The sequence below is a fragment of the Streptococcus sp. F0441 genome, assembly GCF_000314775.2.
GTDB lineage: Bacteria > Bacillota > Bacilli > Lactobacillales > Streptococcaceae > Streptococcus.
Window position 1 is genome coordinate 945191 of the sequence record NZ_KB373321.1, and the last position, 57671, is coordinate 1002861.

The 57671-nt window shown below is 41.5% G+C and carries 56 protein-coding genes and 1 other annotated feature (2 of these 57 running past the window's edge); of the genes, 52 read left to right on the forward strand and 4 right to left on the reverse strand.

Going from position 1 to position 57671, the window contains the following annotated elements; translation table 11 throughout:
* From HMPREF9188_RS04550 to HMPREF9188_RS04695, 30 genes are all read left to right on the forward strand, one after another.
* On the forward strand, nt 1-145 hold the end of the coding sequence (locus HMPREF9188_RS04550; RefSeq protein WP_009730050.1) for a diacylglycerol kinase family protein. 251 nt of this gene lie to the left of the window's left edge; only the last 145 of its 396 coding nucleotides appear in the window; its start codon lies off the left edge, out of view; the stop codon is at nt 143-145.
* Nucleotides 146-161: 16 nt separating this feature from the next.
* Nucleotides 162-1061, forward strand: a complete 900-nt coding sequence (gene era, locus HMPREF9188_RS04555) for a GTPase Era (RefSeq protein WP_000143274.1) — start codon at nt 162-164, stop codon at nt 1059-1061.
* A 48-nt stretch (nt 1062-1109) separates the two neighbouring features.
* Nucleotides 1110-1934, forward strand: a complete 825-nt coding sequence (gene mutM, locus HMPREF9188_RS04560; protein WP_009730051.1) for a DNA-formamidopyrimidine glycosylase — start codon at nt 1110-1112, stop codon at nt 1932-1934.
* Entirely contained in the window at nt 1934-2539 is a 606-nt protein-coding gene (gene coaE, locus HMPREF9188_RS04565; protein WP_009730052.1) for a dephospho-CoA kinase, read from the forward strand. The genes mutM and coaE overlap by 1 nt, the downstream gene beginning before the upstream one ends.
* Complete coding sequence (locus tag HMPREF9188_RS04570; protein WP_009730053.1) at nt 2526-3725, forward strand: multidrug efflux MFS transporter; 1200 nt, start codon at nt 2526-2528, stop codon at nt 3723-3725. The genes coaE and HMPREF9188_RS04570 overlap by 14 nt, the downstream gene beginning before the upstream one ends.
* Nucleotides 3725-3874: a 50S ribosomal protein L33 gene (gene rpmG / locus HMPREF9188_RS04575; RefSeq protein WP_007519517.1), complete on the forward strand. Its 150-nt coding sequence runs from the start codon at nt 3725-3727 to the stop codon at nt 3872-3874. The genes HMPREF9188_RS04570 and rpmG overlap by 1 nt, the downstream gene beginning before the upstream one ends.
* A 39-nt stretch (nt 3875-3913) precedes the next feature.
* Nucleotides 3914-4147: a preprotein translocase subunit SecG gene (gene secG / locus HMPREF9188_RS04580; RefSeq protein ID WP_000282517.1), complete on the forward strand. Its 234-nt coding sequence runs from the start codon at nt 3914-3916 to the stop codon at nt 4145-4147.
* Nucleotides 4148-4239: 92 nt separating this feature from the next.
* Nucleotides 4240-6594, forward strand: coding sequence for a ribonuclease R (gene rnr, locus HMPREF9188_RS04585; RefSeq protein ID WP_009730054.1), 2355 nt, complete (start codon nt 4240-4242; stop codon nt 6592-6594).
* Entirely contained in the window at nt 6557-7024 is a 468-nt protein-coding gene (smpB, locus tag HMPREF9188_RS04590) for an SsrA-binding protein SmpB (protein WP_001051742.1), read from the forward strand. The genes rnr and smpB overlap by 38 nt, the downstream gene beginning before the upstream one ends.
* 14 nt (nt 7025-7038) lie before the next feature.
* Nucleotides 7039-7899 carry an SAM-dependent methyltransferase TehB gene (gene tehB / locus HMPREF9188_RS04595; RefSeq protein WP_009730055.1) on the forward strand — a complete coding sequence of 287 codons (861 nt, stop codon included), beginning with the start codon at nt 7039-7041 and terminating at the stop codon, nt 7897-7899.
* Nucleotides 7900-8076: 177 nt separating this feature from the next.
* The gene (locus HMPREF9188_RS04600) at nt 8077-9225 is read left to right on the forward strand and encodes a DUF1887 family protein (RefSeq protein WP_009730056.1); all 1149 of its coding nucleotides are present in this window, start codon (nt 8077-8079) and stop codon (nt 9223-9225) included.
* A gap of 75 nt (nt 9226-9300) precedes the next feature.
* Nucleotides 9301-10257, forward strand: coding sequence for a competence protein CoiA (locus HMPREF9188_RS04605; protein ID WP_009730057.1), 957 nt, complete (start codon nt 9301-9303; stop codon nt 10255-10257).
* Between the two features lie 18 nt (nt 10258-10275).
* Nucleotides 10276-12078, forward strand: coding sequence for an oligoendopeptidase F (gene pepF / locus HMPREF9188_RS04610; RefSeq protein ID WP_009730058.1), 1803 nt, complete (start codon nt 10276-10278; stop codon nt 12076-12078).
* Between the two features lies 1 nt (nt 12079).
* The gene (locus HMPREF9188_RS04615) at nt 12080-12793 is read left to right on the forward strand and encodes an O-methyltransferase (RefSeq protein ID WP_009730059.1); all 714 of its coding nucleotides are present in this window, start codon (nt 12080-12082) and stop codon (nt 12791-12793) included.
* Nucleotides 12794-12860: 67 nt separating this feature from the next.
* Nucleotides 12861-13802: a peptidylprolyl isomerase PrsA gene (gene prsA, locus HMPREF9188_RS04620; protein ID WP_009730060.1), complete on the forward strand. Its 942-nt coding sequence runs from the start codon at nt 12861-12863 to the stop codon at nt 13800-13802.
* Nucleotides 13803-13989: 187 nt separating this feature from the next.
* Nucleotides 13990-15213 (forward strand): cell division peptidoglycan polymerase FtsW, encoded by a 1224-nt coding sequence (ftsW, locus tag HMPREF9188_RS04625; RefSeq protein WP_009730061.1) that lies wholly within the window; start codon nt 13990-13992, stop codon nt 15211-15213.
* 24 nt (nt 15214-15237) lie between these two features.
* Nucleotides 15238-17934 carry a phosphoenolpyruvate carboxylase gene (ppc, locus tag HMPREF9188_RS04630; RefSeq protein WP_009730062.1) on the forward strand — a complete coding sequence of 899 codons (2697 nt, stop codon included), beginning with the start codon at nt 15238-15240 and terminating at the stop codon, nt 17932-17934.
* Between the two features lie 96 nt (nt 17935-18030).
* Nucleotides 18031-18246 (forward strand) — a binding site (T-box leader).
* Nucleotides 18247-18362: 116 nt separating this feature from the next.
* On the forward strand, nt 18363-19358 hold the full coding sequence (trpX, locus tag HMPREF9188_RS04635) for a tryptophan ABC transporter substrate-binding protein (RefSeq protein ID WP_009730063.1): 996 nt from the start codon (nt 18363-18365) through the stop codon (nt 19356-19358).
* Between the two features lie 65 nt (nt 19359-19423).
* Nucleotides 19424-20290: an ABC transporter permease gene (locus HMPREF9188_RS04640; RefSeq protein WP_009730064.1), complete on the forward strand. Its 867-nt coding sequence runs from the start codon at nt 19424-19426 to the stop codon at nt 20288-20290.
* Nucleotides 20287-21045 carry an ABC transporter ATP-binding protein gene (locus tag HMPREF9188_RS04645; protein WP_009730065.1) on the forward strand — a complete coding sequence of 253 codons (759 nt, stop codon included), beginning with the start codon at nt 20287-20289 and terminating at the stop codon, nt 21043-21045. Before HMPREF9188_RS04640 ends, HMPREF9188_RS04645 begins: the two co-directional genes overlap by 4 nt.
* 267 nt (nt 21046-21312) lie before the next feature.
* On the forward strand, nt 21313-21744 hold the full coding sequence (locus tag HMPREF9188_RS04650; RefSeq protein ID WP_000222726.1) for a hypothetical protein: 432 nt from the start codon (nt 21313-21315) through the stop codon (nt 21742-21744).
* 193 nt (nt 21745-21937) lie between these two features.
* The gene (gene dnaG, locus HMPREF9188_RS04655; RefSeq protein WP_009730066.1) at nt 21938-23698 is read left to right on the forward strand and encodes a DNA primase; all 1761 of its coding nucleotides are present in this window, start codon (nt 21938-21940) and stop codon (nt 23696-23698) included.
* 2 nt (nt 23699-23700) lie between these two features.
* Nucleotides 23701-24810 carry an RNA polymerase sigma factor RpoD gene (gene rpoD / locus HMPREF9188_RS04660; protein WP_000201892.1) on the forward strand — a complete coding sequence of 370 codons (1110 nt, stop codon included), beginning with the start codon at nt 23701-23703 and terminating at the stop codon, nt 24808-24810.
* A 14-nt stretch (nt 24811-24824) separates the two neighbouring features.
* Nucleotides 24825-25154, forward strand: a complete 330-nt coding sequence (locus HMPREF9188_RS04665; RefSeq protein ID WP_000331934.1) for a metal-sulfur cluster assembly factor — start codon at nt 24825-24827, stop codon at nt 25152-25154.
* 112 nt (nt 25155-25266) lie between these two features.
* Nucleotides 25267-26310, forward strand: a complete 1044-nt coding sequence (locus tag HMPREF9188_RS04670; protein WP_009730067.1) for a glycosyltransferase family 4 protein — start codon at nt 25267-25269, stop codon at nt 26308-26310.
* A gap of 8 nt (nt 26311-26318) precedes the next feature.
* Entirely contained in the window at nt 26319-27644 is a 1326-nt protein-coding gene (locus HMPREF9188_RS04675) for a glycosyltransferase family 4 protein (RefSeq protein ID WP_009730068.1), read from the forward strand.
* A 20-nt stretch (nt 27645-27664) separates the two neighbouring features.
* Nucleotides 27665-27853 carry a PspC domain-containing protein gene (locus HMPREF9188_RS04680; RefSeq protein WP_000735791.1) on the forward strand — a complete coding sequence of 63 codons (189 nt, stop codon included), beginning with the start codon at nt 27665-27667 and terminating at the stop codon, nt 27851-27853.
* A 30-nt stretch (nt 27854-27883) separates the two neighbouring features.
* Nucleotides 27884-28018: a DUF4044 domain-containing protein gene (locus tag HMPREF9188_RS04685; RefSeq protein WP_000863851.1), complete on the forward strand. Its 135-nt coding sequence runs from the start codon at nt 27884-27886 to the stop codon at nt 28016-28018.
* A 70-nt stretch (nt 28019-28088) separates the two neighbouring features.
* Complete coding sequence (gene obgE, locus HMPREF9188_RS04690) at nt 28089-29399, forward strand: GTPase ObgE (RefSeq protein ID WP_009730069.1); 1311 nt, start codon at nt 28089-28091, stop codon at nt 29397-29399.
* Between the two features lie 9 nt (nt 29400-29408).
* Complete coding sequence (locus tag HMPREF9188_RS04695) at nt 29409-29573, forward strand: hypothetical protein (protein WP_000502578.1); 165 nt, start codon at nt 29409-29411, stop codon at nt 29571-29573.
* Nucleotides 29574-29608: 35 nt separating this feature from the next.
* Here the strand turns inward: HMPREF9188_RS04695 and HMPREF9188_RS04700 are convergent, their stop codons facing one another.
* Nucleotides 29609-30079, reverse strand: coding sequence for an arginine repressor (locus HMPREF9188_RS04700; RefSeq protein ID WP_001043015.1), 471 nt, complete (start codon nt 30077-30079; stop codon nt 29609-29611).
* A gap of 18 nt (nt 30080-30097) precedes the next feature.
* On the reverse strand, nt 30098-32371 hold the full coding sequence (locus HMPREF9188_RS04705; RefSeq protein ID WP_009730070.1) for a Xaa-Pro dipeptidyl-peptidase: 2274 nt from the start codon (nt 32369-32371) through the stop codon (nt 30098-30100).
* A gap of 386 nt (nt 32372-32757) precedes the next feature.
* Here HMPREF9188_RS04705 and HMPREF9188_RS04710 point away from each other — a divergent pair, with 386 nt between their 5' ends.
* From HMPREF9188_RS04710 to sdbB, 9 genes are all read left to right on the forward strand, one after another.
* A complete protein-coding gene (locus HMPREF9188_RS04710) occupies nt 32758-35859 on the forward strand; it encodes a DNA polymerase III subunit alpha (protein WP_009730071.1) in 3102 nt (1033 codons plus the stop codon).
* Nucleotides 35860-35940: 81 nt separating this feature from the next.
* Complete coding sequence (pfkA, locus tag HMPREF9188_RS04715; protein ID WP_000820879.1) at nt 35941-36948, forward strand: 6-phosphofructokinase; 1008 nt, start codon at nt 35941-35943, stop codon at nt 36946-36948.
* Nucleotides 36949-37012: 64 nt separating this feature from the next.
* The gene (gene pyk, locus HMPREF9188_RS04720; protein WP_009730072.1) at nt 37013-38518 is read left to right on the forward strand and encodes a pyruvate kinase; all 1506 of its coding nucleotides are present in this window, start codon (nt 37013-37015) and stop codon (nt 38516-38518) included.
* 157 nt (nt 38519-38675) lie between these two features.
* The gene (locus HMPREF9188_RS04725) at nt 38676-39935 is read left to right on the forward strand and encodes a UDP-N-acetylglucosamine 1-carboxyvinyltransferase (RefSeq protein WP_009730073.1); all 1260 of its coding nucleotides are present in this window, start codon (nt 38676-38678) and stop codon (nt 39933-39935) included.
* A gap of 15 nt (nt 39936-39950) precedes the next feature.
* Complete coding sequence (locus HMPREF9188_RS04730) at nt 39951-40502, forward strand: GNAT family N-acetyltransferase (RefSeq protein WP_009730074.1); 552 nt, start codon at nt 39951-39953, stop codon at nt 40500-40502.
* Nucleotides 40495-41772 carry a CBS-HotDog domain-containing transcription factor SpxR gene (spxR, locus tag HMPREF9188_RS04735; RefSeq protein WP_000033801.1) on the forward strand — a complete coding sequence of 426 codons (1278 nt, stop codon included), beginning with the start codon at nt 40495-40497 and terminating at the stop codon, nt 41770-41772. The genes HMPREF9188_RS04730 and spxR overlap by 8 nt, the downstream gene beginning before the upstream one ends.
* Nucleotides 41773-41787: 15 nt before the next feature.
* Nucleotides 41788-42648: a methionyl aminopeptidase gene (locus HMPREF9188_RS04740; protein WP_009730075.1), complete on the forward strand. Its 861-nt coding sequence runs from the start codon at nt 41788-41790 to the stop codon at nt 42646-42648.
* 127 nt (nt 42649-42775) lie between these two features.
* A complete protein-coding gene (gene ccdA2 / locus HMPREF9188_RS04745) occupies nt 42776-43483 on the forward strand; it encodes a thiol-disulfide oxidoreductase-associated membrane protein CcdA2 (protein ID WP_009730076.1) in 708 nt (235 codons plus the stop codon).
* Between the two features lie 11 nt (nt 43484-43494).
* Entirely contained in the window at nt 43495-44040 is a 546-nt protein-coding gene (gene sdbB / locus HMPREF9188_RS04750) for a thiol-disulfide oxidoreductase-associated lipoprotein SdbB (RefSeq protein WP_000755589.1), read from the forward strand.
* A gap of 35 nt (nt 44041-44075) precedes the next feature.
* Here sdbB and pbp3 read toward each other — a convergent pair whose 3' ends face one another.
* Nucleotides 44076-45311, reverse strand: coding sequence for a D-alanyl-D-alanine carboxypeptidase PBP3 (pbp3, locus tag HMPREF9188_RS04755; protein ID WP_009730077.1), 1236 nt, complete (start codon nt 45309-45311; stop codon nt 44076-44078).
* 104 nt (nt 45312-45415) lie between these two features.
* On the opposite strand from pbp3, the gene HMPREF9188_RS04760 reads away from it, so the two are divergent.
* From HMPREF9188_RS04760 to ffh, 5 genes are all read left to right on the forward strand, one after another.
* Nucleotides 45416-46525: an AI-2E family transporter gene (locus HMPREF9188_RS04760; protein WP_000489824.1), complete on the forward strand. Its 1110-nt coding sequence runs from the start codon at nt 45416-45418 to the stop codon at nt 46523-46525.
* A gap of 227 nt (nt 46526-46752) precedes the next feature.
* Complete coding sequence (gene tuf / locus HMPREF9188_RS04765) at nt 46753-47949, forward strand: elongation factor Tu (protein WP_009730078.1); 1197 nt, start codon at nt 46753-46755, stop codon at nt 47947-47949.
* Nucleotides 47950-48091: 142 nt separating this feature from the next.
* The gene (locus HMPREF9188_RS04770) at nt 48092-48424 is read left to right on the forward strand and encodes a putative DNA-binding protein (RefSeq protein WP_000402068.1); all 333 of its coding nucleotides are present in this window, start codon (nt 48092-48094) and stop codon (nt 48422-48424) included.
* Nucleotides 48425-48426: 2 nt separating this feature from the next.
* The gene (locus HMPREF9188_RS10690; RefSeq protein ID WP_000534888.1) at nt 48427-48642 is read left to right on the forward strand and encodes a hypothetical protein; all 216 of its coding nucleotides are present in this window, start codon (nt 48427-48429) and stop codon (nt 48640-48642) included.
* Nucleotides 48643-48661: 19 nt separating this feature from the next.
* Complete coding sequence (gene ffh, locus HMPREF9188_RS04780) at nt 48662-50233, forward strand: signal recognition particle protein (protein ID WP_000863600.1); 1572 nt, start codon at nt 48662-48664, stop codon at nt 50231-50233.
* A gap of 82 nt (nt 50234-50315) precedes the next feature.
* On the opposite strand, the gene guaA is transcribed toward ffh, so the two are convergent.
* A complete protein-coding gene (gene guaA, locus HMPREF9188_RS04785) occupies nt 50316-51878 on the reverse strand; it encodes a glutamine-hydrolyzing GMP synthase (protein ID WP_000065699.1) in 1563 nt (520 codons plus the stop codon).
* A 140-nt stretch (nt 51879-52018) separates the two neighbouring features.
* Between guaA and HMPREF9188_RS04790 the strand changes: the two genes are divergently transcribed.
* The 8 genes from HMPREF9188_RS04790 to atpA form a co-directional block, all read left to right on the forward strand.
* On the forward strand, nt 52019-52717 hold the full coding sequence (locus HMPREF9188_RS04790) for a GntR family transcriptional regulator (protein ID WP_000936179.1): 699 nt from the start codon (nt 52019-52021) through the stop codon (nt 52715-52717).
* A 137-nt stretch (nt 52718-52854) separates the two neighbouring features.
* Nucleotides 52855-54141, forward strand: a complete 1287-nt coding sequence (locus tag HMPREF9188_RS04795; RefSeq protein WP_009730079.1) for a peptidase U32 family protein — start codon at nt 52855-52857, stop codon at nt 54139-54141.
* Nucleotides 54142-54155: 14 nt separating this feature from the next.
* Nucleotides 54156-54467, forward strand: coding sequence for a CHY zinc finger protein (locus HMPREF9188_RS10190; RefSeq protein ID WP_080566831.1), 312 nt, complete (start codon nt 54156-54158; stop codon nt 54465-54467).
* Between the two features lie 231 nt (nt 54468-54698).
* Nucleotides 54699-54899, forward strand: a complete 201-nt coding sequence (locus HMPREF9188_RS04800) for a F0F1 ATP synthase subunit C (RefSeq protein WP_001054552.1) — start codon at nt 54699-54701, stop codon at nt 54897-54899.
* 34 nt (nt 54900-54933) lie between these two features.
* Nucleotides 54934-55647 carry a F0F1 ATP synthase subunit A gene (gene atpB, locus HMPREF9188_RS04805; protein ID WP_000392854.1) on the forward strand — a complete coding sequence of 238 codons (714 nt, stop codon included), beginning with the start codon at nt 54934-54936 and terminating at the stop codon, nt 55645-55647.
* A gap of 13 nt (nt 55648-55660) precedes the next feature.
* On the forward strand, nt 55661-56155 hold the full coding sequence (gene atpF, locus HMPREF9188_RS04810; protein ID WP_000558540.1) for a F0F1 ATP synthase subunit B: 495 nt from the start codon (nt 55661-55663) through the stop codon (nt 56153-56155).
* Entirely contained in the window at nt 56155-56691 is a 537-nt protein-coding gene (locus tag HMPREF9188_RS04815; RefSeq protein ID WP_000358981.1) for a F0F1 ATP synthase subunit delta, read from the forward strand. The genes atpF and HMPREF9188_RS04815 overlap by 1 nt, the downstream gene beginning before the upstream one ends.
* Before the next feature lie 14 nt (nt 56692-56705).
* Nucleotides 56706-57671: the 5' portion of a F0F1 ATP synthase subunit alpha gene (gene atpA, locus HMPREF9188_RS04820; RefSeq protein ID WP_000996624.1), read on the forward strand. It continues 540 nt past the right edge of the window; the window shows 966 of its 1506 coding nt (coding positions 1-966); it begins with the start codon at nt 56706-56708; its stop codon lies beyond the right edge, outside the window.

Consider the following 57671-nt stretch of genomic DNA (forward strand, 5'->3'; position numbering starts at 1 on the left):
GGATTTAGCCAGTCACTATCACTTTTCTATGTTGGCAAAGAAAGCCAAGGACATGGCAGCAGGTGCCGTGCTAGTGGTTTCTCTTTTTGCTGCAGTGACAGGTGCACTTATCTTTCTCCCACGCATTTGGGATATACTATTTTAAACACTAAGAGGAAATTATGACATTTAAATCAGGCTTTGTAGCCATTTTAGGACGTCCCAATGTTGGGAAGTCAACTTTTTTAAATCATGTTATGGGGCAAAAGATTGCCATTATGAGTGACAAGGCGCAGACAACGCGCAATAAAATCATGGGGATTTACACCACGGATAAGGAGCAAATCGTCTTTATTGACACACCAGGAATTCACAAGCCTAAAACAGCCCTTGGCGATTTTATGGTGGAATCTGCCTACAGCACCCTTCGTGAAGTGGATACTGTTCTGTTTATGGTGCCAGCTGATGAGCCACGTGGTAAGGGCGACGACATGATTATCGAGCGTCTCAAGGCTGCCAAGGTTCCTGTGATTCTGGTGGTGAATAAGATTGACAAGGTCCATCCAGACCAACTTTTGGCTCAAATTGATGACTTCCGTAACCAGATGGACTTTAAGGAAATTGTTCCTATCTCAGCTCTTCAGGGAAATAACGTTTCTCGACTAATCGATATTTTGAGTGAAAATCTTGAGGAAGGTTTCCAGTATTTCCCAGCTGATCAAATCACAGATCATCCTGAGCGTTTCTTGGTTTCAGAAATGATTCGTGAGAAGGTTCTCCATTTGACACGTGAAGAGATCCCTCACTCAGTCGCAGTAGTGGTCGACTCTATGAAGCGTGATGAAGAGACAGACAAGGTCCATATCCGAGCAACCATCATGGTCGAGCGCGATAGCCAAAAAGGAATTATCATCGGAAAAGGTGGCGCTATGCTCAAGAAAATAGGGACCATGGCCCGTCGTGATATCGAACTCATGCTAGGGGACAAGGTTTTCCTAGAAACTTGGGTCAAGGTCAAGAAAAACTGGCGTGATAAAAAGCTAGATTTGGCTGACTTTGGCTATAATGAAAAAGAATACTAAGTAGAGGTGGGCTCATGCCTGCTTCTTGTTTTTACAGAAGGAGGACTTATGCCTGAACTACCTGAGGTTGAAACGGTTCGTCGTGGCTTAGAAAAATTGATTTTGGGAAAGAAGATTTCGAGTGTAGAGATTCGTTATTCCAAGATGATTAAGACAGATTTGGAAGAGTTTCAAAAGGAAATGCCTGGTCAGATTATCGAGTCAATGGGACGCCGTGGAAAATATTTGCTTTTTTACCTAACAGACAAGGTCTTGATTTCCCATCTGCGGATGGAGGGCAAGTATTTTTATTATCCAGACCAGGTTCCTGAACGCAAGCATGCCCATGTTTTGATTCGATTTGAAGATGGCGGCACTCTTGTATATGAGGATGTGCGCAAGTTTGGTACCATGGAACTATTGGCACCCGACCTTTTGGATGCCTACTTTGTATCTAAAAAACTAGGGCCTGAGCCAAGAGAGCAGGACTTTGATTTGCAGGTCTTTCAAGCTGCCCTAGCCAAGTCTAAAAAGCCTATCAAATCCCATCTACTAGACCAAACCCTGGTAGCTGGCCTTGGTAATATCTATGTGGATGAGGTCCTCTGGCGAGCGCAGGTCCATCCAGCTAGACCTTCCCAGACTTTGACGGCAGAAGAAGCGTCGGCCATCCATGACCAGACTATTGCTGTTTTGAGTCAGGCTGTTGAAAAAGGCGGCTCCACCATTCGGACCTATACCAATGCCTTTGGGGAAGACGGAACCATGCAGGACTTCCATCAGGTCTATGATAAGACTGGACAAGCATGTTCGCGCTGTGGGACAGTGATTGAGAAATTCCAGCTCGGTGGACGGGGAACTCATTTTTGTCCTCAGTGTCAAAGGAGGGGCTGATGGGAAAAATCATTGGAATTACAGGAGGAATTGCTTCTGGTAAGTCAACTGTGACAAATTTCCTAAGAGAACAAGGCTTTCAAGTGGTGGATGCTGACGCAGTCGTCCACCAGCTACAAAAACCTGGTGGTCGTCTTTATCAGCTCTTAGTTCAGCACTTTAGGCAGGAAATCATCCTTGAAAATGGAGAACTCAATCGCTCTCTCCTAGCTAGTCTCATCTTTTCAAATCCTGAAGAACGTGAATGGTCTAGGATAACTCAAGGAGAGATTATTCGTGAGGAATTGGCTGCACTGAGAGAACAGTTAGCCCAGACAGAAACGGTTTTTTTCATGGATATTCCCCTGCTTTTTGAACAGGACTACGCCAACTGGTTTGATGAAACATGGCTGGTCTATGTGGACCGTGATGTTCAGGTGGATCGTTTCATGAAACGAGATCATCTTTCTAAGGAAGTAGCTGAGTCCCGTTTGGCTGCCCAGTGGTCTTTAGAAGAAAAGAAAAAATTGGCGAGCCATATATTAGATAATAATGGCAGTCGCGATCAGCTTGTGGGTCAAGTAGTGAAGTTACTTGAAGGAGGCGATAGCTGTGCAAGAGATTAGTTGGAAAGAGAATCTTCGTGTCGCCTGGTTCGGTAGTTTTCTAACGGGAGCCAGTATTTCCTTGGTTGTCCCTTTCATGCCTATCTTTGTAGAGCAGTTGGGAATTGAAGGGGACCAAGTTGCTTTCTATGCTGGATTAGCTATCTCAGTTTCGGCTGTTTCAGCAGCTCTAGTTTCTCCTATCTGGGGTATTCTTGCTGACAAATATGGTCGAAAACCCATGATGATTCGAGCGGGTCTTGCCATGACCATTACCATGGGAGGTTTGGCCTTTGTTCCGAATATCTATTGGCTACTCTTTTTGCGCTTGCTCAATGGCGTATTTACTGGTTTTGTCCCCAATGCAACGGCCTTGATTGCCAGTCAGGTACCCAAAGATAAGTCTGGCTATGCTTTGGGGACTTTATCAACTGGAGTAGTAGCTGGAACCCTAACCGGCCCCTTTGTAGGTGGCTTGATTGCTGAAATTTTTGGCATTCGTAATGTCTTTTTATTGGTAGGTGCTTTCTTATTTTTAGCTGCAATCCTAACCATTTTCTTTATCAAGGAAGATTTTCAGCCAGTGGCTAAGGAGAAGGCTATCCCAACGAAAGAAGTATTTTCTTCTTTCAAGTATCCTAGGCTTTTAGTAAACCTATTTTTGACGAGCTTTGTCATTCAATTTTCAGCTCAATCAATTGGTCCCATTCTAGCTCTCTATGTGCGGGACTTAGGGCAGTCCGAAAATCTCCTCCTTGTATCAGGATTAATCGTATCCAGCATGGGATTTTCTAGCATGATAAGTGCTGGAGCTCTAGGAAAACTTGGCGATAAGGTAGGGAATCATAGATTGTTAGTCGCGGCGCAGATTTATTCCGTCATCATTTACCTTCTTTGTGCCCATGCAACCAGCCCCCTTCAACTTGGCTTGTATCGTTTTCTCTTTGGTTTGGGAACGGGAGCTCTCATACCGGGAGTCAATGCCCTTCTCAGCAAAATGACTCCAAAATCAGGTATTTCAAGGATTTTCGCCTTCAACCAAGTCTTTTTTTACCTTGGTGGAGTGATCGGACCTATGGCGGGATCCGCAGTTGTAGGATATTTGGGCTACCATGCTGTCTTTTATGCGACAGCAGCTTGTGTGGCTTTCAGTTGTTTATGTAACTTAGTGCAATTTAGATCGTTATTAAAAGTAAAGGAAATCTAGTGCGAGTAAAAATCAATCTCAAGTGCTCCTCTTGTGGCAGCATGAATTATCTAACCAGTAAGAACTCCAAAACTCATCCTGACAAGATTGAGGTTTTAAAGTATTGTCCCAAGGAAAGAAAAGTAACCCTACATCTTGAATCTAAGTAGATTTTATGGTAAAATAATAGGGATTTTAAGGAGTTTGATATGTATAACCTATTGTTAACCATTTTATTAGTATTATCTGTTGTGATTGTGATTGCGATTTTCATGCAACCAACTAAGAACCAATCCAGCAATGTATTTGATGCCAGCTCAGGTGATTTGTTTGAACGTAGTAAAGCGCGTGGTTTTGAAGCTGTGATGCAACGTTTGACAGGTATTTTAGTCTTTTTCTGGCTAGCCATTGCCTTAGCATTGACGGTATTATCAAGTAGATAAGAAATGGGCGAGACTAGGTCTTAGCCTATTTTTATTTTATGACACTTATAAAGTTATCAGTCAAAAAAATTATAAAAATCTAGAAAGAAAACATGAAAGATAAAATTAAAGAATATTTGCAAGAGAAGGGGCGAGTGACGGTAAATGACCTGGCTCAGGCTCTCGGAAAGGATAGGTCCAAGGATTTCCGTGAGTTGATTAAAACCCTGTCTCTGATGGAAAGAAAGCACCAGATTCGTTTTGAAGATGATGGCAGTTTATGTCTGGACCAAAAGAAGAAACATGAAATCACCCTCAAAGGGATTTTTCATGCCCATAAAAACGGCTTTGGCTTTGTCAGCCTAGAAGGCGAAGAGGACGATCTTTTTGTAGGAAAAAACGATGTTAACTATGCCATTGATGGTGATACCGTTGAGGTCGTGATTAAGAAAGTCGCTGACCGTAACAAGGGAACAGCTGCCGAAGCTAAAATTATTGATATCCTAGAGCATAGTCTGACAACCGTTGTTGGGCAAATCGTTCTGGATCAGGAAAAACCTAAGTATGCTGGTTACATTCGTTCAAAAAATCAGAAAATCAGCCAACCGATTTATGTGAAGAAACCGGCTATCAAGTTGGAAGGTACAGAGGTTCTCAAGGTTTTTATCGACAAATACCCAAGTAAGAAACATGATTTCTTTGTTGCTAGTGTGCTGGACGTGGTGGGACACTCGACTGATGCTGGAATTGACGTTCTTGAAGTCTTGGAATCCATGGATATTGTCTCAGAATTTCCAGAAGCTGTTCTTAAGGAAGCAGAAAGTGTACCAGAAACTCCGTCTCAAAAGGATATGGAAGGTCGTCTGGATCTGAGAGATGAAATCACCTTTACCATTGATGGTGCGGATGCCAAGGACTTGGACGATGCAGTACACATCAAGGCTTTGAAAAATGGCAATATCGAGCTCGGAGTTCACATCGCAGATGTTTCCTACTATGTGACCGAGGGTTCTGCCCTTGACAAGGAAGCTCTTAACCGCGCGACTTCTGTCTACGTGACAGACCGAGTGGTGCCAATGCTTCCAGAGCGTTTGTCAAATGGCATCTGCTCACTCAATCCTCAAGTTGACCGTTTGACCCAGTCTGCTATTATGGAAATTGATAAACATGGTCGTGTGGTTCATTACACCATTACACAAACAGTTATCAAGACGAGCTTCCGCATGACCTATAGTGCTGTTAATGATATCCTAGCTGGCGACGAGGAAAAGAGACAAGAGTTTAAGAAAATTGTTCCTAGTATCGAACTCATGGCCAAGCTTCATGAAACTCTAGAAAGCATGCGTGAGAAGCGTGGCGCCCTTAACTTTGATACCAGCGAAGCAAAGATTCTAGTGGATAAAAAAGGTAAGCCTGTGGATATCGTTCTTCGTCAGCGTGGTGTTGCTGAGCGGATGATTGAGTCCTTCATGTTGATTGCTAATGAAACGGTTGCCGAGCACTTTAGTAAACTGGACCTACCTTTCATTTATCGGATTCACGAGGAGCCCAAGGCTGAAAAAGTTCAGAAGTTTATTGATTATGCTTCGAGCTTTGGTTTGCGGATTTATGGGACTGCCAGTGAGATGAGCCAGGAGGCGCTTCAAGACATCATGCGTGCTGTTGAGGGAGAACCCTATGCGGATGTATTGTCCATGATGCTTCTCCGATCCATGCAACAAGCTCGCTATTCAGAGCACAATCACGGTCACTATGGTCTTGCTGCTGATTATTACACTCACTTTACCAGCCCTATTCGCCGTTATCCAGACCTCCTTGTCCATCGAATGATTCGGGACTATGGCCGTTCTAAAGAAATAGCAGAGCATTTTGAGCAAGTGATTCCAGAGATTGCGACCCAGTCTTCCAACCGTGAGCGTCGTGCCATCGAGGCGGAGCGTGAAGTCGAAGCCATGAAAAAGGCTGAGTACATGGAAGAATACGTGGGCGAAGAGTATGATGCGGTTGTATCCAGCATCGTCAAATTCGGTCTCTTTGTTGAATTGCCAAACACGGTTGAGGGCTTGATTCACATCACTAATTTGCCTGAATTTTATCATTTCAATGAGCGTGACTTGACACTCCGCGGAGAGAAATCGGGCATAACCTTCCGTGTAGGACAGCAGATTCGCATTCGGGTTGAAAGAGCCGATAAGATGACAGGTGAGATTGATTTCTCTTATATCCCAAGTGAGTTTGATGTCATCGAAAAAGGCTTGAAACAGTCTAATCGCAGTGACAGAGGTCGTGGTTCAAATCGTCGTTCGGACAAGAAGGAAGATAAGAGAAAATCAGGGCGCTCAAATGATAAGCACAAGCATTCACAAAAAGATAAGAAGAAAAAGGGAAAGAAACCTTTTTACAAAGAAGTAGCTAAGAAAGGAGCCAAGCATGGCAAAGGGCGAGGGAAAGGTCGTCGCACAAAATAAAAAAGCGCACCACGACTATACAATCGTAGATACGCTAGAGGCAGGAATGGTCCTGACCGGAACTGAAATCAAGAGCGTTCGAGCTGCTCGAATCAATCTCAAGGACGGCTTTGCCCAAGTAAAAAATGGGGAAGTCTGGCTGAGCAATGTTCATATCGCCCCTTACGAAGAGGGTAATATCTGGAACCAGGAACCTGAACGCCGTCGTAAACTCCTGCTCCATAAGAAGCAAATTCAAAAATTGGAACAAGAGACCAAAGGAACAGGAATGACCCTAGTTCCCCTCAAAGTCTATATCAAAGATGGCTACGCCAAGCTTCTTTTAGGACTTGCCAAAGGGAAACATGACTATGACAAACGCGAATCCATCAAGCGACGTGAACAAAACCGCGACATTGCGCGTGTGATGAAAGCTGTGAACCAGCGATAAGAAGAGGAATAATAATGGAAAAATTAATTGCCTATAAACGGATGCCCTTGTGGAATAAACAGACCATGCCAGAAGCTGTCCAGCAAAAGCACAATACTAAAGTCGGCACTTGGGGAAAAATTACTGTCTTGAAGGGGGCACTCAAGTTTATTGAGTTGACTGAAGATGGTGAGGTTCTAGCTGAGCACCTCTTTAAGGCAGGAGCAGACAATCCTATGGCGCAACCACAAGCTTGGCACCGAGTGGAGGCTGCCACTGATGATGTAGAATGGTACTTGGAATTTTATTGTAAACCTGAGGATTATTTCCCTAAGAAATACCAGACCAATCCAGTCCATTCGGAAGTCTTGGAGGCTATGCAAACGGTGAAACCAGGAAGAGCCTTGGATTTGGGCTGTGGTCAAGGCCGTAACTCTCTCTTTCTTGCACAGAATGGTTTTGATGTGACAGCTGTTGATCAAAATGAATTGTCCCTTGAAATCTTGCAAAGCATCGTAGAGCAAGAGGATCTAGACATGCCTGTAGGACTATACGATATCAATTCAGCTAGCATTGGGCAAGCCTATGATCTCATCGTATCGACAGTTGTTCTCATGTTCCTACAAGCGGACCGCATTCCAGCTATTATCCAAAATATGCAGGAGCACACCACGATCGGTGGCTATAACCTTATCGTCTGTGCCATGGATACGGAGGATTATCCTTGCTCAGTAAACTTCCCATTCACATTTAAAGAAGGGGAGTTAGCGGATTACTACAAGGATTGGGAATTGGTTAAGTACAATGAAAATCCAGGACATCTGCACCGTCGTGATGAAAATGGCAATCGTATTCAACTACGCTTTGCGACCATGCTAGCCAAAAAAATCAAATAAATCAAACCTATACCAGCGAATAGAAACCACTTTGCAAGGTTTCTATTCGTTTTTGTTTGCGTTGGTTGATTGGGGCGAGCAGGATTTTATGCTATACTAGAAGTAGGAAATCTGAGCAATTGGGCTGTATTGCTGATACTCTCAGCGCAAGAAAGTCTTCATGATGGAGGTGGTCGAATGACGAGTCTTTTGGTGGAATTGTATGATCGGCATGTATTGGAAAAGAATGTCTACCAAGCCTTTATCAGTGATTGTGACGAGATTCTTTTTCTATCTTTGACAAAAATAAGCAATGAAGAGAGACTCTCTCTCCGTCAGTTTATCATGGAAGAGGTGCCTCATATCCAACGAGTGACCTTTCGTCAGTTATCCTTAGAACAACTAGCAAACCAGTTAGATTATTGCTTGGCCGAGTATGACCAGGTTCTTCTTGATGTTTTTGGTGGGGATTCGCTACTAGCCCTATCTCTCTATCAATATGGCTTGGATAGGGACCTCCCCATCGTTGCCATGGATGTCGAGCGAGGAAAACAATACAAGTGGATAGCCGGTCAGTTAGAAAAAGAAGACTTGGACATTCCAACCCTGAGCATCCAGCAGTTGATAGCCTTGCGTGGTGGAAAAATGCTCAAATCCAAACGCCCTATCCACTCAGTTCAGCAAATTGCAGCCATCAAAAAGCTAGCCAGCTCAGCCATTTCCAATCCTGCCCACTGGTATCAAGTGACCCAATTTTTCTCTCTAGCTAAGACTAATGACCTTCATGCTGAGACCGAAAAGATACTGGAAAACAACGGCAAGTATTATCACTATCCAGAATCCCTTATCCCCTTACTAGTGGAAGCAGGAATGCTTTGTATTGAAAGCGAAGACAAGAAACGAGTAGCATACAGCTTTCCAAGTCAAGAAGCTCAAGTCTTTTGCCGCAACAAGGGGCATATTTTAGAGGTATATCTCTATCTCTTGGCGCTTGAATCTCAGCTGTTTGATGAGTGCATGATAGGCGGTGAGATTGATTGGAATGGCATCTTTCCAGAGGCGGACAATGTTCAAAATGAGATTGATGTCATTCTGAGAAAAGGACGCTCGATTACCTTTATCTCCTGCAAGATGACAGATTTATCAGTTGAAGCCATCAATGAGCTAGAAGTCTACGCCAATCATTTTGCTGGGGAAAGTTGCCTCAAGTTAATTGTCTGTACGGGAAAAATCAATCCTGTTTATGCCAATCGCTGTCAGGAATACGGGGTGCTGGTCATTAGAAGTGAGCAGATTCCCAATCTCATTCCCATGCTAAAAAAATATTCTAAGAGACAAAAAAGATAAGAAATAGTATCATGAAAGGCTGGATTCCAGTCTTTTTTATTTCTTTTTCGAATAAATGAGAAAAGGAGGTAGATCATGTTTGTAGCCAGAGATGCCAAGGGGGATTTGGTGAATGCCCTCGAAAAAGATGTGACAAAGCAGCTTTACACCTGCCCAGCCTGTGGGGGCGGACTACGATTACGCCAAGGACAGAGTATTCGAACGCATTTTGCCCATAAAAGGTTAAGAGATTGCATCTCTATTTTTGAAAATGAAAGTCCAGAACACTTGGGAAATAAAGAGGCCCTTTATCACTGGGCCAAGAAGGGCAATCAGGTCGCCTTAGAATATAGTCTGCCCGAGATCCAGCAGGTTGCGGATGTTCTCGTCAATGGGAAACTAGCACTGGAGGTTCAGTGCAGTCCCTTGTCTCAAAAGCTTTTAGGCGATAGAAGCCAAGGATACCGCAGTCAGGGCTATCAGGTTATCTGGCTACTGGGAGAAAAACTCTGGTTAAAAGAGCGATTAACACAACTGCAAAGGGGATTTCTCTATTTTAGTCAAAATATGGGTTTCTATGTTTGGGAACTAGATCTCAAAAAGCAAGTTTTGAGACTTAAATACCTTTTACATCAGGACCTACGTGGCAAACTTCATTTTCAGGTCAAAGAATTTCCCTATGGAAAAGGAAATCTCTTGGAAATCCTACGATTCCCTTATCAAAAACAAAAACTATCTCGTTTTGCAGTTGTGCAAGATTCCACTATCTGTCACTACATTCGCCAGCAGTTGTACTACCAAACGCCCTACTGGATGAAGAAGCAGGAGGAAGCTTATTATCAAGGAGATAATCTATTAAACCGTCAACTAGACGACTGGTATCCCCAGGTCAGACCGATAGAATCAGGAGATTTTTTGCAGATTGAAACGGATTTGGCTAGCTATTATAGAAATTTTCAGGCTTACTATCAAAAAAATCCGAAAAATAATCGCCAAAAGCTCTATCCACCAGCCTTTTATCACTTATATTTCTCAAAAAATGTGGTAAAATAGAAAGGATGGAGGAATCTTATGGTATTACAACGACATGAAATAAATGAAAAAGATACATGGGATCTTTCGACAATCTACCCAACAGACCAGGCTTGGGAAGAAGCCTTGAAAGATTTAACTGAAAAAGTACAAACAGCATCTCAGTATGAGGGACATCTCTTGGACAGCGCAGACAGTTTGCTTGAGATCACAGAATTCTCACTCGACTTGGAACGCCAAGTTGAAAAGCTTTATGTCTATGCGCATATGAAAAATGACCAGGACACGCGTGAGGCCAAGTATCAAGAGTACTATGCTAAGGCAATGACCCTATACAGTCAGTTAGAACAAGCCTTTTCATTCTATGAACCTGAGTTTATGGAGATTGGCGAAGAGCAGTATGCGGCCTTCCTAGAAGCTCAACCAAAACTCCAAGTTTACAAGCACTTTTTTGACAAACTCTTGCAAAAGAAAGACCATGTTCTTTCGCAACGTGAGGAAGAATTACTTGCTGGAGCAGGAGAAATCTTTGGCGCTGCTAGTGAAACCTTCGCTATTTTGGACAATGCGGATATTAGCTTCCCATACGTGCTTGATGACGAAGGCAAGGAAGTGCAACTCTCACATGGTACTTACATCCGTTTGATGGAGTCTAAAAACCGTGAAGTGCGCCGTGGTGCCTATGAAGCTCTCTATGCGACTTACGAGCAATTCCAACACACTTATGCTAAGACCTTGCAGACAAATGTTAAGGTGCAAAACTACCGTGCCAAAGTTCGCAACTATAAGAGTGCTCGCCATGCAGCCCTCGCAGCAAACTTTGTTCCAGAAAGTGTTTATGACAATCTAGTAGCAGCAGTTCGCAAGCACTTGCCACTCTTGCATCGATACCTTAACCTGCGTTCTAAAATCTTGGGGATTTCAGATCTCAAGATGTATGATGTCTACACACCACTCTCGTCAGTAGATTATAGCTTTACCTATCAAGAAGCCTTGAAAAAGGCAGAAGAAGCTTTGGCAGTTTTAGGTGACGACTACTTGAGCCGTGTTAAACGTGCCTTCAGTGAACGTTGGATTGATGTCTATGAAAACCAAGGCAAGCGTTCTGGTGCCTACTCTGGCGGTTCTTATGATACCAATGCCTTTATGCTCCTCAACTGGCAGGACAATCTAGATAATCTCTTTACCCTTGTCCATGAAACAGGTCACAGTATGCACTCGAGCTATACTCGAGAAACACAACCTTATGTTTACGGAGATTATTCTATCTTCTTGGCGGAAATTGCCTCAACGACCAACGAAAATATCTTGACAGAGAAATTGTTGGAAGAAGTGGAAGACGACGCAACTCGCTTTGCTATTCTCAATAACTTCTTGGACGGTTTCCGTGGAACAGTCTTCCGTCAAACTCAATTCGCTGAGTTTGAACATGCCATTCACCAAGCAGACCAAAATGGAGAAGTCTTGACAAGTGATTTCCTCAATAAACTCTACGCCGACTTGAACCAAGAGTACTATGGACTCAGCAAGGAAGACAATCCTCAAATCCAATATGAATGGGCACGCATTCCTCACTTCTACTATAACTACTATGTGTATCAGTATTCAACAGGTTTTGCAGCTGCTTCAGCCTTGGCTGAGAAGATTGTCCATGGTAGCCAAGAAGACCGTGACCGCTATATCGACTACCTTAAGGCAGGTAAGTCAGACTATCCACTCAATGTTATGAGAAAAGCGGGAGTTGATATGGAAAAAGAAGACTATCTTAACGATGCTTTTGCCGTCTTTGAACGCCGCTTGAACGAGTTTGAAGCCCTTGTTGAAAAATTGGGACTAGCTTAAGATGGTAGAGTCTTATAGTAAAAATGCCAATCACAATATGCGACGTCCCGTCGTCAAGGAAGACATCGTAGAACTCATGCGCCAGCGTCAAAAACAGGTGACAGGCTCCTTGAAAGAATTGGAGACCTTCGCTCGCAAGGAAAATATCCCAATCATTCCTCATGAAACGGTCGCTTACTTTCGATTTCTCATGGAAAGTCTGCAGCCTAAGAATATTTTAGAAATTGGGACAGCTATCGGTTTTTCAGCTCTTTTGATGGCGGAGCATGCGCCAGATGCTAAGATTACAACCATTGACCGCAATCCTGAGATGATAGGCTTTGCCAAGGAAAACTTTGCCCAGTTTGACAGTCGTAAGCAAATCACCCTCTTAGAGGGAGATGCCGTAGATGTTTTGTCTAGCCTGACAGAAACTTATGACTTTGTCTTTATGGATTCGGCTAAGTCCAAGTACATCGTCTTTCTACCTGAAATCCTCAAACGACTTGAAGTTGGTGGAGTGGTTGTCTTGGATGATATTTTTCAAGGAGGAGATGTTGCCAAGGACATCATGGAAGTCCGCCGTGGTCAACGAACCATTTATCGTGGTTTGCAAAGACTTTTCGACGCAACTTTGGACAATCCAGGTCTAACAGCAACTCTAGTTCCTCTTGGTGATGGCATTCTCATGCTACGAAAAAATGTAGCAGATGTACAGCTACCTGATGAAAAATGATTTTCAGAAAAATTTAAGAAATTATAGTAAAATAGATAAAGTAACACTTACCGTAAAAGGAGTAAACATGAAGAAAAAACTTATGGCAGGAGCCATCACACTTTTATCAGTAGCAGCACTTGCAGCTTGTTCAAACAGTTCTGAAGGAAAAGATTTGATCAGCATGAAGGGTGATGTGATTACAGAACATCAATTCTTTGAAGAAGTAAAGAATAATCCAACTGCGCAACAAGTCTTGCTAAATATGACCATCCAAAAAGTATTCGAACAACAATATGGATCAGAGGTAACGGATAAAGATGTGGATGACGCCGTTGCTGAAGAACAAAAGAAATACGGTGATAGCTACAACAGCGTACTTCAACGGGCAGGTATGACACCTGAGACTCGTAAAGCTCAAATCCGTACTAGCAAATTGGTTGAATTGGCGGTTAAGAAGGCCGCTGAGAGCGAATTGACAGACGAAGCCTACCAAAAGGCTTTCGAAGCGTACACACCAGATGTAACTGCTCAAATCATCCGTATGGACAATGAAGACAAGGCAAAAGAAGTGCTTGAAAAAGCGAAAGCAGAAGGTGCAGATTTTGCTCAGTTGGCGAAAGACAACTCTAACGACGACAAAACAAAAGAAAATGGTGGAGAAATCACTTTTGACTCTGCTTCAACAGAACTTCCAGAACAAGTCAAAAAAGCAGCCTTTGCCTTGGATGTGAACGGTGTTTCTGATGTGATTACGGCTACTGGAACACAAGCCTACAGCAATCAATTCTACATCGTTAAAGTAACGAAGAAGACAGAAAAATCTTCTAACTTAGAGGATTACAAAGAAAAATTGAAGACCATCATTTTGACTCAAAAACAAAATGATTCAGCCTTTGTTCAAGGAGTAATTGGTAAAGAATTACAAGCTGCTAATATCAAAGTCAAAGATCAAGCCTTCCAAAACATCTTCACTCAATACATTGGTGGTGGTGACTCAAGCTCAAGCAGCAGCTCTTCATCTAACTAAGAAAGAAAAAAACAAATCTCAAAAGAGATTTGTTTTTTTATACCTGATACTAGAAAATAAGTAAAATTCGAAGGATTAAAGGATAATAGTTTTTTTCTTTCTGAAAAAGTGGTATAATAACAATCAAAACTAGAAAATAAAACGGAATTAGGGACAACCACCTCTGTTCCTATTAGAGTGGTGAAATATGAAAATTAGTAAAAGGCACCTACTAAACTATTCCATTTTGATTCCTTATTTTCTTCTGTCGATTTTGGGATTGATTGTAGTTTACTCGACAACGAGTGCAACCCTAATTGAAGAAGGAAAAAGCGCTTTTCAATTGGTACGTAACCAGGGGATTTTCTGGGTAGCTAGTTTGGTTTTGATTGCCTTAATCTATAAATTAAAATTAGGTTTCCTGAGAAATGGACGTCTCATTTTTATCGTGATGATTGTGGAGATAGTTCTTTTAGCCCTAGCGCGTCTGGTCGGAACACCTGTCAATGGAGCATACGGATGGATTTCTGTAGGACCTGTAACGATTCAGCCGGCTGAATACCTTAAGATTATCATCATCTGGTACTTGGCACATCGTTTTTCAAAACAGCAAGATGAGATTGCGGTTTATGATTTCCAGGTGTTGACCCAAAATCAATGGCTACCTCGAGCTTTTAACGATTGGCGTTTTGTTCTGCTGGTTCTGATTGGTAGCTTGGGGATTTTCCCCGACTTGGGAAATGCGACCATCTTGATCTTGGTGGCGCTCATTATGTACACTGTTAGTGGAATCGCCTATCGTTGGTTCTCGACTATTCTAGCTCTCTTGGCAGGGAGTTCAATTTTATTCTTATCTGTCATTCGTCTCGTTGGGGTTGAAAAATTTTCTCAGATACCGGTATTTGGTTACGTTGCTAAACGTTTTAGTGCCTTCTTTAATCCCTTTAATGACTTGGCGGGTGCAGGACACCAGCTTGCAAATTCCTACTATGCCATGGTTAATGGAGGCTGGTTCGGACTGGGATTAGGAAATTCTATCGAGAAACGTGGCTATCTGCCAGAAGCCCATACGGATTTCGTGTTTTCGATTGTTATCGAAGAGTTTGGATTCGTAGGAGCGAGTATGATTTTGGCTTTACTCTTCTTCTTAATTTTGCGAATCATCTTGGTTGGTATTCGAGCTAAGGATCCCTTTAACTCCATGGTTGCTATCGGTGTCGGAGGGATGATTCTTGTTCAGGTCTTTGTCAATATCGGTGGGATTTCTGGTTTGATTCCTTCTACAGGGGTAACCTTCCCCTTCCTTTCACAAGGTGGGAACAGTCTCCTGGTATTATCCGTGGCCATTGCCCTTGTATTAAATATCGATGCCAGCGAGAAACGTGCTAAACTCATTAGAGAATACGAATCTCAAACTGTTGAAGGTCTGTAAGGATTGTATGGAAAGGAAAAATATATGTCTCTTCAGAAATTAGAAAACTATAGTAATAAAGCCGTCATACAAGAAGAAGTCTTGATTTTGACTGAGCTGCTAGAAGATATCACAAAAAATATGCTAGCGCCAGAGACCTTTGAGAAAATCATGCAGTTGAAGGAATTATCAACAAATGAAAACTATCAAGGGCTCAATGAACTGGTGACTAGCCTTTCCAATGAAGAAATGATTTACATTTCTCGTTATTTCTCTATCCTTCCACTCTTGATTAATATATCTGAGGATGTGGACTTAGCCTATAAAATTAACCACCAGAACAATGTGGACCAAGACTATCTAGGGAAATTGTCTACAACCATAAAGATGGTAGCTGAAAAAGAAAATGCAGCTGAAATTTTAGAAAAGTTAAATGTCGTTCCTGTCTTGACCGCCCATCCAACGCAAGTACAACGCAAGAGTATGCTGGACTTGACCAACCATATCCATACGCTCTTGCGCAAGTACCGTGATGTCAAACTAGGCTTGATTAATAAAGAAAAATGGAACATGGATCTCCGTCGTTACATTGAAATTATCATGCAAACAGACATGATTCGTGAGAAGAAGTTGAAAGTAACTAACGAAATCACCAACGTGATGGAGTACTATCAAAGTTCATTCCTGAATGCTGTTCCGCGTTTGACGGCTGAATATAAGAAACTAGCTAAAGAACAAGGAATTGAGCTCCAACATCCAAAACCAATTACTATGGGGATGTGGATTGGAGGAGACCGCGATGGAAATCCTTTCGTAACAGCGGAAACCCTCAACAAATCAGCCTTGACTCAGTGCGAAGTCATCATGAACTACTACGATGAAAAGATTTATAATCTTTATCGTGAATTTTCGCTTTCAACCAGTATCGTGAATGTCAGTGATAAGGTCCGCAAGATGGCGCTTAAGTCACAAGATAACTCCATTTATCGCGAAAAAGAACTCTATCGTCGTGCCCTTTTTGATATCCAAGCTAAGATGCAGGCAACTAAGGCTTATTTAATTGAAGACAAGGATCTTCAGCCTAGATATGCTACTGCAGATGAATTCTATCAAGATTTGTTGGCCATTCGTGATTCTCTCCTTGAGAACAAGGGGGAATACCTGATCTCAGGAGAATTCGTCGAGTTAATGCAAGCCGTTGAAATCTTTGGCTTCTACCTTGCTTCTATCGACATGCGCCAAGACTCTAGCGTCCATGAAGCCTGTGTGGCTGAATTGTTAGCATCTGCTGGCATCAACGACCACTATAGCGATCTCTCTGAAGACGAAAAATGCGCTCTCCTCCTAAAAGAGTTGGAAGAAGATCCTCGTATCCTATCAGCAACTCATGCTGAAAAGTCAGAACTGCTTGAGAAGGAATTGTCTATCTTCAAAACTGCTCGCAAGTTGAAGGATAAACTGGGTGAAAATGTCATTCGCCAAACCATCATCTCTCACGCGACAAGTGTATCTGATATGCTAGAGCTAGCCATCATGCTCAAGGAAGTGGGCTTGGTTGATGCTCAAAAAGCGCGCGTTCAGATTGTTCCCCTCTTTGAAACGATTGAGGACTTGGATCACTCGGAAGAAACCATGAGAAGATATTTCTCTCTTCCATTGGCTAAAAAATGGATTGCTTCAAAAGATAACTATCAGGAAATCATGCTCGGTTACTCTGACAGTAACAAGGATGGTGGTTACTTGTCCTCTTGTTGGACCCTTTACAAGGCACAACAACAACTGACTGCTATCGGGGATGAATTTGGCGTTAAGGTCACTTTCTTCCATGGTCGTGGGGGTACTGTCGGTCGTGGTGGTGGACCAACCTATGAAGCCATTACATCTCAACCGCTCAAGTCTATCAAGGACCGTATCCGTTTGACTGAGCAAGGAGAAGTGATCGGAAACAAATACGGAAACAAAGACGCTGCTTATTACAACCTTGAAATGTTGGTTTCAGCAGCCATTAACCGTATGATTACCAAGAAGAAGAGCGATACCAACACGTCAAATCGTTATGAAGCTGTTATGGATCAAGTGGTGGACCGTAGCTACGATATCTACCGTGATTTGGTCTTTGGAAATGAACATTTCTATGACTATTTCTTCGAGTCAAGCCCAATCAAGGCTATTTCAAGCTTTAATATCGGTTCGCGTCCAGCAGCTCGTAAGACCATTACAGAAATCGGTGGCCTACGTGCCATCCCTTGGGTCTTTTCATGGTCACAAAGTCGTGTCATGTTCCCTGGATGGTACGGAGTGGGATCAAGCTTTAAAGAGTTTATTGATCAAGATCCAAAGAATATTGAGTTTCTTCGTGACATGTACCAAAACTGGCCTTTCTTCCAATCTTTACTTTCCAATGTAGACATGGTTTTGTCCAAGTCTAACATGAACATTGCTTTTGAATATGCCAAGCTCTGTGAAGATGAAGAAGTGCAAGCTATCTACTACACTATTTTAGATGAATGGCAGTTGACTAAGGACGTTATTTTAGCTATCGAAGGTTATGACGAACTCTTGGCAGAAAACTCTTACCTAAAAGACAGCCTAAACTATCGTATGCCTTACTTTAATATCCTTAACTACATCCAGTTGGAGTTGATCAAACGTCAACGTCGCGGCGAATTGTCAGCTGACGAAGAAAAACTAATCCATACAACTATTAACGGAATTGCGACCGGTTTGCGTAATTCAGGCTGATATTCTACAAACTTCCTCTTTTTACTAGGGGAAGTTTTTGAATTGTTTAAAAAATTCTAAAAATAATCTTGACAAGTAGTTGAAAAATGGTATAATTTAAACATTCAGAAAGTAATCATGCTCATTTTTAAGAGAGTCTGTGGTTGGTGGAAGCAGATAGATGAAAGTGATGAAATTGGGCTGAATCTTATTAAGAATTTGAAATCATAAAAATTCGGTGAGCACACCTTACAGTGCAACTCGTTATTGCGAGAAAGAGCGATAGGGATATTCCCTATAATTGAGGTGGTACCGCGCATCGACGTCCTCACACAAGTTTTTTGTGTGAGGATTTTTTTATGGGAGGAAAGATTATGAAATTTAAACGATGGCGTCGCTTGTTTTGAGTGAAAAGAGTATTATACAAGTGATTTAAAAGGAGAAAGAATATGAAAAATAAACGTTTAATTGGAATCATCGCTGGATTAGCAGTATTGGTGGTGGCTAGTTTGATTTATTCATCAATGAACAAGCCAGCAGCTAAGGAAGAGCAAAAGGTTGCTAAGGTTGGGGTCCTTCAATTTGTTAGTCACCCATCTTTGGACTTGATTTACCAAGGGATTCGAGATGGACTAGCTGAAGAAGGATATAAGGACGACCAGGTAAAAATTGACTTTATGAACTCTGAAGGTGATCAGAGCAAGGTTGCAACCATGAGTAAACAATTGGTAGCAAATGGAAACGATGTAGTTGTTGGGATTGCGACACCAGCTGCTCAAGGACTCGCTAGTGCTACAAAAGACCTACCTGTTATCATGGCTGCTATTACAGACCCAATCGGTGCTAACTTGGTCAAAGATTTGAAAAAACCAGGTGGCAACATCACAGGGGTATCAGACCACAACCCCGCTGAACAGCAAGTGGAATTGATTAAAACTTTGACACCAAATGTCAAAACAATCGGCGCTCTTTACTCAAGTAGCGAAGATAACTCAAAAACACAGGTAGAAGAATTCAAGGCTTATGCTGAAAAAGCAGGTTTGACAGTCGAAACATTTGCTGTTCCATCAACAAATGAAATTGCTTCAACAGTCAATGTTATGACAAGCAAGGTCGATGCGATTTGGGTTCCAATTGACAACACCATCGCATCCGCATTTTCAACAGTTGTTTCAAGTAACCAAACAGCTAAAAAGCCAATCTACCCAAGTGCCACTGCCATGGTAGAAGCAGGTGGATTAGCATCTGTAGTAGTTGACCAACACGATCTTGGTGTGGCTACTGGTAAGATGATTGCTAAAGTTTTGAAAGGTGAAAAACCAGCTGATACGCCAGTCAATGTCTTTTCAACTGGTAAGTCAGTGATTAACAAAAAACTAGCGCAGGAACTTGGTATCACCATTCCTGAGTCCGTTCTAAAAGAAGCAGGACAAGTGATTGAATAAAGATAAAGGAGGAGTTGGGGACATCTCCTCCCATTTTTACTAAAGAAAGAAATGAGTGAAAGATTATGATAGTATCCATTATTTCTCAGGGGATGGTCTGGGCGATTCTAGGTTTGGGAATCTTTATGACTTTCCGAATTTTGAATTTTCCAGATATGACTACTGAAGGTTCTTTTCCTCTTGGGGGAGCAGTAGTTGTAACCTTGATAACGCAGGGAGTCAATCCATTTTTAGCGACCTTAGCTGCAGTAGGAGCGGGCTGTCTAGCTGGAATGGCGACGGGACTCTTATATACTAAAGGGAACATTCCAACCCTTTTATCAGGAATTTTAGTAATGACTTCTTGCCATTCCATCATGCTCATGATTATGGGACGTGCCAATCTGGGGCTTCTTGGAACCAAGCAAATTCAGGATGTCTTGCCTTTTGATTCAGACCTTAACCAACTCCTGACCGGATTAATCTTTGTAGCTCTTGTTATTGGCCTTATGCTCTTTTTCCTTGATACCAAACTAGGTCAAGCCTACATCGCCACAGGTGACAATCCTGATATGGCTCGTAGCTTTGGTATCAATACGGGACGAATGGAACTCATGGGCTTGGTTCTCTCAAATGGGATTATCGCGCTTGCAGGAGCCTTAATTGCTCAACAAGAAGGATATGCAGATGTTTCTCGAGGAATCGGTGTGATTGTCGTAGGGCTTGCTAGCTTGATTATTGGTGAGGTTTTGTTCAAGAGTTTAACCTTGGCAGAGCGACTCATGACCATCGTTGTTGGGTCTATTGCTTATCAATTCCTCGTTTGGGGAGTGATTGCTCTTGGATTTAATACAAGTTATCTTCGTTTGTACAGCGCCTTGATTTTGGCGGTTTGCCTTATGATTCCAACCTTCAAAAGCAAATACCTGAAAGGAGTCAAGTTTAGCAAATGACAGCAATTGTAGAATTAAAAAATGCTACCAAAGTCATCACGAATGGCTTTGATGAGGAAAAAATCATTCTGAATGATGTTTCTCTTGAAATTTTCGAACATGATTTCATTACTATTCTAGGTGGAAATGGAGCAGGGAAGTCAACGCTTTTTAACACTATTGCAGGTACCTTACCTTTAACAAGTGGAAGTATTCGTATCATGGGCGAGGACGTGACGCATTTTTCACCTGAAAAGCGGGCTAAGTATTTGTCTCGTGTCTTTCAGGATCCTAAGATGGGTACGGCTCCCCGTATGACAGTGGCGGAAAATCTCTTAATTGCCAAGTTTCGTGGTGAGAAGAGAGGACTCTTTCCTAGAAGGCTATCAAGTCATAGAAAAGAATTTCAGGCTACCATTGAAAAAGTGGGGAATGGCCTTGAAAAGCACCTAGATACTCCGATTGAGTTTCTATCAGGTGGACAACGTCAGGCCTTGAGTCTCTTGATGGCAACCTTGAAGCGACCAGAGTTGCTCTTGTTGGATGAACACACAGCAGCTCTTGACCCAAAAACAAGTGTGGCCTTGATGGAATTAACAGATGACTTTGTCAGCAAGGATCATCTGACAGCCTTGATGATTACTCACCATATGGAAGATGCACTGAAGTATGGAAATCGTCTGATAGTCATGAAAGAAGGTCGAATCATCCAAGACCTCAATAAAGAAGAAAAAGCTAAGATGAAAATTTCAGACTACTATCAACTGTTTGAATAGGAGACGGCAGGAACTTCCTGAGACTATATAAAATCAAAACTTAGAAACACGCAGATGTTTCTAGTTTTTTTAGTGACATAATTAGATCGATTGGTGCACTTGTCCAAGTTGCTTCATTTTATAGTATAATAAGTATTAGCATGGAGTATAAATACAAGATTATTCCTAGCCTTTTAAGAAAATATCAAAATCAAGGATATCTAGGATAATAATAAGTCATTCACAGTGAAAAAATTAAATAAAACATATTGTTTATGGAGGTAAAAAATGACTTACACACAAGAAGATTTTCAGGAATGGATTTTCCAGATTGAATTTAAAATGGATTATTTTACTAAGGATTTTGCCCAAGAGCAAAATTTAATCTTGGACTATAGCATGCAGTCCTTGGATGATTTGGAGGCTTGGATTTTGGCTCATTACGAAAATCACCATGTCTTGATAGAGGATAAAAAACTCTTGGATTATTTAACAGTCTATATCGGAGAAACCTTCCGCAAGCACTTAGGTGGCAAGTGGTTCATTGACCTAAAGAATAAAAAGAATGCTTATTATTCCATGCCTGTGTTGGTTGATCCTTCCTATCGAGGAGAAGTATATATAGCACCCATGACTTTTGCAACGGCTTGTATCAGCAGAAAAGATGGACAATATATTAGCAGAATACTGAAAAATAATCTTCAAGAACAAGTAAAATAAAAGTAACTTATGAGCAATCTTACAAGAAAATAAAAGGATAAGTTGGAGGAGTTAAGGAGAAGATTCCCGATAACATGATAACAGTGAGTTTTTATGAAATATAAGTAGGGAAAGCGTATGAAATGGTTTACTTTTTTTCAGAAATAAGCTATACTAGTTAACGTAAAACTATGATAACATGGAGGTATTGTGTATGGTTGACAAGCAAGTTATTGAAGAAATCAAAAACAATACCAACATTGTGGAAGTCATAGGCGACGTGATTTCTTTACAAAAGGCTGGACGGAACTATTTAGGGCTCTGTCCTTTTCATGGTGAGAAGACCCCCTCTTTCAACGTTGTGGAAGACAAGCAGTTTTATCATTGCTTCGGCTGTGGTCGTTCAGGAGATGTTTTTAAGTTCATCGAAGAATACCAAGGTGTGTCCTTTATGGAAGCCGTTCAGCTCTTAGGGGAGCGCGTCGGTATTCAACTAGCCATGCCTGTCCAGTCTCGTCCTCAACAAGCTTCTCCCCATCAAGCTTTATATGATATGCATGAAGAAGCTGCCCGTTTTTACCATGCAATCCTCATGACGACCAAGATGGGAGAAGAAGCAAGGACTTATCTCTACAAACGCGGATTGACAGACGATGTTCTGAAGCACTTCCAGATTGGACTGGCTCCAGCAGAGAGAACCTATCTCTACCAACGTTTATCTGACAAGTTTGAGGAAAAGGATTTATTGGATTCGGGCTTGTTTTATCTGTCAGATGGTAATCAGTTTTATGATACTTTTTTTGGACGGATCATCTTTCCTTTGACCAATGACAAGGGGCAGGTTATTGCATTTTCAGGTCGTATCTGGCAAGAAACGGATAGTCAGACTGCCAAATATAAAAATAGTCGCTCGACTGCAATTTTTAATAAGAGTTATGAATTGTATCATTTGGACAGGGCTAAAAAGGGAACAGGTAAGGCTACAGAGCTCTACCTGATGGAAGGCTTCATGGATGTTATCGCAGCCTACCGTGCTGGCATAGAAAATGCTGTGGCTTCCATGGGAACAGCCCTGAGCAAGGAACATGTTGATCACCTCAAACGCTTCACCAAAAAGATAGTTCTTAGTTATGATGGTGATAAGGCAGGACAGGCAGCAACAGCCAAGGCATTAGAGGAGTTAAAAGACTTTTCAGTGGAGGTTGTTCGAGTACCTGATGCCATGGACCCAGATGAGTATTTACAAAAGAATTCTGCTGAAGACCTAGCTTACCTCTTAACAAAGACTCGTATCAGTCCCATAGAGTTCTATATTCACCAGCTCAAGCCTGAAAATAGTGATAACTTACAGGCGCAAATAGAGTTCATTGAAAAGATTGCTCCCCTAATTGCCAGAGAAAAATCTATCACCGCCCAGAATTCCTATATCCACATTCTGGCGGATAACCTACCTTCCTTTGATTACCAACAGGTGGAGCAGATAGTAAATGAAAGTCGCATTGTTCAGAGGCAGGAAAGAGTCAAAGAGGAGCAACCTCCAGCAGCGATTAGTTTACCTGTAACGCGGCAACTGACAGCAGTCATGAGAGCAGAGGCTCATCTCCTCTATAGGATGGCTGAGAATCCAGTTGTTCTAAATGACTACCGATTAAGAGAAGATTTTTTCTTTGATACCCCAGAATTTCAAATTCTTTACGAATTATTAAGTGCAGAGGGAGAAATCGGATCAGAGGAACTGTCTCATCAGACTCCTGAGGTTGAAAATGCCTGGTACCATGTGCTTAGCTTGGATTTGCCAGCTGAGATGTTGCCTCAAGAGCTAGCGGAAGTCGAAGCGACTCGAAACCGTGCCCTCCTCAGCAAGGACAACTTAAGAATTAAAAAGAAAGTGCAGGAAGCTAGTCATGTAGGAGATACAGACACAGCCTTGGAAGAATTGCAACGATTGATTTCCCAAAAGAGAAGAATGGAGTAATAATGGCAACAAAACAAAAAGAAGTAACCACATTTGATGTGCAAGTAGCAGACTTTATCCGTAACCACAAAAAAACAGGAACAGCAACAGATGACGAAATCAATTCAAGTCTGGTTATTCCTTTCACCCTCGATGCAGACGGCATTGAAGACCTTTTGCAACGGATTCAGGATGCTGGAATTTCTATCACAGATAATGAAGGAAATCCAAGTGCGCGTGTGCTTAGTGCAGAAGAAGAACCAGAACTCAGTGATGAGGACTTGATTGGCTCAACTTCTGCCAAGGTTAATGACCCAGTCCGTATGTATTTGAAGGAAATCGGGGTCGTTCCTCTCTTGACCAACGAAGAGGAAAAAGAATTGGCCCTAGCAGTTGAGGCTGGTGATATCGAAGCCAAACAACGTCTTGCAGAAGCCAACCTTCGTTTGGTGGTTTCTATTGCTAAGCGCTACGTAGGGCGTGGCATGCAGTTTCTTGACTTGATCCAAGAAGGCAACATGGGTTTGATGAAGGCCGTTGACAAGTTTGACTATTCAAAAGGATTCAAGTTTTCAACTTACGCAACTTGGTGGATTCGTCAGGCGATTACCCGTGCCATCGCTGACCAGGCCCGTACTATTCGTATCCCTGTCCACATGGTAGAAACCATTAACAAGCTTGTCCGTGAACAACGTAATCTCCTTCAAGAATTGGGGCAAGATCCAACTCCTGAACAAATCGCTGAGCGTATGGATATGACACCTGACAAGGTCCGTGAAATCCTAAAAATCGCTCAAGAACCAGTATCACTTGAAACACCGATTGGTGAAGAAGACGATAGCCATCTTGGGGACTTTATCGAAGACGAAGTGATTGAAAATCCAGTAGACTACACAACTCGTATCGTTTTGCGTGAGCAGTTGGATGAAGTCTTGGATACTCTCACAGACCGTGAAGAAAACGTCTTGCGCTTACGTTTCGGACTAGATGATGGGAAAATGCGTACTCTTGAAGATGTTGGTAAAGTCTTTAACGTAACTCGTGAACGTATCCGTCAGATTGAGGCCAAGGCTTTGAGAAAATTGCGCCAACCAAGTCGCAGCAAGCCCCTTCGTGATTTTATTGAAGATTAAGAGTGAGGAATAATATGGCTTATACAGAAGAACAAATTGAAACGATTAAAACTCGTATTTTGACTGCCTTGGAGGAGGTCATTGACCCTGAGTTGGGGATTGATATTGTCAACCTAGGTTTGATTTACGAGATTCGTTTTGATGGTGAAACAGGTCACACGGAAATTGATATGACCTTGACAACTATGGGTTGCCCACTGGCTGACCTCTTAACAGACCAGATACACGATGCGATGACAGAGGTGCCTGAGGTAACCAATATCGAAGTCAAATTGGTCTGGTATCCAGCCTGGACGGTTGAAAAAATGAGTCGCTATGCGCGTATCGCCCTAGGAATTAAGTAATCGATTGGAAAATTACGAGAGACGATTGGAAAAGAGAGGGGCTCCTCCATTTTCCTCTGGTCTCTTCTTTCTTTTACTGATTTTCTTGAAATAAAATGGTATAATGAGTAATATGGAAAACAAAAAATTGCGTATTAATATGCTAAGTTCAAGTGAAAAAGTGGCTGGTCAAGGAGTATCAGGAGCTTATAGAGAATTGGTTAGTCTCCTTCACCGTGATGCCAAAGATCAGTTAATTGTTACGGAGAATCTTCCTGTAGAGGCAGACGTAACCCACTTTCACACCATTGATTTCCCTTATTATTTATCCACATTTCAAAAGAAACGCTCTGGGAGAAAAGTTGGCTATGTGCATTTCTTGCCTGAGACACTCGAGGGGAGTTTGAAAATTCCATTTTTCCTAAAAGGAATTGTCAAACGCTATGTTTTTTCCTTTTACAATCGGATGGAACACTTGGTGGTGGTCAATCCCATGTTTATCGAGGATCTAGTTGCTGCGGGTATTCCACGAGAAAAAATAACTTATATTCCCAATTTTGTAAACAAAGAAAAATGGCATCCATTACCAGCTGAACAAGTTGCACAACTTCGTGAAGAAATGGATCTCGCAAAAGATCAGTTTGTCGTGGTTGGTGCGGGCCAGGTTCAGAAACGAAAAGGGATAGATGATTTTATCCGTCTTGCTGAAGAATTGCCAGAAATTGCCTTTATCTGGGCTGGTGGTTTTTCATTTGGTGGAATAACAGATGGTTATGAACGCTATAAGAAGATTATGGACAATCCACCTAAAAATCTAATTTTCCCAGGTATTGTGTCACCGGAGAGGATGCGGGAACTGTATGCTTTAGCTGATTTGTTCTTACTACCTAGCTATAATGAACTATTCCCTATGACTATCTTAGAGGCCGCTAGTTGCGAGGCTCCTATTATGTTAAGAGATTTGGATCTGTATAAGGTTATTCTTGATGGGAATTATCGTGCTACAAGTGATGTTTCCGAGATGAGAGAAGCAATCCTAGAATACAAGAATGACCCTGAAGCCTTAAAGGACTTGAAAGAAAAAGCTCGTGAGATCTCCAAAGAGTACTCTGAGGAGCATTTGTTGGAAATCTGGTTAAAATTTTATCGAGAACAGGCTGCTTTGGGCAAAAAGTGAGGTAATTTATGCGAATTGGTTTATTTACAGATACCTATTTCCCTCAGGTTTCCGGGGTCGCGACTAGTATTCGGACTTTGAAAACTGAGCTTGAAAAGCAGGGGCATGCAGTTTTTATCTTTACAACAACTGATAAAGACGTGAACCGATACGAAGATTGGCAAATTATTCGAATTCCAAGTGTCCCTTTCTTTGCATTTAAAGATCGACGATTTGCCTATCGAGGTTTTACAAAGGCACTTGAAATCGCCAAGCAGTATCAGCTAGATATCATTCATACCCAGACAGAATTTTCACTTGGATTATTAGGGATTTGGATCGCACGAGAATTGAGAATTCCTGTTATCCATACCTACCATACCCAGTACGAAGACTATGTGCATTATATTGCTAAGGGGATGTTGATTCGTCCAAGTATGGTAAAATATCTGGTACGTGGTTTCCTTCGTGATGTAGACGGAGTAATCTGTCCTAGCGAGATTGTTCGGGACCTTTTATCTAAATACAAAGTGAAGGTTGAAAAACGTGTCATTCCAACCGGAATTGAGCTAGCTAAGTTTGAACGACCTGAGATTAAAGAGGAAAACTTGCAAGAACTTCGTTCGAAGTTAGGTATTCAGGAAGACGAGAAAATGCTACTGAGCCTTTCTCGTATCTCCTTTGAGAAGAATATCCAAGCAGTCCTAGATGCTTTTGCTGAAGTATTGAAAGAAGAAGATAAAGTGAAGCTGGTCGTTGCTGGAGACGGTCCTTATCTGGACAGTCTGAAAGAGCAAGCAGTGAAATTAAACCTGCAAAAACATGTGATTTTTACAGGGATGATTGCTCCAAGTGAGACAGCCTTATACTATAAGGCTGCAGATTTCTTCATCTCTGCCTCAACGAGTGAAACCCAAGGATTAACTTATCTAGAGAGTTTAGCCAGTGGAACGCCCGTCATTGCTCATGGCAATCCTTATCTTGATAACCTGATCAGTGACAAAATGTTTGGAACCCTCTACTATGGAGAACAGGAGTTAGCAGGGGCCATCCTTGAAGCCTTAATCGCTACTCCGGATATGTCTGAACAAAAGTTGGCGGATAAGTTGTACGAGATTTCGGCTGAAAACTTTGGAAAAAGAGTACATGAGTTTTACCTTGATGCCATTATCTCAAATAACTTTGAACATGAATTACATGATGGGAAACCTGCCAGTCAGCGCTTTTTGAAAACGATTTTATATCTACCCCAACAGGCTGTTACAAGCCCAGTAAAAGAGTCTAAGCGTATTTTGCGGGCTTCTCGGAAGCAATTATCCAGCATCAGAGATTATTGGAAAGATGAATTCAAATAATAGAATAAGAGGAAAATACTATGAAAAAATTAATGCGAAGTGGAAAAAACCAAATAATTGGTGGAGTCTGTGCAGGAGTTGCCCATTATTTTGATATTGACCCAACAATTGTTCGTGTTGTTTGGGGTGTTCTTGCATTTTGTTATGGAGCAGGAATCCTTGCTTACATCATTTTATGGGTGGTTGCACCGGTTTCGACAGACTATTAAATTAGAATTATAAAGTGAAAAGGAGAAGTTATGGCTTTTGGAGATAATGGAAAACGTAAAAAAACATTGTTTGAGAAAGTGACGCTTGTTGTCGTGCTCATCATGTTGTTTGTAACCCTTGCTGGTATCTTTGCGACAGCGCTTGGAGCATTTAGCAGATTCTAAGCAAGCTGCGAGGATAGAAACAATAACTAATGACTGGGTTTTCCCCAGCCTTTTTAAAGTGAGAAGAAATATGAGTATGTTTTTAGATACAGCCAAGATCAAGGTCAAGGCTGGTAATGGTGGCGATGGCATGGTTGCCTTTCGCCGTGAAAAATATGTCCCGAATGGTGGTCCTTGGGGCGGTGATGGTGGACGTGGTGGTAACGTTGTTTTCGTGGTAGACGAAGGCCTGCGTACCTTGATGGATTTCCGCTATAACCGTCATTTCAAGGCTGATTCTGGCGAAAAGGGGATGACCAAAGGAATGCACGGACGTGGTGCAGAAGATCTTCGTGTTCGCGTGCCACAGGGAACTACTGTACGTGACGCAGAAACAGGTAAAGTCATTACAGACTTGATTGCACATGGTCAAGAATTTATCGTGGCTCATGGCGGTCGAGGTGGTCGTGGGAATATCCGTTTTGCAACACCAAAAAATCCTGCGCCTGAAATCTCTGAGAATGGAGAGCCAGGTCAAGAACGTGAGTTGCAACTGGAATTGAAAATCTTAGCAGATGTTGGTCTAGTCGGTTTCCCATCTGTCGGCAAGTCAACTTTGCTCAGTGTCATTACTTCAGCTAAACCCAAAATCGGTGCTTACCACTTTACGACGATTGTCCCTAATTTGGGTATGGTTCGTACACAGTCAGGTGAATCTTTTGCAGTAGCTGACCTTCCAGGTTTGATTGAAGGGGCTAGTCAAGGTGTTGGTCTTGGAACCCAGTTTCTCCGTCATATCGAACGTACACGAGTTATCCTCCATGTCATCGATATGTCAGCTAGCGAAGGACGTGATCCTTACGAGGATTACCTTGCTATCAATAAAGAATTGGAATCCTACAACCTTCGTCTCATGGAACGTCCGCAGATCATCGTAGCCAATAAGATGGATATGCCTGAAAGTCAGGAAAATCTTAAAACTTTCAAGGAAAAGTTAGCAGCAAACTACGACGAGTTTGAGGAACTTCCAGCCATCTTCCCTATTTCTGGATTGACCAAGCAAGGTTTGTCAACTCTTTTGGATGCGACAGCTGAATTGTTAGACAAGACTCCAGAATTTCCAATCTATGATGAGTCTGATATGGAAGAAGAGGCGTACTACGGTTTTCACGAGGAAGAAAAAGCCTTTGAGATTAGTCGTGATGATGATGCGACATGGGTACTTTCTGGTGAAAAACTCATGAAACTCTTTAACATGACCAACTTTGACCGTGACGAATCAGTCATGAAGTTTGCCCGTCAGCTTCGTGGTATGGGGGTTGATGAAGCCCTTCGTGCGCGTGGAGCCAAAGATGGTGATTTGGTTCGCATCGGTAAATTTGAGTTTGAATTTGTAGACTAGGAGATTGATATGGGAGATAAACCGATATCATTCCGAGATGCAGATGGAAATTTTGTTTCTGCAGCAGATGTATGGAATGAAAAGAAACTAGAAGAATTGTTTAATCGTCTCAACCCTAAACGTGCCCTTCGATTAGCACGTACAAAGAAAGAAGAAACACAGTCCAAGAAATAAAAAATTCCCGTGATTTTTTGATCACGGGATTTGTGTTATTCACCAAAGAAAAATGGTGGTGCATATTTTTTAAGACTTTCAAAACAAGCTTGCGCTTTTGTAGCATCCTCACAGATAATCATGCAGACATCATCTCCACAAAGCGTTGCAATGACATCTGGAAAGTCCAAGGAATCAATTACAGATCCAAATGATTGAGCTAAACCGGGTAAGGTTTTCAAAATAACTTGGTGTTGGACAGGACGCAACATAACAAGAGCATCTTCCATATAATTTTCAAGACGTTTTTCCCACTTGGAGATAGAGCCTGTATTTAACACGTAGTAAGAATGATCTTCTTCTCGTACTTTTGAAAGGTTCATGGTTTTGATATCGCGTGATAAGGTAGCCTGTGTAACTTGGATATCGTTTTCGGCTAACAAGGCTTGCAATTCCGCTTGGGTATGGATTTTATTTTTTGAAACGAGGGCACGAATAAGTTGGTGTCTGTGTTCAGATTTGTTCATAAGTGTTAATAGCTCCTTTTATGAGGGAATAGTGATAGTAGATTGTGCTAAATCAACAGTCAAGTGATAGTCTGTATTATCTCGAATTGTAATCTCAAAGTCTGTTGTGTAGAGCACTAAGCGGAGAATGTCTCCTTCCTTAAGTTTGTAAATAGTTGGTTGAAGCTCTAGCTTGAAGTCCATCCATTCATTTGGTTGGATTTCTTCGATTGTCAAGAGATCATCTCGGTTTTGAAGATTGAGGTAGCCTTTAGTGATGACACGTTGAGCACTTGGATTGAATGGCAGTTCACAGAGATTTTCTAACATGTGGTAACGACCATTATCAATTGTTCGGACTGATTGAACCGCTGGATAGGGTTGAAGGTACTTCTGTTGTCCTAGTTGGAGGACTTGAGCAGACAATAAGCCCTTGTTTGTACTTGATTTGACACGAAGTTTCAGCTCCACTCGACCATTTAAGTGAATGTCTTGACTTACTGGGAGGTCAATGGTGATCTGATTAGCTTTTCCTTGGTAAAGTTCAGTGTTGAAGGTCTGGTAAGTCTTTCCATAACGTTCAAAATCTTTTTGATCATACTGGTTTTGAATCACCTTTTCTTCAGTTCCAAGTGGGAAAGTATGCAGTTTATTCTGTTTGCCAAAGTCGTCAAGGCTCTGCCATGTTTGCGGTGCAGTATTGTCCTGCCAGATGATAGTAGGGAGTTGATAGCTTGAGTCAAGTCCTAACAATTTCTTACTTAACAAGGCATTCATGGATTCGCGGAAGTCAATGGACTGCCAGTTGTTCACATAGACATGGGCACCATGATGGAAAAAGAGGTGCTTATTGATATGAGTTGGAAGAGCATGAAACATCTGGTAAACATGAAGAGGTTTGACGTTCCAATCTTGAGAACCATGTGTAAAGACGACCTCAGCTTGAACCTTATGAGCATTGAGCAGATAGTTGCGGTCATGCCAAAACTGATTGTAGTCACCAGTCTTGCGATCTAATTGTTCTTTTACCTTCTCTAAGTCTGCCTGATGAGCTCCATTACCACGAATATAATCACCAGCTAGGAGATTACGGGAGTAGGTCAATTCAGCAAGTGAGTCAAAATCCTCACCTGGATAACCACCTGGGCTAGTCACCAGACCATTTTCCCGATAGTAGTTGTACCATGAGGAAATACCTGCTTCTGCGATGATTACTTCTAAGCCATCAACACCAGTGGTCGCAAGTCCATTGGACATGGTCCCTAGATAGGAAATTCCTGTTGTTGCGACTTTACCGTTTGACCAATCAGCCTTGACTTGACGTTTGCGCGTGTGGTCCGTGAAAGCCCGGCAACGACCATTAAGCCAGTCAATCACGTTTTTATATGCTTCAATTTGATGGTAGTCCCCATTAGTCATGAGACCTTGGGAATCTCTGGTACCAACACCCGATACATAGAGATTGGCAAATCCTCGTGGGAGGAAGTAGTCGTTGAGGGTGTATGAGCTATTGATATGAGCTAACTTTTCTTCAGCTTCAGAGACGAGTTCAGCTTGGCCGAGAGGCTCGACTAAATTCAGCTTAGGCTCCTCAAGCTCAATGGTGTGGGCAGGTTTGACCTCAAGTTCTCCTTCCATTTTGTAGAGAGCTTTATCGCTAGCTTTGACGTTGGTCCCTTGGTGATAAGGGCTGGCAGTCATAACTGAAGGAATCTGTCCATCATAACGCGGGCGAATAATGCTGACCTTGACTAAGTCAGGGAGACTGTCTTTATCAGTATCCACACGACTCTCTACATACACAACTTCACGAATGACATCATGAGTAGAGAAGGTTACCAAGCTCTTACCGTTAAAGTAGTGATAGTGATTGTCTTCTAAAATGAGTCCGTCACTAACCAGTTGGTCGATGAGCGTATTTCCTTTTTTTGTTCGTGTATTGAGTAACTGATAAAGATTTTCGATGAGATCTCCATAAACAATAGGAAATCCAGTTTCTTTACGGAATTGTTCGGCGTCCTCAAAGTCAACAAGATAGTTAAACCCTAAAAGTTGAAAAACTACCGTGTAGAAAACATCAGCAGTTAAATTACGCTCTGATTGGAAAAAAGTTAATAGATCTGTTTCGTTATCCGCGGCCAAAGTGGATAAGGCATAATCCGTGTTAGAATAAGTGAAAAAACTCCAACGGATGAAGTCTTCAAATTGCTTTTTTAAGGGCAGTTGAGGTGACAATTCCAGACCAAGACTTACTAGTTCATCTAATTGTTGAGAACTAGTGGTCGGAAGATAGCTAAATTGATTAAAACGCATGGTTCTCTCCTTTGAAAACAGACTGAATTTATTATATCAAAAAATAAGGAAAAATGGAATAAATAAACTTTAATGCAAGAAATTTCGTGAAGCGGAATACCTATTTAGTAAGTTATTATAAAATAGTGAATAAATACTATAATAAAAAGCCTTTTCTTAGAATTTTTTATATGTGAAATTGCATATAGAGTCCGGCTTTATTATACTTTACTTAGTATAAAAATGTCTAAAATGACATTCAAATCCATCTTATAATATTAAAAATTAAAGGGAAGAAAGACGGAGAGGTTGTAAATGCTGATGTTGAAAAGAAAGCATCCGAGTTGCTTCAATATCCAACTTAAAATGGTATAATAGTAGTAAAACGAAAGCAAGGAGGAGAAGAAATGATTGCGCAGCTCGACACCAAGACTGTTTACAGTTTTATGGAAAGTGTGGTTTCGATTGAAAAATATGTACAAATGGCTAAAGAATACGGCTATTCTCACCTTGCTATCATGGATGTGGATAATCTCTATGGAGCCTATCATTTTCTAGAAGCAACTCGTAAGCATGGAATTCAACCTTTAATTGGTTTAGAAATGACCTTGGTAAAAGATGAGGAGAATCTCTCTCTACGTTTTCTAGCCCTATCCACTAAAGGTTATCAAGAGTTGATGAAGTTATCCACTTTAAAAATGACTGGACGGAAAAATTGGTCTGACTTCACCTCCCACCTCGAAGATGTTGCCATTATTGTTCCCTATTTTAATGGGGTCGAACAGTTGGATTTGGGGGTTGATTATTTTATCGGTGTTAGTCCAGATACTCCTCAAGAAGTCTTTACTAGACCCATTCTTCCACTCTATCAAGTCAACTCTTTTGAAAAAGAAGACCTACAGGTTTTACAAATCTTGTCAGCAGTCAAGGATAATGTCAGCCTGAGAGAAGTGGATCTGCATTCACAACAAGGAATCTTTCTACCTGCCTCAGACTTGGGAGCACGTTTTATGAATCGCTTCCCTCAGGCGCTTGCCAATCTCCAGGATTTGATAGAGAATGTAAACTATCAAATTGACCCAAGTTTAAAACTTCCTCGCTTTAATCCTGAAAGACCAGCAGTAGAAGAACTTCGAGAGAGGGCTGAACAAGGCTTGAGTGACAAGGGGCTAACCTCAGCTCTCTATCGTGAGCGGCTGAATGAGGAATTAGCTGTGATTCATGATATGGGCTTTGACGATTATTTTCTTGTAGTTTGGGATTTGCTCCGTTTTGGACGTTCCCAAGGCTACTATATGGGAATGGGGCGTGGTTCTGCGGTTGGTAGTCTAGTAGCTTACTCACTGGATATTACAGGAATTAACCCGGTTGAAAAGAACCTGATTTTCGAGCGCTTTTTAAATCGTGAGCGTTACACCATGCCTGATATCGATATCGACATCCCTGACCTCTATAGACCAGAGTTCATTCGCTATGTTCGTGATCGGTATGGTAGTCAACACGTGGCACAGATTGTCACTTATTCGACCTTTGGAGCAAAACAGGCAATTCGTGATGTTTTTAAACGCTATGGCGTTCCAGAGTACGAATTAACAAATATTACGAAAAAAATCAGTTTCCGAGATACGCTAACGACAGCCTATGAAAAGAATTTGCAGTTTAGGCAGATTATCAATAGCAAGATTGAATACCAAAAAGCTTTTGAGATTGCTCGAAAGATTGAAGGTTATCCTCGTCAGACCTCTATCCATGCGGCAGGAGTTGTTATGAGTGACCAAGATCTGACAGACTATATCCCGCTCAAATACGGTGAGGATATGCTGATCACCCAATATGATGCACATGCAGTTGAAGCTAATGGCCTTTTAAAAATGGATTTTCTAGGTCTGCGTAACTTGACCTTTGTCCAAAAAATGCAGGAATTACTGGCTGAGTCAGAAGGTGTTCATCTGAGAATCGAAGAGATTGATTTGGAAGATAAGGAAACGCTGGCCCTCTTTGCTGCTGGAAATACCAAAGGGATTTTCCAATTTGAACAACCTGGCGCCATTCGACTCTTGAAACGAGTTCAGCCACAAGTCTTTGAAGAGGTAGTAGCCACAACCTCGCTCAACAGACCAGGAGCTAGTGATTATATTGATAACTTTGTCGCTCGGAAGCACGGTAAAGAAAAGGTGACGGTGCTGGATCCTGTCTTGGAGGACATTCTGTCATCAACCTACGGTATCATGCTCTATCAAGAGCAGGTCATGCAGGTTGCTCAACGCTTTGGAGGTTTCAGTCTTGGTAAAGCTGACATTCTCAGACGAGCCATGGGTAAGAAAAATGCTAAAGAGATGCATTTGATGAAGGAAGATTTTATCACGGGAGCTATGAAATTGGGGCATTCAGAAGAAAAAGCTAACCAAGTCTTTGCAGTGATGGAAAAGTTTGCGGGCTATGGATTTAACAGATCCCACGCTTATGCCTACTCAGCGCTGGCTTTCCAGCTTGCTTATTTCAAGACACACTATCCTGCTATTTTCTTCCAAGTCATGTTGAATTATTCCAGTAGCGATTACATTGTGGATGCATTGCAGATGGGCTTTGAAGTAGCCCCGTTAGCAATCAATAGCATTCCCTACCACGATAAAATTGCTCAGAAGAAAATATATCTTGGTCTAAAAGCCATTAAGGGCATCCCAAGAGATTTTTCTTACTGGATCATCGAAAATCGTCCTTTCTCAAGCATTGAAGATTTTGTCACACGTCTTCCCAAGAATTACAAGAAACTGTCGCTTTTGACTCCTTTGGTTGAACTAGGGCTCTTTGATGAATTTGACAAGAATCGCCAGAAAATCTTAGTGAACCTTCCCAACCTATTTGTTTTTGTTGAGGAGTTGGGTGGTCTCTTTGCAGATGCAAGCTATAGCTGGACTGAGGCGGATGATTTTACAGAGGCAGAAAAATTTTACAAGGAGCAGGAACTGATCGGGGTAGGTATCAGTGCCCATCCTCTCCAAACTTTTGCCAAACAATCCCTATATCCGACGACTCCAATCACTAATCTAACCGAGGGAGCTCAAGCTACTCTCCTAGTTGAAGTGCAAAAACTAAAAGTGATTCGAACCAAGAAAGGCGAGAGTATGGCCTTTCTACAGGTTCATGACAGTAAGTCTCGGATGGATGTGACTGTATTTTCAGATCAATATAGAAAATTCGCCCCCATCCTCTCCGAAGGGAAATTTTACTATATCAATGGGAAGGTTCAATCTCGAGATGGCCGTTTGCAAATGATTGCACAAGATTTGAAAGAAGCAGTAGCGGAACGATTCTGGATTCAAGTTAAAAATCATGAATACGATAAAGAGATTTCAAATATCCTAGAACAATACAAAGGCCCAATTCCTGTGATTATCAGGTATGAAGAGGAGCAAAAAACAGTTGTTTCTACACGGCATTTTGTAAAAAAAGAGCTTGCCTTACAGGAGAAATTAAAGGAAATCACCATGAAAACGATTTATCGCTAAAAATACGAAAAATAGAAGAATTTTCGATTTAAATGTGGTATAATCAGTAAGAATGTTAAAAGGAAAAGGAGCAAAAACCAAATGAAACGTATTGCTGTTTTGACCAGTGGTGGAGACGCCCCTGGTATGAATGCTGCCATCCGTGCAGTAGTTCGCCAAGCAATCTCAGAAGGAATGGAAGTTTTTGGTATCTATGATGGGTATGCAGGTATGGTTGCCGGCGAAATTTATCCACTTGATGCTGCTTCAGTAGGAGACATCATTTCCCGTGGTGGTACTTTCCTTCACTCTGCTCGTTACCCTGAGTTTGCACAACTTGAAGGCCAACTTAAAGGGATTGAGCAGTTGAAAAAACACGGTATCGAAGGTGTCGTTGTTATCGGTGGTGACGGTTCTTATCACGGAGCTATGCGCTTGACTGAGCATGGATTCCCTGCTATCGGACTTCCAGGTACAATTGATAACGATATCGTAGGTACTGACTTCACAATCGGATTTGATACTGCAGTTACTACTGCAATGGATGCAATCGATAAGATTCGTGATACATCATCAAGTCACCGTCGTACTTTCGTTGTTGAAGTAATGGGACGTAATGCTGGCGATATCGCACTTTGGGCAGGTATTGCAACTGGTGCTGATGAAATCATTATCCCTGAAGAAGGCTTCAAGATGGAAGATATCGTAGCTAGTATCAAAGCTGGTTATGAATGTGGTAAAAAACACAACATCATCGTTTTGGCCGAGGGGGTTATGTCTGCCGATGAATTTGGTAAGAAACTCAAGGAAGCAGGAGATACTAGTGACCTTCGTGTGACTGAGCTTGGACATATCCAACGTGGTGGTTCACCAACCGCTCGTGACCGTGTATTAGCGTCACGTATGGGAGCACACGCTGTTAAACTTCTCAAACAAGGAATCGGTGGTGTCGCTGTTGGTATCCGTAACGAAAAAATGGTTGAAAACCCAATTCTTGGAACAGCAGAAGAAGGAGCCTTGTTCAGCCTAACAGCTGATGGCAAAATCGTTGTTAACAACCCTCACAAAGCTGACCTTGAACTTGCTAGCTTGAATAAGAGCTTGTCATAATCAACTTTAACTAATCTGGTAAAATGACCATAAAAGGTCAAATTATATAAAGGAGTCACAAATCATGAATAAACGTGTAAAAATCGTTGCAACTTTGGGTCCTGCGGTTGAAATCCGTGGTGGAAAGAAATTCGGTGATGACGGATACTGGGGTGAAAAACTTGACGTTGAAGCTTCAGCAAAAAACATTGCTAAATTGATTGAAGCGGGAGCTAACACTTTCCGTTTCAACTTCTCACACGGTGACCACCAAGAACAAGGTGAACGTATGGCAACTGTTAAACTTGCAGAAAAACTTGCAGGTAAGAAAGTTGGTTTCCTTCTTGATACTAAAGGACCAGAAATCCGTACTGAGTTGTTCGAAGGTGAAGCTAAAGAGTACTCATACAAAACTGGTGAAAAAATCCGTGTTGCAACTAAACAAGGAATCAAATCAACTCGTGAAGTGATTGCTTTGAACGTTGCTGGTGCTCTTGACATCTATGATGACGTTGAAGTTGGTCGCCAAGTATTGGTTGACGATGGTAAACTTGGTCTTCGCGTTGTAGAAAAAGACGATGCAACTCGTGAATTTGTAGTTGAAGTGGAAAATGACGGTGTGATTGCTAAACAAAAAGGTGTAAATATCCCTAACACTAAAATTCCTTTCCCAGCTCTTGCTGAACGTGATAACGATGATATCCGCTTTGGTCTTGAACAAGGTATTAACTTCATCGCGATTTCATTCGTACGTACTGCAAAAGACGTTAACGAAGTTCGTGCAATCTGTGAAGAAACTGGTAACGGTCACGTTCAATTGTTCGCTAAAATCGAAAACCAACAAGGTATCGACAACTTGGATGAAATCATTGAAGCTGCTGACGGTATCATGATCGCTCGTGGTGACATGGGTATTGAAGTACCATTCGAAATGGTTCCAGTTTACCAAAAAATGATCATCACTAAAGTGAATGCAGCTGGTAAAGTCGCTATCACAGCAACAAACATGCTTGAAACAATGACTGAAAAACCACGTGCCACTCGTTCAGAAGTATCAGACGTATTTAACGCTGTTATCGACGGTACTGACGCTACAATGCTTTCAGGTGAGTCTGCAAACGGTAAATACCCACTTGAATCTGTTCGTACAATGGCAACAATTGACAAGAATGCTCAAACCCTTTTGAAAGAATACGGTCGCTTGTCGTTTGTTAACTTGCCACGTAATTCTAAGACTGAGGTTATGGCTTCAGCTGTTAAGGATGCGACAAATTCTATGAATATCAAGTTGGTGGTTACTCTTACTAAGACAGGTCACACTGCTCGTTTGATTTCTAAATACCGTCCAGATGCTGATATCTTGGCAATCACTTTCGATGAATTGACTCAGCGTGGTTTGATGTTGAACTGGGGAGTTATTCCAGTAACCACTGATCGCCCATCAAACACTGATGATATGTTTGATCTCGCTGAAAGAATTGCAGTTGAGCAAGGTTTGGTAGAATCTGGTGATGATATTGTTATCGTTGCAGGTGTGCCACTTGGCGAAGCTGTTCGTACAAACACAATGCGCATCCGCACTGTACGCTAATCTAACATTACAAAGCCTATCATATCAAGCTGTTCAGCTTGAATGATAGGTTTTTTTATCGAAATGGAATGTTTAATCAATAGGAATGGGAAAAAATTGAAAATTGTGGTATAATAGAACGAAAAGACCTTTTTAGTAAATTTTGAAAGAGTAAAACATGAGAAAAATTGTCATCAATGGTGGACGTCCATTGCAAGGTGAGATCACCATTAGTGGTGCTAAAAATAGTGTTGTAGCACTTATTCCAGCTATTATCTTATCAGATGATATTGTCACTTTAGATTGTGTTCCAGACATTTCAGACGTTGCTAGTCTTGTCGAAATTATGGAGATTATGGGGGCAACTGTTAAGCGTTATGATGATGTCTTGGAAATCGATCCAAGAGGTGTTCAAAATATTCCTATGCCTTATGGTAAGATTAATAGCTTGCGTGCTTCTTATTATTTCTACGGAAGTCTCTTAGGTCGCTTTGGTGAAGCTACAGTTGGACTTCCTGGTGGATGTGATCTGGGGCCTCGTCCGATTGATCTTCACTTAAAAGCCTTTGAGGCCATGGGTGCTAAAGTTAGCTATGAGGGAGATAATATGAATTTATCTGCCCAAGGTAAGGGACTTCATGGCGCAAGTATTTACATGGATACCGTTAGCGTTGGTGCAACGATTAACACTATGATTGCTGCGGTCAAAGCTAAGGGGCGTACTGTCATTGAAAATGCGGCTCGTGAACCGGAAATTATCGATGTTGCTACCCTTTTGAACAATATGGGCGCTCACATTCGTGGTGCAGGGACTGATATTATCATTATTGATGGTGTTGAGAAACTTCATGGAACGCGTCACCAAGTCATTCCAGACCGTATCGAAGCTGGAACCTATATTTCACTTGCTGCAGCGGTAGGAAAAGGAATCCGTATTAACAACGTTCTCTACGAGCACTTAGAAGGTTTTATCGCCAAACTAGAGGAAATGGGCGTTCATATGACGGTCTCAGAAGATAGTATCTTCGTTGAAGAGCAGTCTGATTTGAAGGCCATCAATATCAAAACAGCTCCTTATCCTGGATTTGCAACCGATTTGCAACAGCCAATAACTCCGCTATTGCTGACTGCTCAAGGTCGTGGAACCATTATTGATACGATTTATGAGAAACGTGTTAACCATGTTTTTGAATTAGCAAAAATGGATGCGGATATTACGACTACGAATGATCATATTATCTACAACGGTGGTCGTAGATTGCACGGGGCAAGCGTAAAAGCTACAGACTTGCGAGCTGGTGCAGCGCTTGTTATTGCTGGTTTGATGGCTGAAGGTAAAACTGAAATTACAAATATTGAGTTTATCCTGCGAGGCTACTCAGATATTATTGAGAAATTGCGTAGTCTTGGAGCGGATATTACACTCGTTGAAGACTAAACCGTTGAGGTGATTATGAATATTTGGACCAAATTAGCAATGTTTTCTTTTTTTGAAACGGAGCGCTTGTATTTGCGTCCTTTCTTTTTTAGTGACAGTCAAGCGTTTTTCGAGATTGCTTCCAATCCTGAAAATTTACAGTTTATTTTTCCCAGTCAATCAAGTTTAGAAGAAAGTCAATACGCGCTTGCCAACTATTTTATGAAGGCTCCTTTAGGTGTTTGGGCAATTTGTCTCCAAGGAAATCAGGAAATGATTGGCTCCATTAAATTTGAAAAGATTGATGAAATCAAAAAAGAAGCAGAAATTGGTTATTTCTTAAAAAAGGATTCTTGGTCACAAGGTTATATGACAGAAGTGGTTACCAAGCTATGTCAGCTTTCATTTGAAGAATTTGGTTTAAAACAATTATCCATCATCACTCATCTGGAGAATCAAGCTAGTCAAAAAGTAGCCTTAAAATCAGGCTTTAGTCTCTTCCGACAGTTTAAGGGGAGCGACCGCTATACACGAAAAATGAGGGACTATCTTGAATTTCGATATATAAAAGGAGAATTCAATGAGTAAACACCAGGAAATTTTGTCCTATCTGGAAGAGTTGCCAATTGGGAAAAGAGTTAGTGTTCGCAGTATCTCTAATCACCTAGGTGTTAGTGATGGAACCGCCTACCGAGCTATCAAAGAAGCTGAAAATCGTGGCATCGTTGAAACTCGGCCACGTAGTGGAACCATACGAGTTAAGCCAAAGAAAGTGGCTATTGAACGGCTAACCTATGCTGAAATCGCTGAAGTCACCTCCTCTGAGGTTTTAGCCGGTCAGGAAGGGCTGGAGAGAGAGTTTAGCAAATTTTCCATTGGGGCCATGACAGAGCAGAATATCCGATCCTATCTCCATGATGGTGGTCTTGTGATCGTAGGTGACCGTACTCGCATTCAGCTTCTAGCCTTGGAAAATGAAAATGCGGTCCTCGTGACAGGTGGTTTTCATGTTCAGGATGATGTTCTTGAGTTGGCCAATAAAAAAGGGATTCCAGTTCTAAGAAGTAAAGATGACACTTTTACAGTAGCGACCATGATTAACAAAGCTCTCTCAAACGTTCAAATCAAAACCGATATTCTGACAGTTGAAAAGCTCTATCGTCCCAGTCATGAGTATGGTTTTTTGAGAGAAACCGATACAGTCAAAGACTATCTAGACTTGGTTCGTAAGAACAGAAGTAGCCGTTTTCCAGTTGTTAACCAACACCAAGTGGTTGTTGGGGTTGTTACTATGCGTGACGCAGGAGACAAGTCTCCCAGCACGACGATTGACAAGGTGATGACGCGCAGCATCTTCGTAACAGGATTGGCGACCAATATTGCCAATGTCAGTCAACGAATGATTGCAGAAGACTTTGAGATGGTTCCGGTAGTTAGAAGCAACCAAACCCTACTCGGTGTCGTAACACGACGAGATGTCATGGAAAAGATGAGCCGTTCTCAGGTTTCAGCTTTGCCAACTTTCTCAGAACAAATCGGGCAAAAACTCTCTTATCATCATGATGAGGTCGTCATTACTGTTGAGCCCTTCATGCTGGAGAAAAATGGTGTCCTTGCTAATGGAGTCTTGGCTGAAATCCTCAACCATATGACCCAAGACCTCGTTGTGAATAGCGGACGTAATCTCATCATTGAGCAGATGTTGATTTATTTCTTGCAGGCTGTGCAGATAGATGATACTCTGCGGATTCAGGCTCGGATTATTCACCACACGAGACGCTCAGCTATTATTGATTATGATATTTATCATGGGCATCAGATTGTTTCAAAAGCAAATGTTACGGTTAAAATTAATTAGAATCTAGGAGAAAAAATGATAACTTTAAAATCAGCACGTGAAATCGAAGCCATGGACAAGGCTGGTGATTTCCTAGCAAGTATCCATATCGGCTTACGTGATTTGATTAAGCCAGGCGTAGATATGTGGGAAGTCGAAGAGTACGTTCGTCGACGTTGCAAAGAGGAGAATTTTCTTCCTTTACAGATTGGTGTGGATGGTGCAGTCATGGATTACCCCTATGCCACTTGTTGCTCTCTCAACGACGAAGTAGCTCACGCTTTTCCACGTCATTACATCTTGAAAGATGGCGATTTGCTCAAGGTTGACATGGTACTGGGTGGTCCGATTGCCAAATCCGACCTCAATGTATCTAAACTTAACTTCAACAATGTTGAGCAAATGAAAAAATACACCCAAAACTATACTGGTGGTTTAGCAGACTCATGTTGGGCTTATGCGGTTGGTACACCGTCTGAAGAAGTGAAACACTTGATGGACGTGACCAAGGAAGCTATGTATATAGGGATTGAGAAAGCGGTTGTTGGCAATCGTATCGGTGATATCGGTGCAGCCATTCAAGAATACGCTGAAAGTCGCGGTTACGGTGTCGTTCGTGATTTGGTTGGTCATGGTGTTGGTCCAACTATGCACGAGGAGCCAATGGTCCCTAACTACGGTATTGCAGGCCGTGGACTCCGCCTCCGTGAAGGAATGGTACTAACCATTGAACCCATGATCAATACTGGTGACTGGGAAATCGATACAGATATGAAGACTGGCTGGGCTCATAAGACTATAGATGGTGGACTGTCTTGCCAGTATGAACACCAGTTCGTGATTACCAAAGACGGTCCAGTTATCTTGACTAGTCAAGGTGAAGAAGGAACGTATTAAAATAAAGGGAGCTTAGCTCCTTTTTTTGTACCTAGTCGAGATAAAAAGGATAAGCGTAGCAGACTTCTTACAATTTTTTTCTTTTATAGTAAAATAAGATTAGAATTTTGAGAAAGTAGGTAATTCGTTGGAGTCGATTATATTTCTAGTATCCGTTTTTTTAGCAGGTATTCTGTCCTTCTTTTCACCCTGCATCTTTCCTTTGCTACCTGTCTATGCTGGTATTTTACTGGATGATCAGGGAAATTCGAAAAGTTTCCGCTTTTTTGGAAGAGACGTTGCCTGGTCAGGCTTAATTCGGACCTTGTGTTTTATTGCAGGAATCTCCCTCATTTTCTTTATTCTAGGATTTGGAGCTGGATTCCTAGGGCACATGCTCTATGCAGACTGGTTTCGTTATGCTATGGGGACAGTCATTATTCTTTTAGGGCTTCACCAGATGGAAATCTTGCATTTCAATAAACTGGAGGTTCAAAAGACAGTCACCTTCAAACAATCAAAGTCTAATCACTATCTGTCAGCCTTTTTACTTGGGATAACCTTTAGTTTTGGTTGGACCCCTTGTATCGGACCAGTATTAAGTTCGGTCTTAGCTCTAGCGGCTTCAGGAGGGAGTGGTGCTTGGCAAGGAGCCATACTAACCTTAGTGTACACATTGGGGATGGCTCTTCCTTTCCTTGTTTTGGCCTTAGCTTCGGGCTGGATTATGCCCTATTTTAGTAAATTAAAACCCCATATGATTCTACTAAAGAAAATCGGGGGAGCTTTGATTATTTTGATGGGATTATTATTAATGCTAGGGCAGTTAAATGCCTTGTCAGGAATTCTTGGATAAAAGGAGAAAAAATGAAAAAAGTTATTTTTGCTGGATTGAGCCTCATGTCTCTATTCTTGTTGATTGCCTGTGGTGAAAAAGAAACCAAACAGACAAGCAGTCCAAAACAACCTGCTGTACAACAAATCGCAGTGGGTAAGGATGCGCCAGACTTTACCTTGCAGTCTATGGATGGCAAAGAAGTGAAGTTATCAGACTATAAAGGGAAAAAGGTCTATTTGAAATTCTGGGCATCTTGGTGTGGACCATGTAAAAAAAGCATGCCTGAGCTGATGGAATTAGCTGCCAAACAAGATCGAGACTTTGAAATCTTGAGTGTCATTGCACCAGGTCTACAAGGTGAAAAAACAGTTCAAGACTTTCCAAAATGGTTTCAAGAACAAGGCTACAAGGATATACCAGTTTTGTATGATACCCAAGCAACCGCCTTTCAAGCCTACCAAATTCGTAGTATTCCAACGGAATACTTGATTGACAGTCAGGGTAAAATCGGGAAAATTCAGTTCGGTGCTATTAGCAATGCAGATGCGGAAGCAGCTTTTAAAGAGATGAAATGAAATAAAGAAAAAATCGCGATTGTTCGCGATTTTTTTTATAGTTTTTCATTGATAAAGCGGATAAATTGATTCCACCAAACCTTCAAAAAGAAGGCTTTTTCTACTTTCTTTTCAGCGACCATTTCAAAAGAAGGTTTTTCAGAAGTGAGATAACCTTGACCGACCAAATCCTGATCGTCATAGGTTAGAGTACCGACAACCTTGCCTTCTTCCAGTGGGGCTATTTCTGATTTTGGTGTGAATTGAAGAGCTGATGTTGTTTCACTTCCAACTCGTTGGACGATTGCAATATCTGACTTAGCAATTGCGGCTACCTTATCTTCTTTCCCGTCAAGGACTGTCACTTTACTATCTTTGTAGGTTTCGCCTTTCTGAACGACAGTTTTTAAAGCAAAGTTCGCAGAAACATAATCTAAAAGTGAAGAAGTTGCAGTAAAACGTGCATAAGGGTTGCTATCTTGTTGGTCCGCATTTAAAACAACCGTAATGATACGCATTCCTTTTTCAACGGTTGTTCCAACGAAAGAGGCACCGGCTTTGTCGGTAGTACCTGTTTTCAAACCGTCGACACCACCACGATAGGCTGGCATTCCTTCCAACATATAGTTGGTTGAGTGGATTTCAAGTCCAGCAAAAGTAGAAGTTGGCTTTTTAGTGATTTCCAAAACTTGAGGATAATCTCGGATGAGATTACGAGCGACGATTGCAACGTCGTATGCACTCAACTTGTTTTCATCGTCTTTTTTAGAACCAGGATAGATATTATCGCCAAGGGTCTCATTATTTAAACCAGTAGTGTTTACAATAGTAGCATCTTGGATTCCCCATTCAAGAAGTTTAGCCCTCATCTTGTCTACAAAGTCTTTCTCAGAACCAGCAATCTTTTCTGCTAGCGCAATCGCAGCGCTGTTTGCACTGGATACCATTGTAGCCTCTAATAGTTGTTCAACAGTATAATTTCGAGCTTCCATAGGGACGTTACTGGCCTCAGAATTAGTTGTAAGTTTGTAAGGATAGTCCGAAATATCAACAGGTGTTGATAGACTGATAGTCCCTTGTTCCAAGGCTTCATAGACCAAATAAACTGTAACTAGTTTCGTAATAGAAGCAATTTCTACAGGCTGATTTGCATCTTTTTCGTAGAGGATTTTTCCAGTTGTAGCCTCGACAGCAATGGCATGTTTAGCAGCAACGTCAAACTCCTGAGCAGAAACAGTAGAAGCTGTTCCAAAAACAAAAAGTGTTATAAAAGATAAAATTATTTTTTTCATATTAGCTTTATTTTATCATAAAGAAAAAAAATATTCTCGCTTTTTTACTAAAGCCATCTTATCTTTTTAAGAAATATGATAAAATAGAGACAAGGAGGATGCCTATGTTCCGTAGAAACAAATTATTTTTTTGGACAGCTGAAATTTTATTATTAACACTGATTTTCTATCTTTGGAGAGAAATGGGTGCCATCATTACTCCCTTTGTGACGGTTGTGAATACCATCATGATTCCATTTTTGCTTGGTGGATTTTTTTACTACATTACCAATCCAATCGTTACCTTTTTAGAAAAGAGATGTAAGATTAATCGTCTAATTGGTGTCTTGGTCACTCTCTGTGCTTTAATTGGTGCCATCGTTGTAGGTGTTGTTTATCTCTTACCGATTTTGATTAATCAGTTGACAAGCTTGATTATTTCTAGTCAAAACATCTATAGTAGACTACAAGATTTGATCATTGATTTGTCCATGAATCCAGTCTTCCAAAATATTGATATTCAACAAACCATTCAACAACTTAATCTCTCCTATGTGGATATCCTACAGAATATTCTGAATAGCGTCAGCAACAGTTTAGGAAGCGTCCTTTCAGCCTTGTTTAGTACAGTTCTGATTCTCATTATGACCCCCGTCTTCTTGATTTATTTCTTGTTAGATGGACGTAAGTTGCTGCCTATGTTGGAACGAACTGTCTTAAAACATGACAAATTAAATCTCTCTAGCCTCTTAACCAATCTCAATGCAACTATAGCGCGCTACATCAGTGGAATTGCAATTGATGCCGTTATTATCGGATGTTTAGCCTATATTGGTTATAGCGTTATCGGCTTAAAGTACGCTCTTGTTTTTGCTATTTTCTCTGGAATCGCAAATTTGATTCCTTATGTTGGTCCAAGTATAGGCTTGATTCCGATGGTGATTGCCAATGTGTTCACGGATCCTCATCGTATGTTGATTGCGGTTGCTTATATGCTTATTATTCAACAGATTGATGGAAATGTTCTCTATCCACGTATCGTTGGAGGGGTTATGAAAGTACACCCGATTACGATTTTGGTACTCCTCTTACTGTCAAGTAATATCTACGGCGTCATAGGGATGATTGTAGCAGTGCCAACCTATTCTATTCTCAAAGAAATCACTAAGTTCTTGGCGAAATTATATGAAAATCATAAGGAAGCTAAAGAACTGGAAAAATCAGAATCTATTTAGAATCAGGGGAACCTGATTTTTTTGTGAGCATAATATCGCTAGAATGAAATAAGCTTGAATTGTATAAAGAAGCAGAAGAACAGCACTTTGTAAGATTCAGATTAATTCATAAAATATGTGTAAAACACTTGCAATTTAGCAGAAATTTGATAAAATAGTAAGGAAAGTTAGACTGTATTGCCTACTGTCTATCTATAAAATATATTTTATTGGAGGCTTTTACTCAAATGGCAAAAGAAAAATACGATCGTAGTAAACCACACGTTAACATTGGTACTATCGGACACGTTGACCACGGTAAAACTACTTTGACTGCAGCTATCACAACTGTTTTGGCACGTCGCTTGCCTTCAGCAGTTAACCAACCTAAAGACTATGCGTCTATCGATGCTGCTCCAGAAGAACGCGAACGCGGTATCACTATCAACACTGCGCACGTTGAGTATGAAACTGCAAAACGTCACTATGCTCACATCGACGCTCCAGGACACGCGGACTACGTTAAAAACATGATCACTGGTGCCGCTCAAATGGACGGAGCTATCCTTGTAGTAGCTTCAACTGACGGACCAATGCCACAAACTCGTGAACACATCCTTCTTTCACGTCAAGTTGGTGTTAAACACCTTATCGTCTTCATGAACAAAATTGACTTGGTAGACGACGAAGAATTGCTTGAATTGGTTGAAATGGAAATCCGTGACCTCTTGTCAGAATACGACTTCCCAGGCGACGATCTTCCAGTTATCCAAGGTTCAGCTCTTAAAGCACTTGAAGGTGATACTAAATATGAAGACATCATCATGGAATTGATGGATACTGTTGATGAGTACATCCCAGAACCAGAACGTGATACAGATAAACCATTGCTTCTCCCAGTCGAAGACGTATTCTCAATCACTGGACGTGGTACTGTTGCTTCAGGACGTATCGACCGTGGTACTGTTCGTGTCAACGACGAAATCGAAATCGTTGGTATCAAAGACGAAACTCAAAAAGCAGTTGTTACTGGTGTTGAAATGTTCCGTAAACAACTTGATGAAGGTCTTGCCGGAGATAACGTAGGTGTACTTCTTCGTGGTATTCAACGTGACGAAATCGAACGTGGACAAGTTATCGCTAAACCAGGTTCAATCAACCCACACACTAAATTCAAAGGTGAAGTCTACATCCTTACTAAAGAAGAAGGTGGACGTCACACTCCATTCTTCAACAACTACCGCCCACAATTCTACTTCCGTACTACTGACGTTACAGGTTCAATCGAACTTCCAGCAGGTACTGAAATGGTAATGCCTGGTGATAACGTGACTATCGACGTTGAGTTGATCCACCCAATCGCCGTAGAACAAGGTACTACATTCTCTATCCGTGAGGGTGGACGTACTGTTGGTTCAGGTATGGTTACAGAAATCGAAGCTTAATTCGATTAAGTTCCCAGAAGAAGAATTATTTAAGTCAGACATTAAAAGAATCTTGCTTTGCAAGGTTCTTTTTTTAGTTCTATTTTTGTAAGAAGGCCTTCTAGTATAGCTATATGATAGATTTTTTGGTATAATAAAGGTTATGGAAATCGAAAAAACCAATCGCATGAATGCACTTTTTGAATTTTATGCTGCGCTTTTGACAGATAAGCAGATGAATTATATTGAACTCTACTATGCAGATGATTACAGTCTTGCGGAGATTGCTGAAGAGTTCGGTGTTAGTCGCCAAGCTGTTTATGATAATATCAAGCGGACGGAAAAGATTCTAGAAGATTATGAGATGAAATTGCACATGTATTCGGACTATATTGTCCGCAGTCAGATTTTTGATCAGATCTTGGAGCGTTATCCCAAGGATGACTTTCTGCAGGAGCAGATAGAAGTTTTAACAAGCATTGATAATAGAGAATAAGTGTGGGAAGTATAGTCATCTACAAAGGTATACCCTGTACACTATTAGCTGCTGAGGACCCTTTTCCCATAAGACTACAAATCCTCTCACCTGATTCTATCTCCCGAGCTCTTCAAGAGGGATTTAGCTGTTGGGGATATCCAAATGAGATAATGAAAGAAGTCACTCCAGAAGAACTTGTTTGTTTACAAGATTTTGGACGTTTTCCACCGAATTAATGAAACATAGGAGAAAAAAATGGCATTTGAAAGTTTAACAGAACGTTTGCAGAACGTCTTTAAAAATCTACGTAAAAAGGGAAAAATTTCTGAGGCTGATGTCCAAGAAGCAACCAAAGAGATTCGTTTGGCCTTGCTGGAAGCTGACGTTGCCTTGCCTGTTGTAAAGGATTTTATCAAGAAGGTTCGTGAGCGTGCAGTAGGGCACGACGTCATTGATACCCTTAATCCAGCACAACAGATTATCAAAATCGTTGATGAGGAACTGACGGCTGTTTTAGGTTCCGATACGGCAGAGATTATCAAGTCACCAAAAATTCCTACGATTATTATGATGGTCGGTTTGCAAGGGGCTGGTAAAACGACCTTTGCTGGTAAGCTGGCTAATAAACTCAAGAAGGAAGAAAATGCTCGTCCTTTGATGATTGCGGCAGATATTTATCGTCCAGCAGCCATCGATCAGCTGAAAACACTTGGACAACAGATTGATGTTCCTGTCTTTGCACTTGGAACAGAGGTTCCAGCTGTTGAGATTGTTCGTCAAGGTTTGGAGCAAGCACAAGCCAATCATAACGACTATGTCTTGATCGATACGGCAGGTCGTTTACAGATTGATGAACTTCTCATGAATGAGCTTCGTGACGTAAAAGCATTGGCCCAACCAAACGAAATTCTACTTGTAGTGGACGCCATGATTGGTCAGGAGGCGGCTAATGTTGCCCGTGAGTTTAATGCTCAGTTAGAAGTGACTGGTGTTATCCTTACCAAGATTGATGGGGATACTCGTGGTGGTGCGGCTTTGTCTGTTCGCCACATCACTGGTAAACCTATCAAGTTCACTGGTACGGGTGAAAAGATTACAGATATCGAAACCTTCCACCCAGACCGTATGTCAAGCCGTATCCTTGGCATGGGGGATATGCTGACCTTGATTGAGAAAGCTTCTCAGGAATACGATGAGCAGAAAGCCCTTGAAATGGCTGAAAAGATGCGTGAAAACACCTTTGATTTCAATGATTTCATTGATCAATTGGATCAGGTGCAAAACATGGGGCCTATGGAAGACTTGCTCAAGATGATTCCAGGTATGGCTAACAATCCTGCCCTTCAAAATATGAAGGTGGATGAGCGCCAGATTGCGCGCAAACGTGCCATCGTATCTTCGATGACACCTGAAGAACGTGAAAACCCTGATTTGTTAAATCCAAGTCGTCGCCGTCGTATTGCTGCAGGTTCTGGAAATACCTTTGTCGAAGTCAATAAATTCATCAAGGACTTTAACCAGGCCAAACAGCTCATGCAAGGTGTCATGTCTGGTGATATGAACAAGATGATGAAACAAATGGGCATCAATCCAAATAACCTCCCTAAAAATATGCCAAATATGGGAGGAATGGATATGTCTGCCCTTGAAGGAATGATGGGGCAAGGTAGTATGCCGGATATGTCAGCTCTCGGAGGAGCAGGCATGCCAGATATGACCCAGATGTTTGGTGGCGGACTTAAAGGTAAAATTGGCGAATTCGCCATGAAACAGTCTATGAAACGCATGGCCAACAAAATGAAAAAAGCGAAGAAGAAACGCAAATAAAAAAAGGAAAGCAGAAATGCTTTCCCTGCATATAAAAAAGAACTCTGAATCTGATTCAGAGTTCTTTTTAAGTGCGATTGGCCTATTCCCACTCAACGGTTGCAGGTGGTTTACTTGTAATATCGTAGACGATGCGGTTAACGTGGTCCACTTCGTTGACGATACGTACAGAAATCTTTTGAAGGACTTCCCAAGGAATCTTGGCAAAGTCAGCTGTCATACCATCGATAGAAGTGATAGCACGAATGGCAATCGTGTAGTCATAAGTACGACCATCACCCATAACACCAACTGAACGAACGCCTGTGTTGACAGTGAAATATTGCCAGATATCACGGTCAAGTCCAGCTTTAGCGATTTCTTCACGAAGGATAGCATCAGACTCACGAACAGTTTCTAGTTTTTCTTCAGTGATTTCACCCATGACACGGATAGCGAGACCTGGTCCTGGGAATGGTTGGCGCCATACGATGTGGTCTGGCATACCAAGCTCTGTACCGAGGGCACGGACTTCGTCTTTATAAAGAGTGTTCAATGGTTCAATCAATTCAAACTGCATGTCTTCTGGAAGACCACCAACGTTGTGGTGTGACTTGATGGTTTGGGCTGTATCTGTACCAGACTCAATCACGTCAGTGTAAAGCGTTCCCTGAGCAAGGAATTTTACATCTTTTAGCTTGCTTGCTTCGTCATCAAAGACATAAACAAATTCGTTACCAATGATTTTCCGTTTTTGCTCAGGATCAGAAACGCCAGTAAGTTTGTCAAGGAAGCGTTTTGCAGCGTCTGCTTTGACGATATTCAAACCAAACTTACCACCAAGCATGTCCATAACTTGGTCAGCCTCTCCCTTACGGAGAAGACCGTGATCTACAAAGATACAGATTAATTGATCACCGATTGCTTTTTGAAGAAGAACCCCAACAACAGAAGAGTCAACACCACCTGATAGACCTAGAAGAACACGCTTGTCACCTACAGTTTCACGGATTTTCTTGATCTGCATGTCGATGAAGTTGTCCATTGACCAGTCGCCTTTAGCCTTACAGATGTTAAGGGCAAAGTTGCGAAGGATATCATTTCCGTATACAGAATGGCGCACTTCTGGGTGGAATTGGATACCGTAAATGTGCTTTTCTGGGTTTTCAATAGCTGCATAAGGACAGTCAGCAGAAGTGCCAGTACGAACAAAATCAGCTGGAATCTCTGTAACAGCATCGCCATGACTCATCAAAACAATCTGTTCTTCAGGAGTCCCTTCAAAGAGGGCAGAAGTGGTATGAGTAAGTGGTGATTGGCCATACTCGCGGTTACCAGCATCACCTGCAGGAACAACTTTTCCTCCAAGTTTATGAGTTAAAAGTTGCATACCGTAGCAGATTCCCAAAATTGGAATGCCAAGTTCAAAAATTTCTGGGTCAATATCAAATGAACCATCTTCGTATACAGAATTTGGTCCGCCAGAGAGGATAATCCCTACAGGGTTAATCGCACGAACCTCTGCAGCTGAGATTTTGTGACTTTTTAGCTCAGAAAAAACACCAATTTCACGAATACGGCGTGAAATCAGCTGGTTGTATTGGCTACCATAGTCCAGCACGATGATTTTTTCGACATCTTGCAAATCAGTTGAAATGTTGCTCATCTTTTTCCTTTCTCAAAAGAAATATCTTTTTCAATATTCTATCACAAATAGGGGCGAATTACCAACTAAACAAGGCAAAGTTTGACTTTTTCTTAGCAAATACGGTACAATGGAGAAAATAAAGAAAAGAAGTGAGAATCATGTTACCAGCTTATATGAAAATCCACGATCAGATCAAGAAGGATATAGATGAGCATCATTGGAAAATCGGAGAGAGGCTTCCAAGTGAGCGAGATTTAGCTGAACAGTTTCAAGTTAGCCGGATGACATTACGCCAAGCTATCTCTCTCTTGGTTGAGGAAGGAGTTTTGGAGCGTCGTGTAGGAAGTGGGACTTTTGTCTCTAGCACTCGTGTCCAAGAAAAAATGCGAGGAACAACCAGTTTTACGGAGATTGTCAAATCTCAGGGGAAAGTACCTTCCAGCCAACTCATTTCTTACAGAAGAACCATTCCAAATGAGCAAGAGGTCGCAAAGCTGGGGATTACTCCAACAGAGAATATTATCCGCATGGAACGGGTGCGTTATGCTGACCAAGTTCCTCTAGTCTATGAGGTCGCATCCATTCCTGAGAAATTTATTAAGGATTTCAAAAAAGAAGAAATCACCAGTCACTTTTTTCAAACCTTGCAGCAGTATGGCTACCGGATTGGCAAATCCCAACAGACCATTTATGCGAGATTGGCTAAGGAAAAAATTGCTGACTATTTAGAAGTCGAAAAGGGGCATGCGATTTTAGCCTTGACTCAGGTTTCTTATCTTGAAGATGGGACAGCTTTTGAATATGTAAAGAGTCAATACGTGGGTGAACGCTTTGAATTTTATCTTGAAAATAACTAGTCTAGAAAGGCTAGTTTTTTGTTTTCTTAAAAGATTAGAATTGTCAAAACAATCTGTCTAGGCTTGATTTTATCCTTTATTTACTATAAAATGAGAAGGAAAAACGTCAAACTTTTATATTGCAAATAGGAGAAAAAATGACAAAAACATTAAAACGTCCTGAGGTTTTATCGCCTGCAGGGACTTTAGAGAAGCTAAAAGTGGCTGTTCGGTATGGAGCTGATGCTGTTTTTATAGGTGGACAAGCTTATGGTCTTCGTAGCCGTGCAGGAAACTTCACCTTTGAACAGATGGAAGAAGGCGTGCAGTTCGCTGCCGAGTATGGTGCCAAGGTCTATGTAGCTGCCAACATGGTTATGCACGAAGGAAATGAAGCTGGGGCTGGTGAGTGGTTCCGTAAGTTGCGTGACATTGGGATTGCGGCAGTTATCGTGTCAGATCCGGCCTTGATTATGATTGCAGCAACAGAAGCACCAGGTCTTGAAATCCACCTCTCTACCCAAGCCAGTGCGACGAACTATGAAACGCTTGAATTTTGGAAAGAACTGGGCTTGACTCGTGTCGTTTTGGCGCGTGAGGTTTCAATGGAAGAATTGGCAGAGATTCGCAAACGCACTGATGTAGAAATTGAAGCCTTTGTTCACGGAGCCATGTGTATTTCCTACTCAGGTCGCTGTACGCTATCAAACCACATGAGTATGCGTGATGCCAACCGTGGTGGTTGTTCGCAGTCTTGCCGTTGGAAATACGACCTTTACGACATGCCTTTTGGTCAAGAACGCAAGAGTCTTAAAGGTGAAATTCCAGAAGAATTTTCGATGTCAGCCGTTGACATGTCCATGATTGACCATATTCCAGATATGATCGAAAACGGTGTAGACAGTCTCAAGATTGAAGGCCGCATGAAATCTATCCACTATGTTTCCACTGTAACCAACTGTTACAAGGCGGCTGTGGATGCTTACCTTGAAAGCCCAGAAAAATTTGAAGCTATTAAACAAGACCTGGTAGATGAGATGTGGAAAGTTGCCCAACGTGAATTGGCAACAGGTTTCTACTATAGCACACCTACAGAAAATGAACAGTTGTTTGGTGCACGTCGTAAAATCCCTGAATACAAGTTTGTCGCTGAGGTGGTTTCTTATGATGATGCAACCCAGACAGCAACCATTCGTCAACGGAATGTTATCAATGAAGGAGATCAAGTTGAGTTTTATGGACCAGGTTTCCGTCATTTTGAAACCTATATCGAAAATCTTCACGATTCTAAAGGCAATAAAATCGACCGTGCTCCAAATCCAATGGAACTCTTGACCATTAAGGTTCCTCAACCTGTGCAAGCTGGGGATATGGTTCGAGCTCTCAAAGAAGGTCTTATCAATCTCTATAAGGAAGACGGGACAAGTGTCACAGTTCGTGCCTAGATAAGGAAAAGTGAATGATTCAAGTGCAAGGATTGTTGGTAGATAATGAAAGCAGATGTGTTCACTATCATGGTGAAAAGGATATTATTTCCCTCCAGTGCTATGAGTGTAAAAAATACTATGCTTGCTATCAGTGCCACAATGCTATAGAAACGCATTTGTTTTCACCTTACCCCTTGACGCTTGCGGAGGATCGACCGATTTTATGTGGGGCTTGTATGAGGACAATAACATTTCAAGAATATCAAAAGCAGATAGCCTGCCCTTATTGCAAATCTCCATTTAATCCAGGGTGTAAACAACACTATTCCTACTATTTCAAATAAAATGAATCTATCCAAGTTCTAAACTTGGATTTTTCAATTTATTTCGGAAAATATAGAGAAAGTGGAAACACATTTCATCATAAAATGAGAAACTTATCTATACAGTGGTATAAAAATAGCAAAAATAAAAATAAATCATCTGAAACGCTTCCAACGTAAGTAAAAAGTTGACAAAAACAAATTTTAGGACTAAACTAAGTAAGTAAATTTTAAATAAAAGGAGAATTCATCATGAATTTAACATTTTTCGGTCTATGTCTTGCCTGTATGGGTGTATCTCTTGCAGAAGGATTTTTGATGAACGGTTTGTTCAAGTCTGCAGCACGCCAACCAGACATCATCCCACAATTGCGTAGTTTGATGATCATGGGGATTGCCTTTATCGAAGGAACATTCTTTGTAACTCTCGTATTTTCATTTATCATCAAATAAAGAGAAGTATAAAATGGAAAAGGGAGGATTCTAGATGGAAGAAAGTATCAATCCAACCATCAATATTGGTCCTGTTACCTTTGATTTAACCTTGACAGCATTGACTTTGTTGTCTGTGGCACTGATTTTTGGCTTTATCTATTGGGCAAGTCGTAATATGACTGTGAAACCCAAAGGAAAGCAAAATGTACTAGAGTATCTCTATGACTTTGTAGTCGGATTTACAGAACCTAACGTAGGTTCTCGGTACATGAAAGATTACTCACTCTTTTACTTGTGTTTATTTCTTTTTATGGTTATCGCAAACAATCTTGGTTTGATGGCGAAACTTCAAACTACAGATGGGACAAACCTTTGGACATCGCCAACTGCAAATCTCCAGTTTGACTTGGCTTTGTCATTTGGAATTATCCTGATGACCCATATAGAAGGAATTCGTCGTCGTGGTATTAAAAAATATCTAAAAGGTTTTGTAACCCCAGGTTTTATGACACCGATGAATCTCCTTGAAGAAGTCACGAATTTCCTATCACTTGCTTTGCGGGTGTTCGGGAATATCTTTGCCGGAGAAGTGATGGCAAGCTTGCTTATTACTCTTTCTCATCAGGCTCTTTATTGGTATCCAGTCGCATTTGTTACCAATCTTGTCTGGACGGCATTCTCTGTGTTTATTTCCTGTGTTCAGGCCTATGTATTCACAGTCTTGTCTTCAATGTATCTAGGAAATAAAATTAATGATGAAGAGTAGAAAGGAGTAAATGATGCACGTAACAGTAGGTGAATTGATTGGTAACTTTATTTTAATTGCTGGCTCTTTTATCCTTTTGATCGTCTTAGTCAAAAAATACGCATGGTCAAACTTGACAAGTGTCTTCGAAGAACGCGCCGAAAAGATTGCTGCTGATATTGATGGTGCTGAACAAGCTCGTCAAAAAGCAGAAACTCTTGCTCAAAAGCGTGAAGATGAATTAGCAGGAAGCCGTAGCGAAGCTAAAACTATCATCGAGAATGCTAAGGAGACAGCTGAAAAGAGCAAATCAGATATTCTGGCTGAAGCTAAGCTAGAAGCTGGTCGCTTGAAAGAAAAAGCTAACCAAGAAATTGCGCAAAACAAAGCTGAGGCTTTACAAAGCGTTAAAGGTGAGGTAGCAGATTTGACAGTTAGTTTAGCTGGAAAAATCATCTCACAAAACCTTGACAGTCATGCCCATAAGGAACTCATTGATCAGTATATCGATCAGCTAGGAGAAGCCTAATGGACAAGAAAACAGCAAAGGTAATTGAAAAATACAGCATGCCTTTTGTCCAATTAGTGATTGAAAAAGGAGAAGAGGACCGGATTTTTTCAGACTTGGATCAAATCAAGCAAGTCGCAGAAGAAGCGGGCTTACCTTCTTTTTTAGCTCAGGTGGCAGTCGATGAGTCAGATAAGGAAAAAACAGTTCGTTTCTTTCAAGACTCTGTGTCACCTTTAATGCAAAACTTTATTCAAGTTCTGGTTTACAATCACAGAGCAAATCTTTTTTATGAAGTAATTGCAGATTGTTTGAATCGCCTTGAAAAAGAGACCAATCGTTTTGTAGTCACGATTTCTTCAGCTCATCCTTTAACAGATGAACAGAAGGAACGTCTGCTCCCATTGATAGAGAAAAAAATGTCTCTGAAAGTGCGGAGCGTCAAAGAACAAATTGATGAAGGACTCATTGGTGGTTTTGTCATTTTTGCTAATCACAAGACAATTGATGTGAGTATTAAACAACAACTTCGAGTTGTTAAAGAAAATTTGAAATAGAAAGTGGTGTTCTTTTGGCAATTAACGCACAAGAAATCAGCGCTTTAATTAAGCAACAAATTGAAAATTTCAAACCCAATTTTGATGTATCTGAAACAGGTGTTGTAACCTATATCGGGGACGGAATTGCGCGTGCTCACGGCCTTGAAAATGCCATGAGCGGGGAGCTGTTGATTTTTGAAAACGGCTCTTATGGGATGGCGCAGAACTTGGAGTCGACAGACGTTGGGATTATCATCCTAGGTGACTTTACAGATATTCGTGAAGGCGATACCATTCGCCGTACAGGTAAAATCATGGAAGTTCCTGTTGGTGAGAGCCTTATTGGACGTGTTGTGGATCCACTTGGTCGTCCAGTTGACGGTCTTGGAGAAATCCATACTGATAAGTCTCGTCCAGTAGAAGCGCCGGCTCCTGGCGTTATGCAACGTAAGTCTGTATCAGAACCATTGCAAACAGGTTTGAAAGCTATTGATGCCCTTGTTCCGATTGGTCGTGGTCAACGTGAGTTGATTATCGGTGACCGTCAGACAGGGAAAACAACCATCGCTATTGATGCTATTTTGAACCAAAAAGGTCAAGATATGATCTGTATCTATGTAGCGATTGGGCAAAAAGAGTCAACTGTTCGTACGCAAGTTGAAACACTTCGTCAGTACGGTGCCTTGGACTACACAATCGTTGTGACAGCTTCTGCTTCACAACCTTCTCCATTGCTCTTCCTAGCTCCTTATGCTGGGGTTGCTATGGCAGAAGAGTTTATGTACCAAGGGAAGCATGTTTTGATCGTTTATGATGATCTTTCAAAACAAGCGGTCGCTTATCGTGAACTCTCCCTCTTGCTTCGTCGTCCACCAGGTCGTGAAGCCTTCCCTGGGGATGTTTTCTACCTTCATAGCCGTTTGCTTGAGCGTTCAGCTAAGGTTTCTGATGAACTTGGTGGTGGTTCAATCACAGCTCTACCATTTATCGAGACACAA

Excerpts from the sequence above, each read along its gene's own strand:
- era (WP_000143274.1), top strand. The coding sequence starts at position 162 with ATGACATTTAAATCAGGCTTTGTAGCCATTTTAGGACGTCCCAATGTT.
- mutM (WP_009730051.1), top strand. The coding sequence starts at position 1,110 with ATGCCTGAACTACCTGAGGTTGAAACGGTTCGTCGTGGCTTAGAAAAA.
- coaE (WP_009730052.1), top strand. The coding sequence starts at position 1,934 with ATGGGAAAAATCATTGGAATTACAGGAGGAATTGCTTCTGGTAAGTCA.
- secG (WP_000282517.1), top strand. The coding sequence starts at position 3,914 with ATGTATAACCTATTGTTAACCATTTTATTAGTATTATCTGTTGTGATT.
- rnr (WP_009730054.1), top strand. The coding sequence starts at position 4,240 with ATGAAAGATAAAATTAAAGAATATTTGCAAGAGAAGGGGCGAGTGACG.
- smpB (WP_001051742.1), top strand. The coding sequence starts at position 6,557 with ATGGCAAAGGGCGAGGGAAAGGTCGTCGCACAAAATAAAAAAGCGCAC.
- tehB (WP_009730055.1), top strand. The coding sequence starts at position 7,039 with ATGGAAAAATTAATTGCCTATAAACGGATGCCCTTGTGGAATAAACAG.
- HMPREF9188_RS04600 (WP_009730056.1), top strand. The coding sequence starts at position 8,077 with ATGACGAGTCTTTTGGTGGAATTGTATGATCGGCATGTATTGGAAAAG.
- HMPREF9188_RS04605 (WP_009730057.1), top strand. The coding sequence starts at position 9,301 with ATGTTTGTAGCCAGAGATGCCAAGGGGGATTTGGTGAATGCCCTCGAA.
- pepF (WP_009730058.1), top strand. The coding sequence starts at position 10,276 with ATGGTATTACAACGACATGAAATAAATGAAAAAGATACATGGGATCTT.
- HMPREF9188_RS04615 (WP_009730059.1), top strand. The coding sequence starts at position 12,080 with ATGGTAGAGTCTTATAGTAAAAATGCCAATCACAATATGCGACGTCCC.
- prsA (WP_009730060.1), top strand. The coding sequence starts at position 12,861 with ATGAAGAAAAAACTTATGGCAGGAGCCATCACACTTTTATCAGTAGCA.
- ftsW (WP_009730061.1), top strand. The coding sequence starts at position 13,990 with ATGAAAATTAGTAAAAGGCACCTACTAAACTATTCCATTTTGATTCCT.
- ppc (WP_009730062.1), top strand. The coding sequence starts at position 15,238 with ATGTCTCTTCAGAAATTAGAAAACTATAGTAATAAAGCCGTCATACAA.
- trpX (WP_009730063.1), top strand. The coding sequence starts at position 18,363 with ATGAAAAATAAACGTTTAATTGGAATCATCGCTGGATTAGCAGTATTG.
- HMPREF9188_RS04640 (WP_009730064.1), top strand. The coding sequence starts at position 19,424 with ATGATAGTATCCATTATTTCTCAGGGGATGGTCTGGGCGATTCTAGGT.
- HMPREF9188_RS04645 (WP_009730065.1), top strand. The coding sequence starts at position 20,287 with ATGACAGCAATTGTAGAATTAAAAAATGCTACCAAAGTCATCACGAAT.
- HMPREF9188_RS04650 (WP_000222726.1), top strand. The coding sequence starts at position 21,313 with ATGACTTACACACAAGAAGATTTTCAGGAATGGATTTTCCAGATTGAA.
- dnaG (WP_009730066.1), top strand. The coding sequence starts at position 21,938 with ATGGTTGACAAGCAAGTTATTGAAGAAATCAAAAACAATACCAACATT.
- rpoD (WP_000201892.1), top strand. The coding sequence starts at position 23,701 with ATGGCAACAAAACAAAAAGAAGTAACCACATTTGATGTGCAAGTAGCA.
- HMPREF9188_RS04665 (WP_000331934.1), top strand. The coding sequence starts at position 24,825 with ATGGCTTATACAGAAGAACAAATTGAAACGATTAAAACTCGTATTTTG.
- HMPREF9188_RS04670 (WP_009730067.1), top strand. The coding sequence starts at position 25,267 with ATGGAAAACAAAAAATTGCGTATTAATATGCTAAGTTCAAGTGAAAAA.
- HMPREF9188_RS04675 (WP_009730068.1), top strand. The coding sequence starts at position 26,319 with ATGCGAATTGGTTTATTTACAGATACCTATTTCCCTCAGGTTTCCGGG.
- HMPREF9188_RS04680 (WP_000735791.1), top strand. The coding sequence starts at position 27,665 with ATGAAAAAATTAATGCGAAGTGGAAAAAACCAAATAATTGGTGGAGTC.
- HMPREF9188_RS04685 (WP_000863851.1), top strand. The coding sequence starts at position 27,884 with ATGGCTTTTGGAGATAATGGAAAACGTAAAAAAACATTGTTTGAGAAA.
- obgE (WP_009730069.1), top strand. The coding sequence starts at position 28,089 with ATGAGTATGTTTTTAGATACAGCCAAGATCAAGGTCAAGGCTGGTAAT.
- HMPREF9188_RS04695 (WP_000502578.1), top strand. The coding sequence starts at position 29,409 with ATGGGAGATAAACCGATATCATTCCGAGATGCAGATGGAAATTTTGTT.
- HMPREF9188_RS04700 (WP_001043015.1), bottom strand. The coding sequence starts at position 30,079 with ATGAACAAATCTGAACACAGACACCAACTTATTCGTGCCCTCGTTTCA.
- HMPREF9188_RS04705 (WP_009730070.1), bottom strand. The coding sequence starts at position 32,371 with ATGCGTTTTAATCAATTTAGCTATCTTCCGACCACTAGTTCTCAACAA.
- HMPREF9188_RS04710 (WP_009730071.1), top strand. The coding sequence starts at position 32,758 with ATGATTGCGCAGCTCGACACCAAGACTGTTTACAGTTTTATGGAAAGT.
- pfkA (WP_000820879.1), top strand. The coding sequence starts at position 35,941 with ATGAAACGTATTGCTGTTTTGACCAGTGGTGGAGACGCCCCTGGTATG.
- pyk (WP_009730072.1), top strand. The coding sequence starts at position 37,013 with ATGAATAAACGTGTAAAAATCGTTGCAACTTTGGGTCCTGCGGTTGAA.
- HMPREF9188_RS04725 (WP_009730073.1), top strand. The coding sequence starts at position 38,676 with ATGAGAAAAATTGTCATCAATGGTGGACGTCCATTGCAAGGTGAGATC.
- HMPREF9188_RS04730 (WP_009730074.1), top strand. The coding sequence starts at position 39,951 with ATGAATATTTGGACCAAATTAGCAATGTTTTCTTTTTTTGAAACGGAG.
- spxR (WP_000033801.1), top strand. The coding sequence starts at position 40,495 with ATGAGTAAACACCAGGAAATTTTGTCCTATCTGGAAGAGTTGCCAATT.
- HMPREF9188_RS04740 (WP_009730075.1), top strand. The coding sequence starts at position 41,788 with ATGATAACTTTAAAATCAGCACGTGAAATCGAAGCCATGGACAAGGCT.
- sdbB (WP_000755589.1), top strand. The coding sequence starts at position 43,495 with ATGAAAAAAGTTATTTTTGCTGGATTGAGCCTCATGTCTCTATTCTTG.
- pbp3 (WP_009730077.1), bottom strand. The coding sequence starts at position 45,311 with ATGAAAAAAATAATTTTATCTTTTATAACACTTTTTGTTTTTGGAACA.
- HMPREF9188_RS04760 (WP_000489824.1), top strand. The coding sequence starts at position 45,416 with ATGTTCCGTAGAAACAAATTATTTTTTTGGACAGCTGAAATTTTATTA.
- tuf (WP_009730078.1), top strand. The coding sequence starts at position 46,753 with ATGGCAAAAGAAAAATACGATCGTAGTAAACCACACGTTAACATTGGT.
- HMPREF9188_RS04770 (WP_000402068.1), top strand. The coding sequence starts at position 48,092 with ATGGAAATCGAAAAAACCAATCGCATGAATGCACTTTTTGAATTTTAT.
- ffh (WP_000863600.1), top strand. The coding sequence starts at position 48,662 with ATGGCATTTGAAAGTTTAACAGAACGTTTGCAGAACGTCTTTAAAAAT.
- guaA (WP_000065699.1), bottom strand. The coding sequence starts at position 51,878 with ATGAGCAACATTTCAACTGATTTGCAAGATGTCGAAAAAATCATCGTG.
- HMPREF9188_RS04790 (WP_000936179.1), top strand. The coding sequence starts at position 52,019 with ATGTTACCAGCTTATATGAAAATCCACGATCAGATCAAGAAGGATATA.
- HMPREF9188_RS04795 (WP_009730079.1), top strand. The coding sequence starts at position 52,855 with ATGACAAAAACATTAAAACGTCCTGAGGTTTTATCGCCTGCAGGGACT.
- HMPREF9188_RS10190 (WP_080566831.1), top strand. The coding sequence starts at position 54,156 with ATGATTCAAGTGCAAGGATTGTTGGTAGATAATGAAAGCAGATGTGTT.
- HMPREF9188_RS04800 (WP_001054552.1), top strand. The coding sequence starts at position 54,699 with ATGAATTTAACATTTTTCGGTCTATGTCTTGCCTGTATGGGTGTATCT.
- atpB (WP_000392854.1), top strand. The coding sequence starts at position 54,934 with ATGGAAGAAAGTATCAATCCAACCATCAATATTGGTCCTGTTACCTTT.
- atpF (WP_000558540.1), top strand. The coding sequence starts at position 55,661 with ATGCACGTAACAGTAGGTGAATTGATTGGTAACTTTATTTTAATTGCT.
- HMPREF9188_RS04815 (WP_000358981.1), top strand. The coding sequence starts at position 56,155 with ATGGACAAGAAAACAGCAAAGGTAATTGAAAAATACAGCATGCCTTTT.